The sequence below is a fragment of the Thermomonas sp. genome, from assembly GCF_041919455.1.
In the GTDB taxonomy this organism is placed as follows: domain Bacteria; phylum Pseudomonadota; class Gammaproteobacteria; order Xanthomonadales; family Xanthomonadaceae; genus Thermomonas.
Genome location: NZ_JAYRTQ010000020.1, coordinates 1 through 46471 on the forward strand (window position 1 = coordinate 1; position 46471 = coordinate 46471).

Consider the following 46471-nt stretch of genomic DNA (forward strand, 5'->3'; position numbering starts at 1 on the left):
AGCTTCTGGAATACGGCCTCGACGCCAGCGGCGTCCATCGGGCCGGGGATCAACTTCTCAAGCAGGTCCTGGGGCAGGATCGCTTCCGGCGCAGCCGCCGGCGGGGTCTTCTTGCGAGGCATGGGGGCTCCTGAATCTCGTCATCGTAGGCCCCTCACACGAAAATCCTGACACCCTGGGGCAATGGACTGTTCGACGTTGCCCATCCGCTCCGTCAGGCCATCCACCTTCTGGTGCAATCCATCCAGCGAAGTGCGGATGCCTCGCAAGTGTTCCAGCACGAGTTCGCTCATCTCCATCGATCCACTCTACTCCCGAATGCGAACACCAGCCTGCCGACCATGGGAGGCCGCCGCCGTCGGAATTTGCCGCATCCGCATGTCATCCTGTTGCGATGAATCAGGCTTCCGAATCGCCGCCCGCGCTGTTGCTGGTCAACCTGGGCACGCCGACCGCACCCACCGCGCCTGCGGTGCGCCGCTACCTCGCCGAATTCCTCCACGACCATCGCGTGGTCCAGCTCACCCGCTGGCTGTGGTGCCCGTTGCTGCACTTCGTAATCCTGCCGCTGCGCAGCCCGAAGGTCGCACTGAAATATGCGTCGGTCTGGTTGCCCGGTGGTTCACCGCTGGCGGTGCATACCGAAGCGCTGGCCGATGCGGTGCGCATGCGCTTGCCGGGTTGGCGCGTACGCCATGCGATGCGCTATGGCGAGCCATCGATCGGCGCCGCGCTGGATGCGCTGCGTGCGGAAGGCGTGTACTCGGTCCGCGTGTTGCCGCTGTATCCGCAATATTCGACGACGACGACCGCCAGCGTCGCCGACGCCATCGCACGACATGGAAAAGGCTTGCAGATTTCGATGCTGCAGGACTACCACCGCGACGCCGGCTGGGCCGCGGCGGTCGCCGATTCGATCCGCTCGCATTGGGCACTCCACGGCCGTGGCGAACGCCTGCTGCTGTCGTTCCACGGCATCCCGCAGCGCCTGGTCGATGGCGGCGATCCCTACGCGACACAGTGCGAGGCCAGCACGGTCGCCATCGCCGAAGCGTTGGGCATCCCGCGCGGAGACATCCTGCTGACCTTCCAGTCGCGCTTCGGCAAGGAACGCTGGCTGCAGCCGTACACGCAGCAGACGCTGGAAGCGCTGGCACGCGAGGGCGTGGGCTCGGTCGACGTGGCCTGCCCGGGCTTCGCGGTGGATTGCCTGGAGACGCTGGAGGAAATCGCGGTGGAGAACGCGCATGCGTTCCGCGCGGCCGGTGGCGAGTCCCTGCGCTACATCCCGTGCCTGAATGCAGGCGATGCGCATGCGCAGGCGTTGGCGACATTGGCGCAAGCCGACACGGGCTGGTCGTGATGCGCGAGTTCGACATCGATATCCCGCTCGGTCGGATTGGCGCGTTGCGCATCGGCGAATCCGATGCGCCGAAGGTGCTGGCACTGCACGGCTGGCTGGACAACGCGGCCAGCTTCGTTCCTCTGGCGGAATACCTGCACGGCATCGACCTGGTCGCGATCGACCAGCCCGGCCACGGACGCAGTGCGCATCTGCCTCCTGGTACGGATTACTCGTTCGTCGGTACGATGAACGCGGTGCTGGATGTCGCCGACGCGCTGGGTTGGGAACGCTTCGCCCTGCTCGGACATTCAATGGGCGCCGGCATCGCCAGCATGCTGGCCGCCGCTTGCCCGCAACGGATCGAGCGACTGGTCGCGATCGAGGCCTTGGGGGCGCTGGCCGAAACCCCGGAACGCACCGTGGCACGCATGCGCGATGCGGTGGTGGCGCATCGCAAGCTCAAGGACAAGCGCCTGCGCGTGTTCACCGACATCGACAGCGCGGTGCGCACCCGCCAGTTCGCCAGCCTGGTACCGGGCAGCGGACTGGACGAGGCCTCGGTGCGGCTGCTGGTGGAACGCGGCCTGCGCGACGTGCATGTCGACGGGCAGCTCGTGGGGCACGAGTGGAGCAGCGACCCGCGGCTGACCTTGCCGACCATGGTGCGGATGACCGAGGCGCAGGTGGAGCACCTGGTGGCCGGGATCGAATGCCCGACCCTGGCGATCTTTGCAGACCCCGCGCAGCCCTACCTGCCGGATGCGCTGCGCCGCCGCCGGGTGGGCCTGTTGCCGAACGGCGAATTGAAGATCATCGCCGGGGGCCACCACCTGCACATGCAGCAACCCGCCGACGTGGCGGCGGCGATCGGCGATTTCTTCCTGCGCTGATCGCGCGCAGGCCGGTGGCCTGCATCACTCCTTCGACAGCATGCAGTTGATGCAGCGCCGGGCCCGCAGCGCCAGGAGCAACGGGCGGCGCTCGAAGAAGCGGCGTTCGCAGCGCGGGCAGCGGAACGATTGCCAGTGCCAGGCCGCCAGCAACAACGCGCCCAGCCACGCCGCCAACGACCATCCCAGGCCGTGCAGGCCGTAGTGCTCGATCAACCAGAGCTCGGCCGTCACCAGTGCGACGAATGGACCCACCAGCAACAACAGCCAGAACAGGCGCGCGCGGATGCGGTAGTCGCCCCAGGTCGAGGCGGGCGGCTTGTGGATCATGCGGTGAAGCGGGCGGTGCGCGCAGCGGCATGCCGCCCGATGGCTCAACCGTTTTCGCCGGTGCGGATGGCCAGCTGGGTGCCGCCTTCGTCGGCCTTGAGCATCTGGTAGACGACCTGGCGCTTGTCCTTGCTGTACATCAGCGTATTGCCGCCCCCGGCCTGCATGGCCATCTCGCGCTTCCAGCCCTGGTCCTGCATCGACTTCTCGATGTCGGCGGAGACCGCGGCCAGCTCCTGCGGGGTGGTCATGTTGAGCATCTGCATGCCGCCCATGTCCATCGCGCTGGCCAGCGTGTTGTCGGCGGGCAGGAACACGTCCTTGGGGAAGTTGGCCGGCATCGCCACGCTGCCGCCATCCTCGGCCGTCGCGATCCTGAGGTCGCCCTGCTCGGTCTTGATGGTGACCTCGTTGCCGTCCTTGTCGACATCGACCTTGGCACCGGTGGCGCTTTCGATCGCGGTTTCCATGGCGGCGTCCTGGGCTTTCCTGCAGCCCGGCGCGACGAGCAGGGCTGCGAGCGCGATGGCGATCGACAGGCGGATGGCGGGGTGGGTCATGGCGGCTTTCCTTCGTTGTCTGCCCGAGGCAACGCAGCCGGGCAAGTCAACCGGCCAGCAGGCCACGCAGGCGCGCCTTCAATCGCCGACCTTCGGCGTGGAAATAATGCCGTTCGTCCCGCCAGGCCGGGAAGCGTGCTTCCACCTCGCGCCAGAAGCGCCGCGAGTGATCGGCGTGGAGCAGGTGGCAGAGTTCGTGGACCAGCACGTATTCGAAGGCCGACGGCCGCGCCAGCACCAGCGCGAGGTCCAGCGAGAGGGTGCCGTCCGGTGCCAGCGAGCCCCATTGCGACGAGGTGCGCTTGAACAGGATGCGCCGCGGTGCGCGCGGCAGGTCGCCGAGGTAGCGCGGCAACCAGCGGCCGACGTCCGCGCGGCCCTGCGCTTCGTAGAAATCGCGCAAGGTACGGCGCAGGCCGGCATCGCCGGCGGTGGCCGGCGCGGCGAACAGCAGGCTGGCGTCGGCATCGAGATCGATCCGCATCGCGCGGCCGCCGGTCCAGTGCAGCGGCAGGTCCAGCCCGCGCAATGGCAGTGCATCGGTGATGCCGCGTTGCAAGCCTTCGCCGGCGTGTTCGCCCTGTGCGGCCAGTTGCAGGCGCAGCCAGTCGCGATGTTCGTGCAGGAAACGCTCGCCCGACACCAAGCTGGCGCGCAGCGGCAGGCTCAGGCGCGCGCCGCGTTCGTCGACCGACAGCTTGATCCTGCGCGCACGCGGATCGCGCACGCGCAGGACGTCGACGTGGCGGCCGTCGTCCAGGACGAAACCGATGCTGTCGCGCTGCACGGCGGAGGTCTTGGACGGGGTGCGGGGCGCCCGCAACAGGCGCAACAGTGACTGCATGCGGGTCCTAGCGGGAGCGGCAGCCGCCGGTCGCGATGCGTTCGCGATCGCCGTCGTCGTAGAGCACGTCGATCTCGGTGCCGTCCTTCGCCATGCCGGTGATCTTGCCCGTGTACCACGCGTTGCCGCCGGACCAACGGCATTCCACGCGGGTGCCGAGTGCCCAGTCGTAGGGCTTGGTGCGCTTCAGGGCAACGGTTTCGCGGGTGCCGTCGTCGTAGAGGATGGTGACGTTGTCGCCATTGCGTTCCTGCACGACGCCCGGGAACCAGTAGGCGCCGCCCTGCCATTGCCCGAGCACCCAGTCGCCGCGCGACTGCGCCATCGCGCCCGCGCAGGCCAGCACGCCAAGTGCCACCACCAGCAGCTTCTTGCCCATGTCATTCCCCGATGCGATTGCCGGATGCAACCAGCCCAGTCTACGTCCGCCACGGCCAGCGACGGCCACGTCAGGCATCGGCCTTGCTGAGCCGGAAGGCCTTTTCGAGCACGTTGAACAGGCGCTTGAATTCGCCGGCCATCAACGCGAAGCGTGCATCCAGTTCCGCGGCCACGTCGTCGCGCTCGGTGGATTCGAGCTGGTCCACCGCGCCATCCAGCAGCTTGAACTTGCGCACCACCAGGTCTTCGCCGATGACGAAGCTGACGTGGTCGTCGAGCACCAGCGCCAGGCGCGTGGCCTGCTTGCCGGACTCGAGGTGCTTGGCGATTTCGTCGCCGGACAGTTCCATGCGCTGCACCTTGACCACCGCGCCGGTGTCGGTGGGATCGCGCAGTTCGCATTCGTCGCCCAGGCTCAGGCCTTCCGGCAGCGGGTCGCCGGCGATCCAGCCGGTGAGGATGGCGCGCGGCGCGACTTCGGCATTGATCGGCAGCGCCGGGAAGCTGCCCAATGCGCGGCGGATTTCGCTGACCACCGATTCCGCGTTCTTGCGCGACGAGGTATCCACCGCGATCACGCCCAGCGAGGTGTCCAGCAGCGCATCGCTGCGCACCGGTCGCACGAACGCGCGCGGCAGCAACTCGGTGACCAACTCGTCCTTCAGCCGCTTGCGGGTGCGCCCGCCGGGCTTGCGACCCTCCTGTTCCTCGATCGCCGCCAGCTTCTTCTGCAGCAGGTCGTTGACCACCGCGCCGGGCAGCAATTTGTCCTCGCCGCCCACGGTGACCCACAGCGCGTCGTGCATGGCGTGGCTGAGCGCCTCGCCGTGGTGGCCGAACGGCGACACGAAGCCGCGCGACGAGAGTTCCAGCGGGCCGACCGGCTTGAGCGCGCATTCGCCCAGCTGTTGTTCGAGGTCGGAGAGGTCGAGCGAAGTCGGGAAACGGAACAGCGTGAGGTTGCGGAAGAACATCAATATTCCTGTGGTCTGGAGGCCCAGCTGTCATCCCGGCGAAAGCCGGGATCCAGCCCTCTGATGGTTGCTTGCCTTGATCGGGCAAAAAATCCGGATCCCGGCTTTCGCCGGGATGACGGCGGTTTATTCGTAGTCGGGTAGCGTCTCGCCGCCGGCAAGCCACGCATGCGCATCCGGCAGTGCGGCATCGCCGCGCTTACCGAGCGAGAGGAAGTCGAACAGATTGGGGTCGGAGAGTTGCGAGGGGCGGATATCGCCCAGCGCGCGCGACATCGTTTCCACGCGGCCAGGCGTGTCCTTCTCCCATTGCGCCAGCATCTTCTTCACCTGCGCGCGCTGCAGGTTCTCCTGCGAGCCGCACAGGTTGCAGGGGATGATCGGGAACTGCTTCAGCTCGGCATAGGCCTCGATATCGCGTTCGCGTACGTAGGCAAGCGGGCGGATCACCACGTGCTTGCCATCGTCCGACAGCAGTTTCGGCGGCATGCCGCTGAGCTTGGCGTGGAAGAACAGGTTGAGGAAGAAGGTGTTGACCAGGTCGTCGCGATGGTGGCCCAGCGCGATCCTGGTGAAGCCGTTCTGCTCGGCATACGTGTACAGCGCGCCGCGGCGCAGCCGCGAGCACAGCGAGCACATCGTCTTGCCTTCGGGGATGACCCGGCTGACGACGGAATAGGTGTCCTGCTCGATGATGTGGAAATCCACGCCGATCGAGCGCAGGTACGTCGGCAGCACGTGCTCGGGGAAATCGGGCTGCTTCTGGTCCAGGTTCACCGCGGTGATCGAGAACCGCACCGGCGCCTTCTTCTGCAGCTGCAGCAGCACGTCCAGCATCGCGTAGCTGTCCTTGCCGCCGGACAGGCAGACCATCACCTTGTCGCCGTCCTCGATCATGCCGAAGTCTGCGATCGCCTTGCCGACCTGGTGGCGCAGGCGCTTGGCCAGCTTGTCGGCCTCGTGCTTGCGCCTGTGCGCGAGCGGTTGCGGTTCGGCCAGCGGGAGTGGGAGGGCGGCATTCATCAGGCCGGCATTTTACCCGCCACGGGCATGCCGCTGCCGCCTGCATCGCGCCGGGGTATGCTCGGCGCATGAACCAGCCGCGCGATCCTGCCGAACTCTCCCGCATGGCGCGGCGCGTGGTCGAGATGCGCCAGGAGCACCGCGACCTCGATGCCGCCATCGAACGCCTGGCTGCCGACATCCAGGCCGATGAACTGGCGCTCAAGCGCCTGAAGAAGCGCAAGTTGCAATTGAAGGACCAGATCGCGTGGATCGAGAATGCGTTGATCCCGGACGAACCGGCCTGACGGTCCCGTTCCGCACGTGGCTCCCGCAGGAGCCGACGCAAACGCGCCGACCCCATGACCACATTCGTTCCCGAATCCCGATAGAGGGTGTGGAGCCGGCGTGGTGCCGGCGGCGAGGACGGGGCAATGAAGACAAAGGCGATGCAACGGGCCGGGACCGGCCTGTTGTGGCTGCTGCTGGCGGCCACGGGGTGCTGGTCGGGTGGGGCCTGGGCGCAGGCGAGTGCCGGCGCGATTCCGGACGGCGACGGGCGGCTGGTGGCGTTGGCGGCGGGCAGTTACCACAGCTGCGCCCTGCGCAGCAGCGGTTCGATCGCCTGCTGGGGCAGTAACTGGGCCGGCGAAAGCACGCCGCCAAGCAAGGGCTATTTCACCGCGGTCGCCGCAGGCCTGTACCACAGCTGCGCGTTGCGTTCGGATGGCGAAGCGGTGTGCTGGGGCGACAACAATTACGGGCAGACCAGCGTCCCGAACGGGCAACGGTTCACTGCGATCGCCGCCGGCAGCACCCACACCTGCGGCCTGCGCGCCAGCGGCACGTTGGTGTGCTGGGGCCGCAACGATGCTGGCCAGACCACGCAACCTTCCAAGCAGAGTTTTGTCGCAGTGACCGCGGGCTACGAGCACACCTGCGGGCTGCGGGTCGATGGCGGTGCGGTGTGCTGGGGCGCGAGCAACAACGGCGCTACCTCGGTGCCGTTCGGGGAAACATTCACCGCGATCTCGGCAGGCGATTTCCACACCTGCGGCTTGCGCGCCAGCGGCGTTGGCGTTTGCTGGGGCAACGGGCTTGCCGCCAGTATCGCCGGCAGCCAGGTGTCGACCGCGCTGGCTGCAGGCGGCGTGCATACCTGCACGCTCAGCCAGTTCGGAACAGCCGTTTGCGGAGGCCTGAACAACCATGGCCAGGCCAGTCCGCCGCTGGTGAAGGGCAATCGCTACACCGCGATGGCGAGCGGCAGCTACCACACCTGCGCGCTCAACCAGAACGGCAATGTCGTTTGTTGGGGCGACAACACCTACGGCCAGACCACTGCGCCACGCGGGCCGTTCGGCATGGGCGCCGTGGCCGCCGGTCACTCGCACACCTGCGACCTCGATGGCGATGGCTCCATGGTCTGCGCGGGCAGCAACACCAGTGGCGAATCCTCGCCGCCAGCGGGGTTGTATGCCGATGTCGGCGCGGGTGCCGCCTTCAGCTGCGCGCGGGCCGCAAGCGGCAGCCTGTCGTGCTGGGGGTTCAACGATCTCGGCCGCGCCACGCCGCCTGCCGGGCCATACGCCTCGATGGACATCGGTTCCGCGGGTGGCTGCGCACTCGGGGCGAACGGCGTGCCGGCGTGCTGGGGCAACAACGGCAATGGCCAGGCCACGCCAGCCCCGGCGCCGTTCCTGCGCACGTATCGCCAGGTCAACCTGGGCGCATTCCACGGTTGCGGCATTTTCGACAACGGCAGTGCCGGTTGCTGGGGCTATTCCGGAACCAGCGCGACCAGCGTCCCCGCCGGCAGTTGGCTGGCGATCAGCGCCGGTGAGCAATTCAGCTGTGGCCTGAGGTCGAACGGACAACTGGCCTGCTGGGGCGGCGGCATGGCAGCGCCGCCCACCGGTGGATTCAAGGCGCTGGCATCGGGCAGTGCGCATGCCTGCGCGATCCGCGACACCGGCGAGCTGGCCTGCTGGGGCAGCAATGCCTGGGGCCAGACCAATGCGCCGGCAGGTCGCTACGTGCATGTCACCAGCGGCGACAAGCACAGCTGCGCGATCCGCGAGAACGGCGCGCGGGTGTGCTGGGGCACCATCTGAGTCGTGCAATGCACCGGCGAGGCTTCGGCCTCGCCGGTGTCATCCGGCAGGTGGTGGATCCGCAGGCGGCGTGGCGGTTTCCGCCAACGCCGGCATCTCGCCGGTGGTGCGCACGCTGTCCGGGCTGACCCGTTCGATGGTGTGGCGCAGCTCGCGACCGAGCACCACGCGCGCGTCCTTCGCCCAGGCCTTGAGGCGGTCGTCGAAGACGAGCTTGCTGTTCTCGTCGGCCCAGACCAGCTTCAGTTCGCGCAGCTTCTGGATGAAGCCGCGGAACAGGCCCTTGTCGAAGAACTCCGGCGCGGCCGGTGCGTACAGCAGGGACAGGCGTTGCGCGGCGAGCTGGCACAGGCTTTCCAGTTCGCCGGCGCCGAGCGTGCCGGGGCCGTTCTTCACCAGCACCGAAATGGCGATGTAGTAGCGCTCGAACGCCTGCTGCATGGCATGGCCGATCGCGCGCAGGCGGAACACTTCGTCGGTCTGCCCGGTGTTGCGGGCCAGGATGCCGCCATCGTCGTCGCTGACCGGCTGCAGCAGCCCCTCGCGCACGAAGATGTCGATGGTGCGGTCGATGCGTTCGGCGAAGCCGTCCTCGTCCCACGGCAGGAACAGCTCCGCCTGCAGGAACGGATACAGCGTGCGGCCGAGCCGCTGCAACTGCGCGCGCGACATCCGCCGGTTGTTGAGGAAGCAGACCGCGATCCATGCCGGCGCGGCGAACAGGTGCAGCACGTTGTTGCGGAAATAGCTCAGCAGCACCGCGTTCTCGTCGTCCACGCTGAGCACGTCGCCGAGCGGATGCGCGGTGCGCACCAGGGTGCCGATCTCCTCGCCGTGGGCCACGATCTGCGCCGGCGTGTGCGGGGTGACGGTGACGTGCGGTGCGTACGGCACTTCGCGCAGCAGGGTCTGCGACAGCGCGATCTGCGCGAGCAGGTCGGCTTCGCCCATCGCGTGCTTGGGCGTGGACAGCAGCGCCAGCGCCAGCAGGTTGATGGGGTTGACGTCGGCGGCGCGATTGACGTTGACCTGGATCCGCTGCGCCAGGGTGTCGACGGTATCGGCGAGCCAGCCCGGTTTCTCGTCCTCTTCCACCGCCTTGCCGTTCCAGTCCGGCGCCTGCTCGGCCAGGATGTCGTCCAGGCGGATGCGCTCGCCGAAGTTCACCACCACCTGGCCGTAGTTGGTCCGCAGCACCTTGGGGATGCCGCCCAGCAGCTGCCAGATCGATTCCTTTTCCTTCGGCTTGCCGGTCAGCTCGTCCAGGTAGCTGCGACCTTCCATCAGTTTTTCGTAGCCGATGTAGACCGGCTGGAACAGCACCGGGCGACTGGGCTGGCGCAGGTAGGCGCGCACCGTCATCGCCAGCGAACCGCCCTTCGGCGGCAACAGGCGGCCGGTGCGCGAGCGCCCGCCTTCGATGAAGTATTCGATCGAGTAACCGCCGGCGATCAGCTGGGCCATGTATTCGCGGAACACCGCCGCGTACAGCGCGTTGCCGCGGAAGCTGCGGCGGGCGAAGAACGCGCCGCCCTTGCGCAGCAGGGTGCCGACCACCGGCAGGTTGAGGTTGATGCCTGCAAAGATGTGCGGCGGCACCACCCCGTGCGTGTAGAGCAGGTAGCTCAGCAGCAGGTAGTCCATGTGGCTGCGGTGCGACGGCACGTAGACGATTTCATGCCCGGGCGCGGCGGCCTTGAGTTCGTCCAGGTGTTGCACCAGCACACCGCGGTAGATGCGGTTCCACACGCCGGTCAGCAGGAAGCTGGCCGAACGCACCACCGTGTGCGAATAGTCGGCGGCGATCTCGTAGGCGTAGGCATGCGCCTTCTGCCAGGCGGCGTCGGGCGTGGTCTTGTCGCGTTTCGCCTGGTCGGCGATCGCCTCGCGCACCGGTTCGGCGGCCAGCACCTTGTCCACCAGCATGCGCCGGGTCGACAGGTCGGGGCCGACCACGACCTCGCGCAGGCGGCGGAAATGGGTGCGCAGCACGCGCGACAGCTTGCGCACGGTGCGTTCCGGCGGCAGGTCTTCGGCCACGATGCCGCGCAGCGACACCGGCGGGGCGAACTGCACCAGGGTGTCGCGGCCGTTGAGCAGGATCGCCAGCAGGCGGCGGAAGCGGCCAACGATCGCCCAGTTTTCCGAGAACAGCACGCTGAACCAGCCACTGCTCCGGTTCGGCGCCTGGCCGACGAAGATCGACACCGGCACCAGCTGCACGTCCAGCGCCGGATTGCTCCGATGCGCTTCCAGCAGCCGCGCCAGCGAGCCGGAATGGGTCTTGTGCTCCGGTCCCGGCACCAGCCCCAGCGACAGCAGCGCATTGGCATGCCGCCGCGACAGCGCCACGTACGAGCGCTTGCGGCCCAGCGGGTCGCCCGGGATCGGCTGCAGCGGCGAGGGCAGGCCGGCCTCGCGGCAGGCGCGCTCCAGGATCAGCGCGTTGGACAGGCCGTAGTCCTCCAGCACGTAGCAGACCGGGCGGCCGTCATCGAACTGCTGGAACTGGGCGGGCTCGTTCGGCTCGATGTCCAGCTTCAGCCAGGGATCGACCAGGCGGCCGAGGATGCGCGCCCACAGTGGACGCTTGGCCTTGGCCGGGCGGACCGGCGGCGGCAGGGCGACATCGGGTGGGGCGTGGTCGGCGGCGTCGGCTGGTGGCGCGGGTTCGATGTCGAGACTGGCTGGGCCGGACTCGGTATCGACCTCGATGCCGGCAGTCGCGTCGACATCGACCGCTTCGGCGTGCGTCTCGGACTGGGCCAGGAAGCCCGGCAGCGGCAGCGATGGCAGCGAATCGACTTCGACGGCGGGTGCGGCTTCGACGCCATCGGTGATCGCCGCGGCACCCTCCGGCGGGGTCTCCGGGACGGGCGGGGCGTCGAACAGGCTGGCCTGGCTGGGCTGGGGTGGGCGGCTTTGCATCGCGCCCATTATGGCGGAGCCGGTTTTCCGCCGCCCGTGCCGCCCGGGCTGGCGGCCAGGCTGGCTTCCGCGCGCTGGACGAAATCGGCCAGGTACCAGTGGCCGTCGATGCGCACCGCTGGCACCTCCGCGTCGATCTCGCGCCCGGCCAGCGGGTATTGCAGGCGCAGTCGGGCGGCGTCGCCGGTCTGCTGCAGCAGGGTCACCTTCAGCGCGCGCAGGCTGGCGTCGATGTCCAGCCCGTACTGCTGGCGCAGCTGGGCCAGCAGGGTGGCCAGGAACGGCGACAGGCGCTTCAGGCTGGATTCCATGCCCAGCGCGGAAAACCCGGCGGGGCCGGCCTTCACGTCGATCCCGCTGCGCCGCGCCGCGGCGGTCAGCGCGGTGAAGAAGCGCTGCGCGCGCGCCTTGTCCGCGAACGGCGCCCGCAGGCCCCAGCCACTCAGGGCGGCGATCGCCTGGGCGATGTGGGCGCGTTCCTCCGGGGTGTAGTCGCCGTCGTTCTGCACGTATTCGCCGCCGAACACCGCCAGGGTGCGGATCGCCTGGTCGATGTCGCGGTCGGCGCCGGCGAACTGCTGGCGGAAGGTCTTCATCAGCGCCTTGTCCGCGCCCGGTGCCTGCAGCGTGGCCAGCATTCCCGGCAGTTTCGCGTCCAGCGGCAGTTCGTCCAGCGGCCAGCGGCTGCGACCGTCCTGCCAGCCGATGGCCAGCCGCGCGTGCAGGTTCGCGGGCACGGCCAGCCTGGCGAAGCCGGCGCCGTCGTGCGCCAGCAAGCGGTCGCGCAGGAGGTACGCGGCATCGACCGGACGGGTCGCGGCTTCGATCCGGGTGGACTTGGCGACGCCGATGGCCTGGCCGGCATCGCCGCCGCTGCGCTCACAGCCCGGGAGCAGGGCCAGGCACAGGGCCGCGGCAAAGGCCAGGAGCGGCCGACCGACAAAGCGTTGCGTCATGGGAGGGCCCCGGATGGCGTGGACGGAGTGTCGATGCCGCAAGCCGTCGGGTGCAAGCGCAGGGGCATCGCGGGGGACTGCGGCCGGCCGGCATCGGGCAGAAAAAAGGAGGCCCGGGGGGCCTCCTTCAAAGTCGGCATCCTGCCGAGGACAACGGTTGTGGCATGGCTCCGGCCGAAACCGGATGGCTGCAGGCTACCGCCGTCGCTCAGTTAATGCAATAGATGAACTAATATCTTTCAAATCATTGATCAGTAAGCACATTTCTTGTTTTCAATAGCTTCCAGGCGTTGCGGGTACATACTGGCGAGCAACTGCCGCCACGCCAGCCATCCTGCCTTGGCATCGGCCTGGTCCACGGTCTTGTCCACACGGGTGTAATACAGGCCCGCGTAGTCGATGCCGGCATCGCGCAGCGCGGCCCGCATGTTGTCGATGTTCTTGCGGCCGTCGTCGACCAGCACCACGCGGTCGTATTGCAGGTCGAGCCGGCGCAGCAGGTCGAGCAGGACCCGGCCCTTGTCCTGGCCGGTGGTCATGAACAAACCCTGGTCGTAGACCACGCGCGACATCCGGGCGCCTTCCGCCTTGCGGAAGTCCCAGCTGAGGCCATTGCCTGCCTTCGGCAGCGTGGGCGGCAATGCGTAACCGGCATCGGCCAGGGTGCGCAACGTGCCGCCACGCGACAGCGGATTGCGCGAGGTCAGCAGCAGCCGGTCGCCGTTCAAGGCGTTCACCAATGCCGGGCCGTCGTTCTGGGTGGGGCGCTGGCTGCCGGTTTCGTAATTGAGCGAGATGATGTCAAACAGGCAGGGCAGCTTGTCCGGATCCCCTTTCGCCAGCGTCTTGTCCTGCCAGTCGTACCAGGCATCGCTGCCGAAGAACCGGGTCGAGGTCAGCAGGGTGTCGTCGATGTCGAGCACCAGCAGGGTGCGGCGGGTGCCGTTCTCCGCCAGCACCGGCGCAATGTCGGCCAGGTCGCGGCTCTCACGCACGCTGGATTCCACGTTCGCTGACGGGCGCACGCCCTGGCCCGCGCAGGCGGCGAGCAACACGACAAGGGCGAAGGGCATGAGGCGGCGCATGGCGGACTCCGGGTTGGCGGCGTGGGGCGAGTTTACCCGCCGTAGATGAGCGCCCGTGATGCACTCGACAGCCCACGCACGCCGCGCAACCATGCGTGCACGGCATCGACGAGGGGACGCGGGCGATGGACATCGACAAGGCGCTGGCCACGCAACTGGCCAATATCGAGACGCGTACGGGCAAGACCGTGGCCGAGCTGGTCGCGCTGGTGCGCGGCAGTGGGTTGGCCAAGCATGGCGAACAGGTGGCGATGCTCAAGTAGGCGCTGGGCATGGGCCATGGCGATGCCAACACCATCGCCCACGTGGCCAAGGCCGCGGATGCGCCGGCGCCGGTCGCCGACGCGGATCCGCTCGACGCCATCTACACCGGGCCCAAGGCCGGCCTGCGCCCGATCCATGAGGCGCTGGTCGCGCGCATCGATGCCTTCGGCAGCTACGAGACCGCGCCGAAGAAGGGCTACGTCAGCCTGCGTCGCAAGAAGCAGTTCGCGATGATCGGCCCGGCCACGAAGTCCGAGGTGGAGATCGGCGTGAATGCGAAGGACGAGCGCGTGGCTGCGGTCTTCACCCGCGTGCCGCCGGGTGGCATGTGCCAGTTCAAGACCCGGATCGCGTCGGTCGAGGCCGTGGACGACGCGCTGCTGGCGGCGATCCGCATCGCCTACGACGAAGCCGGCTAACCCCGGCGATCGTCACTCGCCCAGCAGGGCGCGGATGTTGGCGAAACCGGTGCTGCGCCGTTCCGCCTTGTGCGCGGCATCGGCCACCGGGTCGGCACCGTCGCGCTGCAGTTCCGCGGCCGGCAGCTCGTCGATGAAGCGGCTGGGCTTGAGTCGCAGCTTGTCGCCCCAGCGCTGCGCTTCCTTCGCATGCGACAGCCACAGCTGCTCCTTCGCGCGGGTGATGCCGACGTAGAACAGCCGGCGTTCCTCGTCGATGCGACCTTCCTCGATGCTCGCCTCATGCGGCAGGTTGCCGTCCTCCACGCCGACGATGAAGACGAAGCGGAATTCCAGTCCCTTCGCCGCGTGCATGGACATCAATCGCACCTGGTTGCCCGCATCGCCCTTGTCCGCGTGCGACAGCAGGGCCAGCGCGGCGGCGAGTTCGCCAGGACCCGAAGTCTTGGGGCCATCGAACCAGTCGGCCAGCTCGTCGAGGTTGCGACGGCGCGCCTGGAACTGCGCCTCGTCCTTGCACAGCACGCGCAGCGCATTGAGCAGGCCGGAACGCTCGTTGAGCTTGCGCACCAGTTCCGCCGGCGGCAGCGTGCGCGCGTCGATGCGCAGGCCGCGGACGATGTCGGAAAAGCCCTGCAACGCATTCGCCGCACGCGCCGGCAACTGCTTGGCCAGGGTGATCGAGTCCGCCGCGCGCGACAGCGGCAGCTGTGCGTGGTTGGCCAGTTCGCCCAGCCGCTGCAGCGAAGTCGCGCCGACGCCGCGATTCGGCGACTGCACCGCGCGCAGGAAGGCCGCGTCGTCGTCGGGGTTGGCCAGCAGGCGCAGCCAGGCCAGCGCGTCCTTCACTTCGCCACGGTCGAGGAAGGCGGTGCCGCCGCTGAGGTGGTACGGAATGCGCAGCAGCTGCAGCGATTTTTCCAGTGCGCGACTCTGGTGGTTGCCGCGGAACAGGATGCAGAACTCGCTCCACGGTGGAATGCCGTTCGGCGGCGTGTGCTTTTGTGCGACGAACTGGATCTCGCCGGCGACCTTGTCGGCCTCGTGCGCGGCGTCGCGGCATTCCCAGACACGGATGCGTTCGCCATCGGCGGCATCGCTCCACAATGTCTTCGGATGTTCGTGCGGATTGTTGGCGATCACCGCGTTCGCCGCGCGCAGCACGCGGTTGCTGCAGCGGTAGTTCTGTTCCAGCTTGACGATCCTGAGCGCCGGATAGTCGGTGCCGAGCGCCAGCAGGTTGTCGGGGTTCGCGCCGCGCCAGGCGTAGATGCTCTGGTCATCGTCGCCCACGCAGGTGAACTGCCCGGCGTCGCCCGCGATCGCCTTGAGCAACCGGTATTGCGCGTCGTTGGTGTCCTGGCATTCGTCGACGAGGAGATAGCCGATGCGCTCGCGCCAGCCTGCCACCGCATCTGCATCGGTCTCGAGCAACTGCACCGGCAGGCGGATCAGGTCGTCGAAGTCGACCGCGTTGAACGCGGCCAGGCGCTGCTGGTAGCGCGCGTACAGCGCGGCCGCTTCACGTTCGCGGCCGGTCAGTGCCGCCGCGGCCGCCTGCTCCGGAGACAGCCCCGCGTTCTTCGCGCGGCTGATCAACTGCTTCATCGCGTCGATCGCATCGGGCTTGGTGCCCGGCCCGAGCAGGTCCTTCACCTGCGATGCGGAATCGTCGGCATCGAAGATCGAAAACCCGCGGCGCAGGCCCAGCTTGGCGTGATCGATCTGCAGGATCCGCAGGCCCAGCGCATGGAAAGTGCTGACCGTCAGCTCCTGCGCGGCATCGGACTTGATGCGCTTGGCCACGCGCTCGCGCATCTCGCGCGCCGACTTGTTGGTGAAGGTGATCGCGGCGATGCGCTTGGCCGGATAGCGCCCGCTGTGGATCAGGTGCGCGATCTTCTCGATGATCACCCGGGTCTTGCCGCTGCCCGCGCCGGCGAGCACCAACAGCGGGCCCTCCACGTGCAGGACGGCCTGTTTTTGCGGGGGGTTCAGGCCGTTCAACGCGGGATGCTGCATGCGGCCATTCTCGGGTGCGCCCGGCGCGCTCGCCAGCCTTGTGCGCGGGTAAAATCCGTGTCATGGCCAAGCTGTACTTCTATTTCTCGGCGATGAACGCCGGCAAGACCACCACGCTGCTGCAGTCCGCGTACAACTACCGCGAGCGTGGGATGCGGGTGGCGATCCTCACGCCGAAGCTGGATTTCCGCGCGGGCAGCGGCACGGTGGCGTCGCGGATCGGATTGCAGGCGGAAGGCATCGCGTTCGAGCGCGATGACGACCTGCGCCGCATCATCGATGCCGACATCGCCGCGCACGGCCCGCTTCACTGCGTGCTGGTCGACGAAGCGCAGTTCCTCACCAAGGCGCAGGCCTGGCAGTTGAGCGAAGTGGTGGATGCCTTGCGCATCCCGGTGCTCTGCTACGGCCTGCGCACCGATTTCCGCGGTGAGCTGTTCGAGGGCAGCCAGTACCTGCTGGCATGGGCCGATGAACTGCAGGAGATCAAGACGATCTGCCACAGCGGCAAGAAGGCGACGATGAACGTGCGCATCGATGCGCAGGGACGCGCGGTGCAGGACGGCCCGCAGGTGGAGATCGGCGGCAACGAGCGCTACGTCTCGGTGAGTCGCGCCGAGTTCAAGAAAGTGATGCGTGGCGAGGGCACCATCGAACCGTTGCAGGCGCCGTTGCCGCTCTAGGCCTCAGCGCTTTCCGCACTTGCTGCGAATCGCGGCGATCTCGCGCGGGATCGCGCCGCCTTCGGGCAGGACCAGCTGCATCTCGGTGAGCACGGTGTCCAGGCTGGCGCGTGCCGTGGCGGATCCGGATTTGCATTCCACTTCGGCGGCATAGGCGCGGGCCAGCCAGGCCGCCTTGCGCTGTTCGATGTCGTCGCTGCTGGACTGGCCGTAGGCGGTGAGTTTCAGGAGCGCGTCGGGCGCGCCTTCGTTGGCGCGCAGGCGCGCCAGCGAGACCTCGGCGCGACGTGTGTGCGAATGCTCCGGCCCGTAGCCGGCCATGGTCAGCCGCACTGCCTGTTGCAGCGTCGCACGCGCGGCCTGGGTGTCGCCCAGCGCCGCCTGGATCTCGCCGAGCAGGTGGTCGCTGTCGCCGACCAGTTCATGGGTCTCGCCGAACTGCTTCGCCCGCAGGGCGCGCGACTCCTGCACCGGCGGCAGGGCCTCCCGGTCGCGCCCGGCGCTGTGCAGGATCATCGCCAGGTTGAACAGGCCGTTGGCGGTGAGGCCGTCGTTGTGCCCGGTTTTCCAGCCCGCGACCGCCTGCTGCTGGAACTCCAGCGCGCGGTCGATGTCGCCACGTTCCCAGGCCACGATCGCCAGGCTGTTGTAGGCGCGCGCCAGGTCGGGATGGTGGCGGTCCAGGCGCGCGCGCATCCAGCCGAAGGTCTGCAGGAAGATCGATTCCGCCTGGCCGAAGCGGCCCAGGTCCACGTACAGGGCGGCCAGCTGGCGGTTGGCATCGATGCTGGCGCGGTGGTCGCGGCCGTGCAGGTCCTCGGCCAGCGATTGCGACTCGCGGCAGTGGCGCACTGCGTCGTCCAACTGGTCGGTCGCGCGGTCGAGCGCGCACAGGCTGCGCAACATGTCGATCACCAGCGGATGGCGGTCGCCGACCTTGCGCCGCAGTTCCGCCAGCGCATCGCCCAGGATCGGCACCGCGACTTCCGGCGCGCCGTCGGCCGCATGCATCTTGGCGATGTCGAGCAGGTTCTCGGCCACGCCGACGTCGTCGCCGACCTTGCGCCGCAGTTGCAGCGAGCGCATGTACAGCCGGTTGGCCAGCGTGCTCTGGTCGAGCTCCTGGTGGCAGCGGCCCTGCTGCGAATAGAACGCCGCGACCTGGGTGGGCAGGCGTTCTTCCTCGCGCCTCGCCTCGCCTTCCATCCGCTGCATCGCCTGCAGGCAATCGGGCAGGTTGCCGAGCTGGCGATAGGCATTGCCGCGCAGCGTGACCGCCTCCAGGCGCAGGCTCACCGGTGCGTCCGGCAGGTTGGCCAGCAGCATGTCCTGCTTGTCGAGCAGGGTGTTGGCCTCGCGGTAATCGCCCAGTCCCAGCCGCAGTCGCGCAACCACGCCGTAGAGTTCCGCGCGCGCCTGCGGTTGCCGGGCCAGGCTGCGCTCGCCGCGGACGATGCCCATGTCCAGCAGCTTGCGCAGGTCGATCGGTTCGCTGGCGGACGACGTTCCGGCGCTCTCGAACAGGTCGGCCACGAAGCCCTGCATCGCCTGCGCGCGGCCGGCTTCGCGCATCGCCCGCTGCGCCTGCCAGCCGACCACGCCCAGCGCGGTGAACAGCACCGCCAGCACGGTGGTTGCCGCCGCGATCGTCCAGCGATGCCGGTGCAGGTATTTGCGGCTGCGATACGCCATGCCTTCGCCGCGCGCCATCACCGGCCGTCCGCGCAGGTAGCTCAGCAGGTCCTGCGACAACGCTTCGGCGGAGACGTAGCGCTGTTCCGGGCGCTTGCGCAGCGCTTTCAGCACGATGTTGTCGAGGTCGCCGGACAGTGCGCGCGACAGCCGTTGCGGCGTGTACGGGCGGATGCAGGCCTCGCCCGCGCGCGCGGCCACCTGCGACGGCTTCAGCGGCTCGCCGTCCAGGATCGCCTCTTCCCACTCGGCATCGGTCTGCCGCTTGAGCCGGTACGGCTTGCTGCCGGTCAGCAGGTCGTACAGCACCACGCCCAGCGAATACACGTCGGTCATGGTGGTGACCGGTTCGCCGCGGATCTGCTCGGGCGCGGCGTAGTGGAGGGTGAAGGTGCGCACGCCGGTGCGGGTCGCCTCGACCGGCAGCGGCTCAACGTCGAGCAACTTGGCGATGCCGAAGTCGAGCAGGCGCACATGCCCGGCCGGGGTGACCAGGATGTTCGACGGCTTCAAGTCGCGGTGCACGATCAGGTTGGCGTGCGCGTGGCTGACCGCCTCGCAGACCTGGCGGAACAGGTCGAGCCGCGCGGCGATGTCGAGCTGGCGGGTACGGCAATAGTCGGTGAGCGGTTCGCCCTCCACGTATTCCAGCGCCAGGTACGGTTGCCCGTCCTTGTCGATGCCGGCATCCAGCAGCCGCGCGATGTGCGGATGGGCGAAGCGGGCGAGGATCTCGCGCTCGCGGTCGAAGCGCTGGCGCAGGCGCGGGTCGGCCAATCCGGGCCGCAACAGCTTGAGCGCGACCTTGCGTTCGTACAGGCCGTCGGCGCGTGCGGCCAGCCAGACCTGGCCCATGCCGCCTTCGCCGATCAGCCGGTCCAGCCGGTACGGGCCGATGCGTGCGCCGGGCCGTGCGCCCGACGGCAGCTCGACCACCGGCTCGCTGAGGAAGTCCTCGTCGTCGGCCTCCATCGCCAGCAGGCCGGCGAGTTCATCGGCCAGCGCGGGGTCTTCGCGGCGCAAGGCGGCCAGGTGTTCGCTGCGCTGCTCAGGGGCCAGCTCGAGCAGGGCATCGAGCAGCGGCGACAGGCGTTGCCAGCGTTCGGCGTCCATCGTGCAGCGCCGATGCCCGGTCCCGCCCTCAGGCGGCGGGCGTGTCCCGCAGCGAGGCGAGCAGGAACATGCGCGCCTTCTGCCAGTCGCGCCGCACGCTGCGCTCGGAGCGCTTGAGCAGCGCGGCGATCTCCAGTTCGGACAGGCCGGCGAAGTAGCGCAGTTCGACCACGTGGGTCAGCCGCGGATCGACCGCGGTCAGCCGGGTCAGCGCGGTGTCCAGGCCCAGCATGTCCTCGTCCAGGCGGATGCCGCCTTCGATGTCTTCCGGCAGGTCGGTGACCCGGTGCAGGTCGCCGCCGCGCTTCTGCGCCAGCCGCTGGCGTGCGTAGTCGACCACCACCGAGCGCATCGCCGAGGCCGCATACGCGAAGAAGTGCGCGCGGTCGTCGAACTGCGCCGCACCGGCGGCGCGGCCGATCAGCTTGAGGTAGGCCTCGTGCACCAGCGAGGTGGCATCCAGGGTGTGGCCCTGCTGGCCGGCCAGTTGCCGGCGCGCCATCGTGTGCAGTTCCTGGTACAGCGTGGCCAGCACGCGATCCAGCGCACCGCGGTCGCCATCGCGCGCGGCATCGAGCAGGACGGTGATCTCACCGGCTTCGGTCATTGCGGCAACAGGGGCACTCGGGGGAGCCGGCACTATAACCAAAGGACCTGCCGCACGCGCAGCGTCAGCGCTGGCAGTGCCCGCACCAGGCGGACGCGCGCTGGCCGATCAGTGCCTGCTTGAGCGGACGCCCGCAGCGCCGGCAGGGTTCGCCGCCGCGTCCGTAGGCGGACAGTTCCTGCTCGAAGTAGCCGGGTGCGCCGTCCGGGCTGATGAAGTCGCGCAGGGTGGTGCCGCCGCGGGCGATGGCATGCGCCAGGATCGCCTTCACCGCATCCGCCAGCGCCGCGTAGCGCTCCCGCGACACCTTGCCGGCCGCGCGCAGCGGCGAGATGCCGGCCATGAACAGGGCTTCCGCCGCGTAGATGTTGCCCACCCCGACCACCACCGCCTGGTCCATCAGGAAGGTCTTCACAGGCGCGCTGCGCCCGCGGCTCAGCGCGAAAAGGAAATCCCCGTCGAAGTCGTCCGACAGCGGTTCTGGCCCGAGATCCGCCAGCAGCGGATGGGTCTCGCCCGGCGCCTGCCAGAGCAGGCAGCCGAACCGCCGCGGGTCGTTGAAGCGCAGCACGCGGTCGGAGTCCAGGGCGATGTCGACGTGGTCGTGCGCACGCACCGGCGTGTCCGATGGCAATACCCGCAGGCTGCCGGACATGCCCATGTGCAGCAGCGCGCTGCCGGCCCCGGTATCGAGCAACAGGTACTTGGCGCGACGGCGGATCGCATCGATGCGCTGCCCCGGCAGCAGGTCCTCGACCTCGCGCGGGATCGGCCAGCGCAGGTCGGGCCGGCGCAGCAGCACGTGGTCCACGTGGCGGCCGGCCACGTGCGGCAGCAGGCCGCGGCGGGTGGTCTCGACTTCGGGCAGTTCGGGCATGGCGCATTGTCGCGCAGGCCCGCCGAACCGCGCAGGGCTGAATCCGGCGGCCACCATGCGCCGGCGCAGGGATGGTGTTCGCCCGGGCGTGGCACCATGATGCACACGTGTCCTCCCGGCACCTTTCCCCGAGCCAGCGATGCCCGCGTCCCTCCTTGAATTCCTATCCGGCGGCCTGCTGCAGTTCGGCTGGTGGGCCATGCTGGCCTACCTGCTGGTGGTCACCCAGGTCACCATTTTCACCGTCACCCTGTACCTGCATCGCAGCCAGGCGCACCGCGGCGTCGACTTCCATCCGGTGCTGGCGCACTTCTTCCGCTTCTGGAGCTGGCTGACCACCTCGATGATCACCCGCGAATGGGCGGCGATCCATCGCAAGCACCACGCCAAGTGCGAGACCGAAGAGGATCCGCACAGCCCGATGCACAAGGGCATCGGCAACGTGCTGTGGAAGGGCGCCGACATGTACCGCGAGTCGCGCCTGGACCGCGCCAGCATCGAGCAGTACGGCAAGGGCTGCCCGGACGACTGGATCGAACGCAAGCTCTACACGCGCCACGCGACGCTCGGCGTAGTGCTGTTGCTGATCGCCAGCTTCGTGCTGTTCGGCGCCAAGGGCGTGGCGGTGTGGGCGATCCAGATGGCATGGATCCCGTTCTGGGCGGCCGGCGTGATCAACGGCCTGGGCCACTGGTGGGGCTATCGCAACTTCGAGACCACCGACACCGCGACCAACCTCACCCCATGGGGCGTGTGGATCGGCGGCGAGGAACTGCACAACAACCACCATGCCTTCCCATCGTCGGCCAAGTTCGCCCTGCGCAAGTGGGAGTTCGATATCGGCTGGGCGGCGATCAAGTTGCTGGAAAAACTCCGCATGGCCAAGGTGCTGCGCGTCGCGCCGAGCCTGGACGTGCGCCCGAACATCGCGATGCCGGACACCGAAACCGTCAAGGCGCTGCTGGCCTGCCGCTTCCAGGCGATGACCGACTACCAGCGCAAGGTGCTGATGCCGGCCCTGCGCGAGGAAGCCGCGAGCGCCGGCGCCAAGCTGCGCGCGATGCTGCCGCGCAAGCTGCGCAAGGGCATGGTCGACGACGGCCGCTGGTTGAAGCCTGAAGCACGCGAACAACTGGACCGCTGGATCGCCGAACGCCCGCGCATCCAGGCGCTGATCGAACACCGCAAGCGCCTGGCCGACGTGCTGGAAAGCCGCGGCCACGACACCGGCGAACGCCTCAGGCGCCTGCAAGCCTGGTGCGCCGACGCCGAAGCCAGCGGCGTGCGCGTGCTGCAGGAGTACTCCGCGCGGCTGAAGGGCTACGCACTCGCCGCATGATGGCGCGCGGAAAAAACAAAAAGGGGACGGAGGGAATTAAGCAAACACGCTTAATTCCCTCCGTCCCCTTTTTGTTGCTGTTCCTGGCATTTGCGCTGCCGATGCTGGCGAACGCACAGGTGCAACGCACCGGCGACTATTTGTCGAAGATGGATCGCGACGGCGACGGCAAGGTCTCGCTGGCCGAATACCAGGACTGGCTGACCTACGCCTTCGATGGCATGGACCGCGACCGTGATGGCATGCTGTCGGCTGCCGAACAACCCGGCGGCAAGGGCCAGCCGCTGACCCGCGAACAACATCGCGCGCGCCTGGCGGAACGCTTCCGCAAGCAGGACGCGAATCGCGATGGGTTCCTCAGTGCGCGGGAGTTGGCGGCACCGCCGCAGTAGGATGAGGGCAACTCAGTCTCGAGGTTGCCAACGCACGCAGCGAAGTTCCGACGCCACGCGGGCATCATCTGCATCCGTCGTAAGCCAGAGCACGCCGCTTTCGTCCATCGCGATCCCTTCCACCTTGGGATCGCCTTCCAGCCGTTCACTCCGGGCCACTGCGCCATCGTGGCCGCAGACCGCCAGTATGGATCCAAGGCAGCGGCCGTCGTCGTAGGCGTTCGTCGTGTCTTCGGCCACCGCGCTGAGGAGCCATCCACCTTCTGCGAAGAAAGGTGTCAGGGACAATTAAGTCCAACGGAAAGAGCCTGCCTCAGCGAGGAAGAAAGGTGTCAGGGACAATTAAGTCCAACGGAAAGAGCCTGCCTTAGCGAGTGAGGCGCACTTGCTCAAATTTGCCCTTGCCGACTTTGCGCCACGGCACGCGAAACACTGCAGGCGGAAGCATTGATTCCGCGTGCTCCACAATGCGAGGCCACCACTGAATTAAGCGAGCGGCTTTCTCAAACTCAGGCTGCGACGCCCATCCCTTGTCCAGCACGAATACGATCAAGCCTGCTGATGCGATGGCATCACGTTCAATCTGACGCCGGTAATGATGATCTTGTGTGATGTGCACCTGCACTTTTGCCTTGGCAACAGCCGCGAACAGGTCAACATCTGGAGTGCCCTTCGGGACCAGCTCCAAGACATGTATTACTTGGTGATCGTCGGCTTCGGCGAGACAATTCAATGCCCTAGCGAGGGCCTTTGATAGATTCTCGTCGATCTGCACCTTCAAGCAGACGGCGTCCTAGACTCAAATTCCAGTGCTTTGCGCACGGTAGCTAACGGCACCTCGTACAACTTTGCGACCCGCTTCTCGTTGCCACCTTCGGCTCTTACTGCGTCAAAGATGGCAATGGTCGGAATGTCGAATTCCGCAAGAATCGGCTGCCCAAACTTACGCGCAGGGTCGAACACAATGGACTTGGATCCTCGCAGAGGAAACCAGCGAGAGGCCTCACCGTGCATGTCGAGTTCTACACCCTCACGTAGCGATGGACCGATAACTTTTTGGATGACGTTTTGTTGTTTCTCAACGTCTACCAAGGATTCATCGCCCGACTCTTCAACTACTTCCATGAAGATTCGCTTGCCGTCTGTTCGGAATCTTTTGCAAGTGAACGGATACGGCGTAGAAAAGCGCTCGCGCGCCACTTCCAGAGTGCGGCGTATAACCTGCAACGACACGCCCTCATTGCGGAAAGCATGAACGAATCGAAGTTCGATCAAGTCTTTAAAGCCGAGGCCTTCAAAGTCCGTATCGGCAAGCTGAGTCCGCCACAACGGCGATGAGAAGGACTCCTCTCCGCTACGTGTTTTATGAGGATAGCCAAGAGTCCAACGACGCAACTCACGAGGCTTCGCACCGATGAAGCGCGCAGCATCGGCAAAGGAGTAGACCCCTAGGCCAAAAGTGCCTTGCGATTGCATTGGGATGCCCATGGAAGTCAGTCTATCGGATGGATCGAGCAGGAAGCTAGGCGCCGGGCCTAGCAGAGTGCCAAGGCGATCTCGCATGGATTGAGATTGACCTTGGCCAGGCTTGTGGGAAGTTGGCGAATCCGCCAGCGATCTGTTGGAGATGACAATTCTGGCAGCGTCTTCATGTCAACGACTCGAATCGTGCGTCTTCGCGTGCTTGCCGTTGAGCAATCTCCCCATCAGCGTATGCCGCACCACCAACCGATAACTCACGAACGACAGCGCAAACGTCGCCAGCACCGCGATCGCGAACTTCGCCATCCAATGCAACGGCACATCCAGCAAGCGGTACTGGATCGCGAACAGCAGCGGCAGGTGGACGAGGTAGGTCCAGTACGAGGCATCGGCGAGCCAGCGCATCGTGGGGCTGCGCCTGTCGAACCAGCGCTTGCCGGCGAGCAGGCACCACAGCGTCATCCACAGGCCGGCATACGCTTCCAGCGCGGCATGCATGGCGTGTTGCAACGTCGTCGGGCGGGTCAGTGCGAACCCATCGGTCAACCGGAACAGCAAGGCGTAAGCCAGCGCTGCGCCGACCAGCAACGGCATGGACAGGGGACGCAAGCGATCGAGAATCTCGTGCCGCTGGAACAGCTGGTAGCCCAGCGCGAAATACAGGCCGAAGAACGCCATCGCCCACAGTGACGGCAACACGAATTCCGGTGCGGGCCAGGGCGCGGTGGTGCCGGACAGCGCGAGGGTCAGCGGCAGCGGGAACAGCAGGATGAGGGCCAGCGGCGGCAATGCCGCAATGCGTTCGCCGATGCGCTGCAGACCGAGCGTGGACGCGACCCAGGCCAGCACGGTGAACAGCAGCAGGTAGAACAGGAACCACAGGTGCGCCCAGCCCGGCAGGGATGGCAGCGCGCCATGCTGTTCGATCCACCCGCGCATCCACACCAGTGCGGGCGATGGATGCGTGGCGTTGGCGACGGCTTGCATCGTCAACCAGTGCATGCTCACCAATACCAGCGGCAGGAACAGCAGCAGCGGCAGCAGCACGCGCGCGGCGCGGTTGCGGAACAGGCCGGCCATGCCGCGACGCGCGACCAGCAGCGCGGCGAAGAAGCCGGCGACGACGAAGAACAGCGGCATCCGGAACAGATGCAGGAACCACGCGACGGCATCGACCGCGATCGACCGGCCCGCATCGGCGAGAGGCCAGATCGGATGCATCAACGGGCTATAGGCCAGCGCGGCATGGAAGACCACGCCGGCGAGCATCGCCAGCGCGCGCAGGTTGTCCATGTGGTGGACACGTTCGCCGGCCTGCATCGCGTTGCGCTCAGAGGAACGAGGCCTTGCGCGCATGCACCCAGGCGGCAATGAGGATACCGATGCCGATCACCGCAAGTTCGCCGCCGATCAGGGCGAGCACCTGCGGGCTCCAGACGATGGCATCGCCCTGCAGGTGCTCGCGGATGCCCGGCATCCAGGTGACCCAATAGAGGAATGGGCCGATCAGGGTCATCAGCGCCAGCATCGCGAACACGTTCCAGCCTTCGGAATCCACCGCGATCACCATGCACAGCGAGAGGCAGAACTGGGCCAGCATGAACAACGCGACCACGATCACCCAAGGTACCGCGCCGTCCGGGCGCGGCGTGGTCAGCACCAGCGCCAGCAGGCCGCCGCTGACCAGCAGGAACGGCGCCAGGAAGATGACCAGGTTGGCCAGCAGCTTGCCCCAGAACACATCCATCGGCGTCACCGGCAGGCTCATCACGAAGGGCTGGGTCTGTTCCTTGCGTTCGGCCATGATCGAGGATGCGATCGCGAACATTCCCACCACGATCAGCAGCACCAGCAGCAACAGGCCGCCGGCCGCGGATACCAGCGGCGTGCCCGTGCCGACCAGCCCCAGCGCAAGCAGCAGGCCGGCGACGTACCCGGCCAGCTGCTTCTGGTAGACCTGCCAGTCCTTGACGATCAGCTTGCCGACCATCGCGGCATCCGATGCAAACCAGTTCCTACCGAACCCGTTCATGCGTTGTGGCTCCTGCGCACGGTGGTGACGAAGATGTCTTCCAGCGGCATCGGTTCCACCGATTCCACGGTCAGTCCCAGCGCCTGCAATGCAGGCAGCGTCGATGCATCGAACGCGCCGGTCTTGAGTTCGACCAGCGGCGCGCTGTCGCGCACCGAGGCGATGCCGGGCAGGGCGCGTACCGCATCCGTCATCGCGCCGCGGCAGACGATGCGCCGCCAGCCGTCCAGGAACGATTCCTTGTCGCGCGAGGCGATGACCTTGCCGCCGTGCAGGAAGGTGATCGAATCGGCGATCTGCTCGATGTCGGCGGTGTTGTGCGAGGAAAACAGGACCGAGCGTTCCTCGTCGCGCAGCACGTCGGCGATGGCATCGAGCACTTCGCCGCGGGCGACCGGATCCAGCCCGGTGGTCGGTTCGTCGAGCAGCAACAAGCGCGGATGGCGGGCGAAGATCAGCAGCAGCAGGGCCTTGACCCGCTGCCCGTGCGAGAACCCGCGCAGCGCCTGCTGCGGCCGCAGGTCGAAGCGCCTGAGCAGGGTCTGCGCGTACGCCTCGTCCCAGTGCGGATACACGCTGCGGATGAAGTCCATATGCCAGCGCAGGGTCTGCCCGCGATACAGGCGCATGTCGTCGGACGCATAGCCGATCTCGCGCTTCACCGCGACCTGCGCCTGCGGCAGGCGCTGGCCGAGCACATGGACCTCGCCGCCATCGGCGCGGATCAGCCCCATCAGCAGGCGCAGCAGCGTGGACTTGCCCGCACCGTTGACGCCGACCAGGCCCATCACCTGGCCGCGCGGCAGGGTGAGGTCGATGTCGTGCAGGGCGAAGTCGTCGTAGCGCTTGCGCACGCCGGTCAGCGCGATGGCGGGAGTCATGCCGGTGTTCCCTTGTCTGTCGATGTCGATGCGTCGAATGCGTCGCCGACACGCTCGAGCAGGGCGTCGCGGTTCAGTCCGAGTTTCGCGGCCGCGTCCAGCAGCCCCTGCAGTAGCGAATCGAATTCCGCGGTGGCCAGGCCGCGCGTCGCATCCAGTGCATCGGCGACGAACGAGCCCTTGCCGTGGCGGGTGACGATCACTCCCGAGCGTTCCAGTTCCAGGTAGGCGCGCTTCACCGTGATTACGCTGACCTGGCAGTCGCTCGCCAGCTCGCGGATCGACGGCAGCGGAGCGCCGGCCTGCCATGCCCCGGACATCACCTTGGCGACCACCTGCTCCACGATCTGCGCGTACATCGGCGCGCTGCTGTGCGGGGAGAGGAGTAATTGGTTGCGCATGCACGGCCCGAGCAACTGTATATAGCGAATATATACAGATAATCTCAGTTGTCAAATCCGCACTTCCGAGTTGCCCGTCCGCGGTGACGCTCAGCGATACGCTTCCGCCGACCAAGGCATCACGTACAGGTCGCCCTGTCCGTTGCCGGCGTTGCGCAGGTAGGCGTCGAGTTCCGAGGTCGACAGCGGGCGCTCCGGCAATGGCTCCATCACGCTGCGACGCTCCGCGAAGTACAGCCAGCGCCCCGTCGCATCGACGAAGGGCGTGAACACGCCACTGGCACCGGGTCGGTTGAACGGTGCACCCAGGTTGCGTGGCGTGCTCCAACTGTCGCCGTCGCGGACGCTGATGTACAGGTCGTTCTCGCCGATGCCGCCGGGCCGGTTCGACAGGAACAGCAGGTAGCCTTGGTCCGGCGCGATCCAGTGGTTGGATTCGTCGGCGTCGGTGTTGATCGGCGCGGGCAGGGGCTCGGCGCGGGTATAGCCGTCCGGCGTGGCGCGCGCGCGCATCAGGTCGCGCTGGCCGAGGACGCCGTCTCGTCCGGAGACCGCGAAATAGAGCGTGCCGTCCGCCGCAATGGAACTGTTGGTCTCCGAGCCGGGGCTGTTGACCGCATCGCCGAGGTGGCGTGGCTCGCTCCAGCCGCCACTCGGCAAGCGATCCACCCGCCACAAATCGAAATCCGCGCGCCGCGCGCCACCGGCCTGCACAGGCCGGTTGGACGCGAACACCAGATAACGGCCATCGGGACTCATGGCGGGATCGATGTCGCGGTACTGGCCGGAGAACGCCGCCACGCGCGGTGCCTGCCAGCGGCCATCCGCTCCCTTGGTGGACTCCATGATGACCTGCACGCGATAGCCGCGGTCGGCCTTGTTGAACCACAGCGCATCGCCCTGCGGGCTCATCGTGAAACCCCATTCGTCGTCGCCGGTGGACAGCACGCCGGGGGCGAGCACGCGCGGGGTGGGCGCATCGGCGGCATGCGCGGCGATGCAAAGCAGGGTCAGCGTGGCGGCGGCAAGCAGGCGCATGGAGGTTCTCCAGTGGATGGTGGCAGGGGAGATACGCGGGCCGGCGGGATTCCCTGACGCGGAAGGAAGGCGGGAGCAGGACGCATGTTCGTCGCCGCCGCATGTCAGGAACGTCCACGTTGGCGCGTATCCCCGGTGTCCAGTCCCGGAGGCCACATGGCCGACGCCGCCCGCATCCCGAAGACGAGCCGCGCATTGCGTGCACGCATTCGTGCCACCACGCGCGACATGCTGCGCGGCCTGGTGCCGGGCGGCAGTGCGATCCAGCTCGCACAGACCGATGCGCCGCTCGACGACGCGCACTTCGAGGCCGCGCTCTGCCGCAACTGCGGCATCGAACGCCACACCCCGCATTGCGGTGCCTGTGGCCAGAAGGCGGTGGCGCGGTTCTCGCGGCGCGACGTGTGGGACGAGGCCTGGCAGAGCTGGCGGGTGTTCGAACTGGCGATCGTGCATGCGGCATTGCGGCTGGTGCGTGCGCCCGGGCTGGTGGCCCGCGAATACGTGCTGGGTGCGCGCAAGCGGCATGTGCATCCATTGAAGCTGCTGCTGTTTGCGGTGGCGCTGCTGGTCGTGGTGCTGGACAGGACCGGCTATCTCACCGCAGGCCAGACCACGCTGTCCGCGCAGATGCAACTTGTCTCGGACTGGGCGCGCTGGTCGTTCAGCCTGGGCCTGTTCGCCATCGTCATCGCGACGCGGGTGGTGCTGCCAAAGCGCCTGGACTACAACCTCGTCGAGCACCTGGTGCTGGCGTTGTACGTGCAGTTCGTGGTGATCGTGGCGAACCTGCTGAACCTACTGCCGCTGTTGTTCCTCGATGCGGATGCTTGGGCGCCGCCGTGGCGGCGGGCGTCCGCGTACTACATGACGCCGCTCGAGCTCGCGTTGGTGGGCATCGCCTGCGTGCAGTTCTTCCGCCTCGACTGGCGGCGCGACGCATGGCGCATCGCCGCCGCGCTCGCGGTGTTCTTCCTCGCCAAGAAAGTGCTGCTGTTCGCCTACGGGCATTTCATCCAGCAGGTCGTGCTTGCGCACTCCGGCTGATCCGTCTTTTTCTTTTTTCATTGCATCGGACATCTCCATGAACCTTTCTCGCATGCGTGTTTCCTCCCTGGCCTTCGCCGTGCTGGCCGCCGCGGGCTGCGGCAAGGCCCCAGCGGTCGAAGCGGCAGGCAGTCCGCCGCAAGCCGCGCGCACGACGGCCGATGCCAACCTGGTCGCGGCGCAGATCGCCGATACGTTGCAGGCCTGTTCCTACGATGGTCGTCCGGTGCAGTTCGGCATGGGCGGCGCGGCGCCACGCGACTGCCGCGACATGATCGAACAGGTGATGGCGTTCACCGGCCTGCCGCAGAACTTCGACGTGACCGAAGCTGATGTGCCGAACGCCGCGGCGGCAATCCTGCTCGACCAGCAGAAGCTGCCGCACCGGGTGATCGCATTCAATCCGCGGTTCATCGAACTGGTGCGCCGGGAAACCGGCGGCAATCCCTGGTCGGCGGTCAGCATCATGGCCCACGAAGCCGGCCACCACCTTGCCGGCCACACCATCCAGCCCGGCGGCAGCCAGCCCCCGATCGAACTGGAGGCCGACAAGTTCAGCGGCTTCGTGCTGTACAAGATGGGCGCGAGCCGTAGCGACACGCTGAAGGCCATCAACACGCTGGTGCCGGAAGCGGTGCCCGGCGACAGCACCCACCCGGGACGCAGCCAGCGCGCAGCGGCGGTCGGCGATGGCTGGGATTCGGCATGCCGGCAGACCGGTCGAGGCGATTGCGCCAGCGGCGCGCCCGGCAGCGCGCCGGCCGCCGGCATCGGGGGCACCGTCGCGCAATCGCCGGTGGCGCAAGAACCGGCCGTCGACATCGACATCGGCGCCGTGCCCGCGATCCCGACCGCCACGCCGTCGCAAGCGCCCGTGCCGCCATCGGCATCGTCCACCGCGGTGGTGCTGCCCACGCCCGATGCGAACGCGTTGCCGAGCAAGGGCACGCAATTCGTCTACGACGAGTACGGGATCCTCGATCCGAAGATCGTGGCCGACGCGGAACGGCAGATGTACGACCACGCCAAACAGCACGGCGTGGAGATCGTGACCATGCTGGTGAAAGACCTGCATGGGATGACCGCCGAGCAATACGGCTGGGCGATGATGCGGCAGTTGCGCGTGGGCAAGCTGGACGTGGGCAACGGCGCGGTGCTGGTGCTCGCGCCCGACCAGGGTCAGGCCGCGGCGGTGATGGGGCCGGGGGTGGCGTTGGAGATGGCGCACCAGGACAAGGCTGCGCAACTGCAGCGCTGGATCGAGTCGGCGTGGCCGCAGTGCAAGCGCAAGAACGCCTGCGGCAACTGGACCGAGAACATGCTGCTGGCCGCCGACCACATCCGTCGCGACACCGACGACTGGGAGTGGACGGTGCGTTACCAGAGCCTGGGCGACATGCTGAAGCAGTCGCAGGCCGAGAACGGGCAGTCGCTGCGTCCGCAGGACAGCAAGGTCTGGCACAAGATCGTGCGCTTCGGCGGTACCGTGGTGGATCTCGCGCCGAAGCCCGGGATCAAGGCGGTCTGGGTGGATGGCGACCGCGTCACCGCCGGTCGTCCGGCCAAGGCGGTGCACGTGCGCAGCGATGAAGGCCTGACCGTGGTGCTCTACCTCGATCCGCGCACCGAGGGCCTGATGCCGGGGGGTGCCCTGCAGGCCGGCAAGCGCTACGTGTTCACCGGGCGCGAATCGTTCCTGTCGTGGAACCCGAAGGACACCCAGGCCATCGACCTGCTCAGTTACGTGCAGGCCCGATGAGCGCGCCGCGCGTCGCCGCCGGCATCACCTTCGCCTGCATGCTGGTGTTGGCACCTGCATGGATGGTGCTGGCCCTGCTGGCCGGCAATGGCTTCAACACCGCGCAAGGCAAGGTGCTGGTGGGTGGCGTGGGCGGGTGCCTGCTGCTGGCGTTGTTCGCGGCGCCATGGTCGGCGCTGCGGATGAGCCGTGCATTGCAGCGGAAGATGCCGGATCCGCTCGCCGCCGTCGCCGGCATCGGCGCAGCGCTGCTCGCGGTATTGGCCGGATTGACGCTGGCGACGGGCGTGTTGCTTGGCGTGCTGGCGGGATGAAGGCCTTCGCGATCCCGCTCCTGCTGCTCGCCGGCACGGCCCATGCTGGAGATCATTGGTGCGGGCTGCCAAGCGCGCATCCGCTCGATGCTGCCCACGCGCTGGCGATGGAGGCGAGCGGCGGCGTCACCGTCGACATGCACGATGCGCAAACCGCGGCCTTCGAGGGGTGGGATGGCGAACTCAACCGGCTGTATCGCGACGCGATGCAACAGTTCGGCAAGGACATGCGCGCCGATGCGTTGCGCACGGCGCAGCGCGCCTGGCTGGCCTGGGACCGGGCGGAAACACGCAGCGACCTGGCCCAGCAGGCGGACGGCGGCAGCAGCGGACCGCTGATCGTGACCGCCCTCGCGACACAGCGTCGCCGCGCGCGGGCCTGCACCTTGCACGACATGCAGGACGCGCCATGACGAATTGACCCTGTGCCGGTGGCAATGGATCATCCGGCATCCCCCGCCAGCCGCCTTCCATGTCATCGACGGACGACATCACGCAACTGATGCAGCGCTGGAGTGCAGGCGACGGCGGCGCGCTGGACGCGCTGCTGCCCAAGGTCTACGCGGAGCTGCGTCGGCTCGCGCGCATCCAGCTGGGCCGGCAGCAGGGGCACGACACCCTGCAGGCCACCGCGCTGGTCAACGACGTGTTGCTGAAGCTGATCGACCGCGACGTCCCGCAGCGACTGGAGAGCCGCGCGCACCTCTACAACACCGCCGCGCGGATGATGCGCCAGCTGCTGGTGGACCGCGCCCGCAGCGCGAATGCCGACAAGCATGGCGGCGGCTGGCTGCGCGATGACTTCACCCGCGCGCTGGACCTGCCGATCCCCGAGCAGACCCGCCTGCCGGAGCTGGACGCGGCGCTGACCGAACTCGCGGCGCTGGAGCCGCGCATGGCGCAGGTGGTGGAGCTGCGCTACTTCATCGGCCTGAGCGTGGCCGAAGTAGCGGCGATGCTGGAACTGGAGGAACGCACCGTGTATCGGGACTGGGCCGCCGCGCGCGCATGGCTGAAGGACCGGCTGGGCGATTGACGCATGGGCGATGTCATGCAGCGGCATCGCATTGCGTATCCCGTCCAGCATCGACAGACCCTGGCATGACCACGACCGACGCCACCTTCGAACAACGCGCCTTGCGCCTGGTCCGCGACCTGCTGGACATGGAGGCATCGGCACGCGCCACGGCGCTGGCTGGCATCGAGCCGGAACTGCGGGCGCGGGTGGAAACGCTGCTGTCGCGGGTGGCGGACGACGACCTGCGCGACGCGCCGCTCGACCAGCGCGTCGGTCCCTACCAGTTGCTCGAACGCATTGGCCAGGGCGGGATGGGCGAAGTATTCCGCGCGCGCCGCGTCGATGGCGCGTTCGAGAAGGACGTGGCGATCAAGCGCATCTGGGCCGGTCACGCATCGCTGGCCGCGCGCTTCGTGCGCGAGCGGCAGGTGCTGGCGCGACTGCAGCACCCGCACATCGCGCAGTTGCTGGACGGCGGCATCGACGATGCCGGCAAGCCCTGGCTGGCGATGGAGCTGGTGGGTGGCGATGACATCGCCACCTGGTGCGACGCGCAGGGCGCATCGCTGGCGCGTCGCGTGGAATTGTTGGCACAGGCCTGCGATGCAGTGGACCATGCGCACCGGCAACTGATCGTGCATCGCGACATCAAGCCGTCGAACATCCTGGTGGACGGGGAAGGTCACGCCAAGCTGCTCGATTTCGGCATCGCCCGCCTGCTGGACGAGGACGACGGCGAGCGCACGCAGACCCATGCGATGACCCCGGCCTGGGCGGCGCCGGAACAGCAGCAGGGCGATCCGGTCACCACCGCCAGCGACGTCTACCAGCTCGGCCTGGTGGCGCGAGCGCTACTCTCCGGCTTGCCGCGCGCCGGCAGCGCCGCGCGCATGTCGGCCGAGGTCGCGCGCCTGCGCCGGGAGTCGCCGGCGACGGTCGATGCACTCGCGCGCGGGCGCGGCACCACGCCCGAAGGCCTGCAGCGGCAGTTGCGTGGCGACTTGGACAGCATCATCGCGCTGGCCACCGCGCGCGATCCGGACGAGCGCTACCCGAGTGCACGCGCCCTGGCGGATGACCTGCGCGGCTGGCTCCGCGGGAATCCCGTGCAGGCACGTCGCGACGAGCGCGGCTACCGCCTGCGCCGCGCCGCGCGCCGCTGGTGGCCGGCACTCGCCGCAGGCGTCGCCGGCCTGGCGTTGCTCGGCTTCCACTTCCACAGCCTGAGCAACGCACTGGGGCATACCGAACGCGAACGCGCGCGCGCCGTCGCCGCCGAGCGACAGGCCGCCGTCGATCGCGCGCAGGCGGAACGCGAGCGCGATGCCGCGCAGGCGGTCAGCGGCTACCTGGTCACCCTGTTCCGCGCCGCAAGCCCGGCCGCCACCCGCGGTGGCGAGATCAGCGCACGGGAGCTCCTGCGCAAGGGCGAGACGCAACTGGAGGAGGCCGTCGCCGGCGCGCAATCGCCGCCTGCGGTCGGCGCGATCTGGCAGGCGCTGGCGCAGGTGCACAACGAGCTCGGCGAATACCCGCGCGCGCTGGAACTGCAGCAGCGCGCCGTCGCCCAGCTGCGTCGCGACGGCAATCCGCAGGCGCTGGCCGAAGCGCTGCGGGTGCAGGCATGGGCGCACTATTTCCAGGACGACCCGCGCCATTTCCTCGAGCACGCGCAGGCATCGCACCGTCTCCTGGTCAGCGCCGGGCTGGCCGATGGCCCGACGTTCGCGAAGACGTCATCGGCCCTGGGGTTGGCGTATTTCGTCAACGGCCAGCCCGATCGCGCCTGGCCGCAGTTCGATGCGTCGGTCGCGCTGGGCCGCAAGCTGGGCCCGAACGCGACCGACGCGCACCTCAAGAACCTGCTGAACGCCATTGCCGCCGCCAACGAAGCCGGCGAGCACGCGCGTGCCTATGCCTGGCTGGCCGAAGCCGAAGCCACCGCGATGCAACTGCGACAGCGCAACACCGACAGCGAATTGATGGTCGGCGCGCAACTGGGCGTCACCCTGCGCCGGCTCGACCGCCTGCCGGAAGCACGCGCGCGACTCGAACCGATGGTCGTGCGTGCGCGCCAGCATTACGGGCTGGGCCATCCGCGCCTGGCCTTCGTCCAACTGGAACTGGCCGCGCTCGACCTCGCCCAGGATCGCCCGGAGGATGCGTTGGTGCGCATCGACGAACTGGAAAGACTGGCCGCCAACGCCTTCAGCGCGGGCCACAGCACCCACGCCGACCTGGCGGGCCTGCGCGGCGTCGCGCTGCTGATGCTGGGCAGGACCGACCAGGCGCGCGCGTCACTCGCTCGCGCTCGCGCGGTGCGGGGTGCTGCTTACACCGCGGAGGTCCGCGGTGACCTGGAGCAGGTTGCAATGGCGCGCAGCACCTGCGATGCAGGATTGCAGGACAAGGTGGCGCAGTTCACCGACTCCAGGCGGGCCGAGCCCTGGCAGCAGCGGCTCGGACAGCGGTGGCTCGGCGAATGCGCACGCGCGCATTCGCGCGGCTGATCGAATCAGCCCAGGCGTTTGTTGCGCAGGTAAATCGATCGTGTCGATGTCAGGCTTTGCCGCATCGCCGCGTATCCCCGGGACCGCGCCAGTCAGGCGCTTTCCCGGAGATCCCCCCGATGCGCCTTCGCCACCGTCCTGTCCCGCTCGCCGCCGCCCTGCTGCTGGCCCTCTCGCTGCCACCGCTGGCTTTCGCCCATGACGCGCAGAACCAGCAGATCAAGAACCTCGCCGCCGGCACCGACCCCACCGATGCGGTGAACCTGCACCAGCTCGAGCAGGCCAGCGTGCAACTGAATGCCGGCGTGCAGAAGAAGTTCGAGGCCGCGCAGGACTTGGCCGATGCCGGCGATGCGGCCACGTTGGCGGCATCGAAGACCTACACCGATACCACCGCCACGCAGACGCTGGCCTCGGCGAAGGCCTACACCGACGCCAGGTTCGCGGCATGGACCGACAGCTTCACCCAGTACAGGCAGCAGGTGGACACGCGCTTCGCCCAGACCGATCGCCGCATCGACCAGATCGGTGCGATGGGCAGCGCGATGACCCACATGGCGGTGAACGCGGCGAACGGCGATTCCGCGAAGGGCCGCATCGCGCTTGGCGTCGGCGCGCAGGGCGGGCAGGGCGCAGTGTCGATCGGCTATGGCAAGCGCATCGGCGACCGCGGTTCGTTCTCGTTCGGCGCGAGCTTCGCCAGCGGCGAATCCTCCGTGGGCGGCGGCTTCGGGTTCGATCTCTGAGCGACAGCACGAGCACGTGCGAGGCAGCATCGGCGCTGCCGCAGCGGAAAACGAAACGCCCGGCATTGCCGGGCGCCTTCGCATGCGGCGGTCGTGCTGCGATTACCAGATCTTCACCCGCTCCTCGGGCGTCAGGTACAGCGTCGCGGTGTCCGGGACCTTGAACGTCTCGTACCAGGCATCGATGTTGCGCACGGTCAGTGCACGCCAACGCGCCGGGGGGTGACCACCTCCGATCACCTGCGCGCGCAGCGATTCGCAGCGGAATTTCGCCCGCCATGCCTGGGCGAAGGCGAGGAAGAAACGTTCGTCGCCGGTCAGTCCGTCGATCACCGGCGCCGGCTTGCCGTCCAGCGACGCGTGGTACGCGGTGTACGCCGCCTGCAGGCCGGCCACGTCGGCGATGCTCTCGCCGAGCGTCTGTTCGTCGTTGAGTGTCAGGCCCGGCAATGCCTCGTAGCCGTTGTATTGCGCCATCAGTTTGTCGGTGGCGGCCTTGAAGTGCGCGGCGTCCTGTGGCGTCCACCAGTTGCGCAGGCGACCTTCGGCATCGAACTCGCTGCCGAGGTCGTCGCAGCCGTGACTGACCTCGTGGCCGATCACCGCGCCGATCGCACCGTAGTTCGCGGCATCGTCCGCCTTGGGATCGAAGAACGGCGCTTCCAGGATCGCGGCCGGGAAATTCATCGCGTTCTGCAGCGGCAGTTGCACCGCGTTGACCGTCTGCGGGGTCATCCGCCATTCCTTGCGGTCGGGTGCCTTGCCGAGCTTGGCGGTCTGGTGGCGGTACTCCGCCTGCTCCGCGCGCAGGCGGTTGTCGAGCGGATCATCACGCTTCACCTCGAGCGACGACTAGTCTCGCCAGCTGTCCGGGTAGCCCACGCCCACCAGCATGGTGTCCGCCTTGGCCTTGGCGATCTTCTTCGTTTCCGGCGACATCCACGCCAGCTTGTCCACGCCGTCGCGGAATGCGGCCAGGATGTTGCTCACCATGCCTTCGACCTTGGCCTTGGACGATGCCGGGAAATACTGCTTCACGTACAACTGGCCGATGGCATCGCCGAGCGCGCCGTCGGTGGCCCCGATCGCGCGCTTCCAGCGGTCGCGCTGCTGGCTGGCACCTTGCGTGGCGCTGGTGCTGCGGTCGCAGGCGGGGAGTGTTGCGAGGACGGCCATCGCCAGTGCGGCACGTCGAAGGGAAGTGGAACGCATGGGCAAGACCTTGCGTGGATGGCCCGTGCATCCTGCGCCGATCCGTCGTGCGGGCATGTGCAGGAAGTCAGTCCGGGCGCATGCGGCCAAGGTCGAATGGCCGCCTGCGCGCCGCGACTGCCACAATCGGGGGATCATGCCCCGCGGAGGGATCGTGGAAGCCGCGCCCGGACTCGACCTTGGCCAGCCGCCGTTCGACGTGCTCGACGATGCCGGTCGCGTACGCCTGTCTGCGCACGTGGACATGGCGTATCACGCACGCGGCGAGGACATCATCACCGCAGGCGCGCCGTCCGGGCACGTCGTGGTGATCCTCAAGGGCCAGGTGCACGCCTTCGACCTGGATGCCACCGGCCGCGAACAGCGCTTCGCCGATTACGGCACCGGCGACATCTTCGGTGCGTGGGCAGTGATGGCTGGGCGTGCGCGCCACAGCTATCGCGCGGACACCGACGTGGTCAGCTTCCTGATTCCGGCGGAGGTCTTCCGCACCTTGCTGACGGACTATCCCGCCTTCGCCGCCTGGTTCCAGGAAGGCCTCGCAGTGAAGGGCCGGCTCGCGGATCGCGCGCGCGGATCGGAACTCGCCGAGCTGATGGTCACCCAGGTGGGCGCGGCGCAATTGGCGCCGGTGGTGCGCGTCCCGGCCGGCATCGGCATCGCCCACGCCAGTGCACGCCTGCGCGAGGAACGCGTGGAATGCCTGTTGGTGGACGACCCGGCGCATCCGGAGCCGGGCGTGGTCACCCGCACCGACCTGCTGGATGCACTCACGTTGCGCGGGCTGCCGGTGGACGCACCGGTGGGGCCGCTGGCCACGCGGCCGTTGATCGTACAGCAGACCACCGACCTGCTGTTCCAGGCGCTGGTGACGATGGCCGAGCGGCATATCGAACGCGTGGCGGTGCGCGAGGATGGCGCCATCGTCGGTACCCTGGGCATGGCCGAAGTGCTGTCGCACTACGCCAGCCACTCGCACCTGATCACCTTGCGGCTGGCGCGTGCGCGCACGCTGGAGGACGTAGCCGATGCCGCGCGCGGGATGACCCGGCTGGTGCGCACCCTGCACGCACAGGGCGTGCGCATGCCGGCATTGATGGAACTGGTCAGCGCGCTCAACAGCCGGGTGATGGCGCGGCTGTTCGCGTTGCTGGTGCCGCAGGACATGCAGGGCCGCATCTGCCTGCTGGTGCTGGGCAGCGAAGGCCGCCGCGAACAACTGTTGAAGACCGACCAGGACAACGCGCTGGTGGTGGACGATGCGCTCGACGCGCCGGAACTGGATGCGGTCATGGCGCGTTTCAGCCAGGCGATGGGCGATGTGGGTTATCCGCCCTGTCCGGGCAGCGTGATGGTGTCCAATCCGCATTGGCGGATGACCACGACGCAGTGGCGACACCGCCTCAACGGTTGGCGTTCGCAGCATGACGCGCAGGCCGCGATGGATCTTTCGATCACCCTGGATGCGCGGCCGGTGGCCGGCAATGCCGCGTTGTTCGCGCCGCTGGATGCGCAGATGCAGGCGCTTGGCGGCGACGAACGCCTGTTGCACGCGATGGCGGCGGCAGTCCTGCAGTTCGAGGCACCGTTGTCGTTCTTTGGCCAACTGCGCCAGGGCGAACGCGGGCTGGAGCTCAAGCGCGGCGGCATCTTCCCGATCGTGCATGGCCTGCGTTGTCTGGCGTTGAAACACGGGATTGCCCAACGCAACAGCTTTGCCCGTTGCGAGGCGTTGATGCAGGCTGGCGCATTGGATGCCACGCTGGGCCGCGACCTGGCGCAGACGCTGGCGGTGTTGCAACGCTTGCGGCTGGATGCGCAACTGGCCACGCTCGATGCCGGCGGCGTACCCGATAACCTGGTGCAACCCACGTCGCTGCGCCGGCTGGACCGCGAGCTGCTGCGCGACGCGCTGCGCGTGGTCAAGGCGTTCCAGCAGCACGTGCGCGGCGTGTTCCACCTGGGCGATTGACATGCACCCGCTGTCGCGCTGGTGGATGCGGCGCCGCCACGGCGCGGGCGAATGGGGCGGCCTGTTCGCAGCGGCCGCCGATGGCGAATGGGTCAGCCTGGACCTGGAAACCACCGGCATGAATCCGGCGAAGGATCACATCCTCAGCCTGGCCGCGGTGCCGGTGCGCGATGGTCGCCTGCGATTGTCCGAGCGCTTCGAGCGACGCGTGCACACCGCGCGTGCGTTCGGCATCGAATCCATCCGCCACCACCGCATCACCCCCGATGAAGCCAGCAGCGGCGAACAGGTCACCGATGTCGTGCGCGATTTCCTGCAGTGGTTGGGCAGCCGGCGCCTGCTCGGTTACTACCTGGGCTTCGACCTGGACATGCTGGCGCCGCACGTGCGTGCGCTGGCCGGATTCGCATTGCCCAACCCGGTCGTCGACCTGGGCGGTGAAGTGGCGATCTTGCAGCGCCGGCAACGACCGGATGCACCGGTCAACCTGGACTTCGCCCACATCGCCGAGACGTTGGGCGTGCCGATGATCGCGCGTCATACCGCGCTGGGCGATGCCACCACCGTGGGTCTGTGCTGGCTGGCGTTGCAGCGGCGCGGTTGGCCCGCGAATTAGGATCTCGCGGGTTCGACAAAAAAAGACGCCGGCATTGCTGCCGGCGTCGGGCATCCCCGGGGGAGGGTGGGATCAGTGACCCGATGCGCCGCTGGCGCCCAGGCCGGTCTCGGCACGCACCTGCTGCGCCCTGTACGCCGCGCGTTCCTTCGTCGCCTGTGCACTGCGGTCGGTGATGGAGAAGAACCAGATGCCGATGAAGGCGATCGCCATCGAGAACAGCGCTGGTGAGGTGTACGGGAACCATGCGGATCCCGCCGGATTGCCCAGCGTGGCTTCCCACACGGACGGCGAGACCAAGGTCAGCACGACCGAGGAGATCAACCCCAGGAAACCGCCGATCACCGCACCGCGGGTGGTGCAGTCCTTCCACAGCAGCGACAGGATCAGCACCGGGAAATTGGCCGAAGCGGCGATGGCGAAGGCCAGCGACACCATGAAGGCCACGTTCTGCTTCTCGAACGCGATGCCCAGCAGGACTGCGACCACGCCCAGCGCCAAGGTGGTGATGCGCGAGACCTTCAGCTCCGCGGCGCTGTCCGCCTTGCCCTTCTTCAACACAGTGGCATACAGATCGTGCGAGACCGCCGACGCGCCGGACAGGGTCAGGCCGGCCACCACCGCCAGGATGGTGGCGAACGCGACCGCCGAGATGAAGCCGAAGAACACGTTGCCGCCGACGATCTTGGCCACCAGCACCGCTGCCATGTTGGCCGCGCCTGCGCCGCCCTTGATCGTGCCGGCATCGGCCATCTCGGGATTGGTCAGCACCAGGGTGATCGCGCCGAAGCCGATGATGAAGATCAGGATGTAGAAATAGCCGATCCAGGTGGTCGCCCAGAACACCGACTTGCGCGCTTCCTTCGCGTTGGGAACGGTGAAGAAGCGCATCAGGATGTGTGGCAGTCCGGCGGTGCCGAACATCAGCGCCATGCCGAACGAAATGGCCGAGATCGGGTCCTTGATGAAGCCGCCGGGCCCCATGATCGACAATCCCTTTTGCGTCGCGCCGGCCACTTCCTCCGGTGATGTCGCGGCCGCTGCGGCCAGCTGGGTTTTCACTTCCACGCCCTTGGCGAACAGCGCTTCCGGGCTGAAGCCGTACTGCGACAGCACCATGAAGGCCATGAAGGTCACGCCGGTCAGCAGCAGCACGGCCTTGATGATCTGCACCCAGGTGGTCGCGGTCATGCCGCCGAACAACACGTAGACCATCATCAGCACGCCCACGATCACCACCGCGATCCAGTATTCCAGACCAAACAGCAGCTTGATCAGCGCACCGGCGCCGACCATCTGCGCGATCAGGTAGAACGCCACCACCACCAGCGTGCCGGAGGCGGCGAAGGCGCGGATCGGCGTCTGCTTGAAGCGATAACCGGCGACGTCGGCGAAGGTGAACTTGCCGAGGTTGCGCAGGCGTTCCGCCATCAGGAAGGTGATGATCGGCCAGCCGACCAAAAAGCCCACCGAATAGATGATGCCGTCGAAGCCGCTGGACATCACCATCGCGGAAATGCCCAGGAACGAGGCTGCGGACATGTAGTCGCCGGCGATCGCCAGGCCATTCTGGAAACCGGTGATGCCGCCGCCCGCGGTGTAGAAGTCGGAGGCGGAACGCGTTTTGCCTGCGGCCCATTTGGTGATCCACAACGTGGCCACCACGAACATCGCGAACATGCTGATCGCCACCCAGTTGGTGGGTTGCTTGTCGACCGCACCCAGCTCGCCGCCGGCGGCGAAGGCGGTGCCGCACACCAGCATGGTCGCCAGCGTGGCGGACATGCGCATCAAGGAAGTCTTCATGGGGCGGCGTCCTTCAGGATGTCGGCGGTCAGGCGGTCGTATTCGCCGTTGGCGCGGCGCACGTAGAGTCCGGTGATGGCAATGGTGAACACGATCACGCCGAACGCGATCGGGATGCCCAGCGAGGTGACACCGGCACCGATCGGCTTGGCCAGGAACTCCTTGTCGAACGCGATCAGGCCGATGAAGCCGTAGTAGACGAACAGCATCATCACGGTCAGCAACCAGCCCAAGCCGTTGCGCTTGCGCTTGAGTTCCTGGTATTTCGGGTGGGCCTCGGTCTTGGCCACCATGGGGTCGATTGCGTCGGACATGCGGGTTCTCCGGTGGATGGCTCAGAAGCTGTACTTGATGGAGGTGTGCAGGCGTCGCAGGTCGCCATCGGCGCCGCTCTCCACCTCGCGATTGCCCCAGATCAGTTCCGCACCGATGTCGAGCTTCGGGAACGGACTGTAGATCAGGTTGGCGTGGATCGATTGCGCGGATTCGGTGACGCCGAAGCCGGTCCAGTCGGTGTCGTTGTCGAACTGCGCGCGCGAGAACATCAAATTTCCCCGCAGCTTGGGATCGAACACGTGCCGCCAGGCCACGAAGCCGGCCAGCACGCCGGTACCCTCGATGTCGGAGCCGGTCGCGTCCAGCGCACCGTCCGCGCCCAGCGCGAAGCCCACGTAACGGCCGATGCCTTGGCCGCCGGTGAGCATGTAGCGGATGTCGTCGTTCTTGCCGATGTTGAACTTGCCGGATGCGCTCACGCCGAAGCCGTTGCCGCTCGCGCTGGTGGTGGCGGTGTCGTGGCGCAACTGCCGGGCCAGGCCGGCGACGCTGACATGGCCCCAGTCGCCTTTCTTCGTCCAGCGCACGCTGATGTCGGGCAGCGCGCCGTCGTCGCTGTTGGTGCGCGTGGTGCTGCGATAGCCGGTGAGCACCGTCTGCGGATTTTCCAGCGCCACCGAGAACGCGCCGCTGGTGTAGCGCAACTGCGCCTGGCGGACGAAGGTGGTGCCTTCGGTCGGGCCGACGAAATCCACCGCATCCGGCAATGCCGCCACGTCCTGGAAGTTGGACCAGGTCTGGCCGGCCAGCCACTTGTCCCAGGTCACGTAGGCCTGGCGCAGGGTGAGCGCATGGGTGTTGGTCGCGGCCTCGTTGCCCAGCTGGTTGCTGCCACCACCGAACAGGTCGAACTCCAGGTAGGCGCGGGTCTTGTGGCCCTGCGTCTCGCCATCGGCAGCGAACCAGAAGCGCGAGAACTGCGCATGGGTGTCGATGTCCACATGCGATTCGTCGGCGCCGCCGACCGGGATCGCGCTGGGCAGGTAGAACATGCGGCCGGCACTGCCGTCGGCGATCTCGCCGGCATTGGTGTCGGTCGCCATCGCATCGACCTTGATGAAGCCGCCGTAGCTGAAACGGCCATTCGGACTGCCGGCGGTGAGGATCGGCGTGCCCTGGATCGCCTTCGCCGGATCGGGGGCCGGTGCGGCCTGCGCCACTTTGACCTGGTCCAGCTGCGCCTTGGCATCGACCAGGCTGGCCTGCTGCTGTTGCTGCGCACCTACCAACGCCTGCACCTGCGCTTCCAGCTGCGCGATGCGTGCTTCCAGTTCGCGTTCTTTCGCGGTCTGCGCCACCGCCATGCCGGGCGCCAGCAAGGCCAGCGACATTGCCAGGGCCAGCGGTCGACGCGGAATCCTGATGGTCATCGTGGTCCCCTCCCAGGGCACTGTGTGTTCACGGCCACTGGAGGTTGCGCGCGTGGTCCGCGGCAGGGCCATTCGCCTTTCGTCGCAATTCAGGCTGTTTTCGACCATCGTCTAAGCCCCATGCAGCAACGCAGGCGAATGGATGCGGCACACTTGGTTCGTGGCCGTATCTCCGCACCACGCCTGCAACGGAGCGATGACATGAGTGACCTGTATCCGGTTGATCCCGCCTTCGACGCCAGCATCAATGGCGAAGCGTATGCGCGCATGTGCGCCGCGGCCGCTGCCGATCCCGACGGTTTCTGGCGCGATGCCGCGCAGCGCCTGCAGTGGTATCGCGCGCCGACGCAGATCAAGGACGTCAGTTACGACCTCAAGGATTTCCGTATCCGCTGGTTCGCCGACGGCGAGCTCAACGCCAGCGTCAACTGCCTGGATCGTCACCTCGACACGCGCGGCGACCAGGTCGCGCTGATCTTCGAGCCCGACAGCCCCGATGCGCCGTCGCAGCGCATCACATATCGCGAACTGCATGCCCGCACCTGCAAGCTCGCGAATGCGCTGCGCAATCTCGGCGTGCAGAAAGGCGACCGCGTCACCATCTACCTGCCGATGATCCCGGACGCAGCCGTGGCCATGCTCGCCTGCGCGCGCATCGGCGCCGTGCATTCGGTGGTGTTCGGCGGCTTCGCCCCGCAGTCGATCGCCGACCGCGTGCAGGACTGCGGCACCAAGCTGATCATCACCGCCGACGAAGGCCTGCGCGGCGGCAAGAAGATCCCGCTCAAGGGCAATGTCGACGAGGCATTGAAAATGCCCGGCACCAATACCGTCGAAACAGTGCTGGTCGTGCGCCACACCGGCGGCGCGGTCGACATGCAGATGCCGCGCGACCGCTGGTTCGATGCGGTGGTCGACGATCAGCCTGACACCTGCGAACCCGAGCGCATGAACGCGGAAGACCCGTTGTTCATCCTGTACACCTCCGGCAGCACCGGCAAGCCGAAGGGCGTGCTGCACACCACCGGCGGTTACCTGCTGTGGGCGGCGTACACGCATGAGCTGGTGTTCGACCTGCGGCCCGGCGATGTGTACTGGTGCACGGCGGACGTGGGCTGGGTCACCGGCCACAGCTACATCGTCTACGGCCCGCTGGCGAACGGCGCGACCGAGGTGATGTTCGAAGGCGTGCCGAACTACCCGAACGTCTCGCGCTTCTGGGAGGTCATCGACAAACACCAGGTCACGATCTTCTACACCGCGCCGACCGCGATCCGCGCGCTGATGCGCGAAGGCGCGGAGCCGGTGAAGCGCACCTCACGCGCATCGTTGCGCCTCCTCGGCAGCGTCGGTGAGCCGATCAATCCGGAAGCATGGCGCTGGTACTACGAAACCGTTGGCGACAGCCGCTGTCCGGTGGTCGATACGTGGTGGCAGACCGAGACCGGCGGCATCCTGATCTCGCCGCTGCCCGGCGCCATCGACCTCAAGCCCGGCTCCGCCACCAAGCCGCTGCCCGGCGTGTATCCCGCATTGGTCGATGCGAACGGCGGCCTGCTCGAAGGCGCGACCGAAGGCAACCTCGTCCTGCTGGATTCCTGGCCCGGCCAGATGCGCAGCGTGTACGGCGACCACCAGCGTTTCATCGATACCTATTTCAAGACCTATCCCGGCATGTACTTCACCGGCGACGGCTGCCGCCGCGACGAGGACGGCTATTACTGGATCACCGGCCGCGTGGACGACGTGATCAACGTCAGCGGCCACCGCATCGGCACCGCGGAAGTGGAGAGCGCGCTGGTTTCCCACGCCAAGGTTGCGGAAGCGGCGGTGGTCGGCTTCCCGCACGACATCAAGGGCCAGGGCATCTACGCCTACGTCACGTTGCTGGCCGGCGAAACCGAGAGCGAAGAACTGCGCAAGGAACTCGTCGCTTGGGTGCGCAAGGAGATCGGACCGATCGCCTCGCCGGACCACTTGCAATGGGCGCCGGGCCTGCCGAAGACGCGCAGCGGCAAGATCATGCGCCGCATCCTGCGCAAGATCGCCGAGGACGCACCCGACCAGTTGGGCGACACCAGCACGCTGGCGGATCCTTCGGTGGTCGATTCGCTCGTTCGGAATCGCAAAGGAAGTTGACGAGAGGAAAAAGGGGTCAGAGTGAATTTTTCGCCGAGCACGTTTGGCGAGGAAAAGGGGTCGGAGTGAATTTTTCGCCGAGCCCGTTCGACGAAGTCCGGAAGCCATGTCGAAAAACTTCACTCTGACCCCTTTTCCGTAGACGCCATGACCACCCTGTTGATCGCCGACGATCACCCGCTGTTCCGCGAAGCCCTTCGCGGCGTGGCACTGCGCCTGCTGCCCGGCGCGCGCATCCGCGAGGCCGAGAACGCCGACGCGCTGTACGCGATGGTCGATGCCGAACCCGATGCGGACCTGCTGTTGCTGGACCTCAACATGCCCGGCACCCAGGGCTTCTCCGCGCTGGTGCACCTGCGCGCCGCGCATCCGCAGCTGCCGGTGGCGATGGTGTCCGCGCGCGAAGAACCCGAAGTGATGCGCCGCGCGCTGGACCATGGCGCGATGGGCTTCATCCCCAAATCCTCCGATGCCGCCACGCTGGCCACCGCATTGCAACAGGTGCTCGACGGCGAACGCTGGGTGCCCGATGCCGCACTGGCTGCCGCGCCCATCGCCGACGACGAACGCGCCATCGCCGCGCGCGTGCGCGAACTCACCCCGCAACAGTTCCGCGTGCTGCAGATGCTCGGCACCGGCCTGCTCAACAAGCAGATCGGCTACGAACTCGGCGTGTCGGAAGCCACCATCAAGGCGCACATGAGCGCCATCCTGCGCAAGCTCGGCGCCAACAACCGCACCCAGGCCGTGTTGATCGCCGGCAAGCTGGCGGTGGATCCGGAGACGGTGGTGGCGCACAGCTAGTGATGGCTGCTATCAGCCGAGGCTGTGTGAAAACTCCCCCGTCCCTGGCAAGATTCAAGCACCAGTTGATGGGTGCTCTGCATGAAGCGATTCGTCGATGGAGTTGATCGTTCCCAAGGCCTTCTGCTCCCTGATCGGCTGGAAGACTACGTCGACGAAGACAACCCAGTG

47 protein-coding genes are annotated in these 46471 nt (G+C 67.5%); 20 read left to right on the plus strand and 27 right to left on the minus strand.

Annotation, left to right across the window (positions count from 1 at the left end; genetic code table 11):
* Window positions 1-140: 140 nt before the first annotated feature.
* The gene (locus ACE3T8_RS12375; RefSeq protein WP_374609508.1) at window positions 141-293 is read right to left on the minus strand and encodes a hypothetical protein; all 153 of its coding nucleotides are present in this window, start codon (window positions 291-293) and stop codon (window positions 141-143) included.
* Between the two features lie 101 nt (window positions 294-394).
* On the opposite strand from ACE3T8_RS12375, the gene hemH reads away from it, so the two are divergent.
* Together hemH and ACE3T8_RS12385 are read left to right on the plus strand one after the other, a co-directional pair.
* Complete coding sequence (hemH, locus tag ACE3T8_RS12380; RefSeq protein WP_374609509.1) at window positions 395-1363, plus strand: ferrochelatase; 969 nt, start codon at window positions 395-397, stop codon at window positions 1361-1363.
* Window positions 1363-2235, plus strand: a complete 873-nt coding sequence (locus ACE3T8_RS12385; RefSeq protein WP_374609510.1) for an alpha/beta fold hydrolase — start codon at window positions 1363-1365, stop codon at window positions 2233-2235. Before hemH ends, ACE3T8_RS12385 begins: the two co-directional genes overlap by 1 nt.
* A gap of 24 nt (window positions 2236-2259) precedes the next feature.
* Here the strand turns inward: ACE3T8_RS12385 and ACE3T8_RS12390 are convergent, their stop codons facing one another.
* From ACE3T8_RS12390 to ttcA, 6 genes are all read right to left on the minus strand, one after another.
* Window positions 2260-2565, minus strand: a complete 306-nt coding sequence (locus ACE3T8_RS12390; protein ID WP_374609511.1) for a hypothetical protein — start codon at window positions 2563-2565, stop codon at window positions 2260-2262.
* Window positions 2566-2609: 44 nt separating this feature from the next.
* A complete protein-coding gene (locus tag ACE3T8_RS12395; protein ID WP_374609512.1) occupies window positions 2610-3125 on the minus strand; it encodes a hypothetical protein in 516 nt (171 codons plus the stop codon).
* 46 nt (window positions 3126-3171) lie between these two features.
* Window positions 3172-3969 carry a M48 family metallopeptidase gene (locus tag ACE3T8_RS12400; protein WP_374609513.1) on the minus strand — a complete coding sequence of 266 codons (798 nt, stop codon included), beginning with the start codon at window positions 3967-3969 and terminating at the stop codon, window positions 3172-3174.
* 7 nt (window positions 3970-3976) lie between these two features.
* Entirely contained in the window at window positions 3977-4348 is a 372-nt protein-coding gene (locus tag ACE3T8_RS12405) for a hypothetical protein (RefSeq protein ID WP_374609514.1), read from the minus strand.
* 70 nt (window positions 4349-4418) lie between these two features.
* Complete coding sequence (locus ACE3T8_RS12410) at window positions 4419-5324, minus strand: recombination-associated protein RdgC (protein ID WP_374609515.1); 906 nt, start codon at window positions 5322-5324, stop codon at window positions 4419-4421.
* A 126-nt stretch (window positions 5325-5450) separates the two neighbouring features.
* On the minus strand, window positions 5451-6347 hold the full coding sequence (gene ttcA, locus ACE3T8_RS12415) for a tRNA 2-thiocytidine(32) synthetase TtcA (RefSeq protein WP_374609516.1): 897 nt from the start codon (window positions 6345-6347) through the stop codon (window positions 5451-5453).
* A 68-nt stretch (window positions 6348-6415) separates the two neighbouring features.
* On the opposite strand from ttcA, the gene ACE3T8_RS12420 reads away from it, so the two are divergent.
* Both ACE3T8_RS12420 and ACE3T8_RS12425 read left to right on the plus strand, forming a co-directional pair.
* Complete coding sequence (locus ACE3T8_RS12420) at window positions 6416-6634, plus strand: YdcH family protein (protein WP_374609517.1); 219 nt, start codon at window positions 6416-6418, stop codon at window positions 6632-6634.
* A 141-nt stretch (window positions 6635-6775) separates the two neighbouring features.
* Window positions 6776-8440 carry an RCC1 domain-containing protein gene (locus tag ACE3T8_RS12425; protein WP_374609518.1) on the plus strand — a complete coding sequence of 555 codons (1665 nt, stop codon included), beginning with the start codon at window positions 6776-6778 and terminating at the stop codon, window positions 8438-8440.
* A 39-nt stretch (window positions 8441-8479) separates the two neighbouring features.
* On the opposite strand, the gene plsB is transcribed toward ACE3T8_RS12425, so the two are convergent.
* From plsB to ACE3T8_RS12440, 3 genes are all read right to left on the minus strand, one after another.
* Window positions 8480-11155, minus strand: a complete 2676-nt coding sequence (gene plsB, locus ACE3T8_RS12430; RefSeq protein WP_374609550.1) for a glycerol-3-phosphate 1-O-acyltransferase PlsB — start codon at window positions 11153-11155, stop codon at window positions 8480-8482.
* Between the two features lie 221 nt (window positions 11156-11376).
* Window positions 11377-12324, minus strand: coding sequence for a hypothetical protein (locus ACE3T8_RS12435; protein ID WP_374609519.1), 948 nt, complete (start codon window positions 12322-12324; stop codon window positions 11377-11379).
* A gap of 251 nt (window positions 12325-12575) precedes the next feature.
* Window positions 12576-13409: a DUF2608 domain-containing protein gene (locus ACE3T8_RS12440; protein ID WP_374609520.1), complete on the minus strand. Its 834-nt coding sequence runs from the start codon at window positions 13407-13409 to the stop codon at window positions 12576-12578.
* Between the two features lie 95 nt (window positions 13410-13504).
* Here ACE3T8_RS12440 and ACE3T8_RS12445 point away from each other — a divergent pair, with 95 nt between their 5' ends.
* A complete protein-coding gene (locus ACE3T8_RS12445) occupies window positions 13505-13672 on the plus strand; it encodes a DUF4287 domain-containing protein (RefSeq protein WP_374609521.1) in 168 nt (55 codons plus the stop codon).
* Window positions 13673-13681: 9 nt separating this feature from the next.
* Window positions 13682-14092 carry a DUF5655 domain-containing protein gene (locus ACE3T8_RS12450; protein ID WP_374609522.1) on the plus strand — a complete coding sequence of 137 codons (411 nt, stop codon included), beginning with the start codon at window positions 13682-13684 and terminating at the stop codon, window positions 14090-14092.
* A gap of 12 nt (window positions 14093-14104) precedes the next feature.
* Here ACE3T8_RS12450 and ACE3T8_RS12455 read toward each other — a convergent pair whose 3' ends face one another.
* The gene (locus ACE3T8_RS12455) at window positions 14105-16099 is read right to left on the minus strand and encodes a UvrD-helicase domain-containing protein (protein ID WP_374609551.1); all 1995 of its coding nucleotides are present in this window, start codon (window positions 16097-16099) and stop codon (window positions 14105-14107) included.
* A 77-nt stretch (window positions 16100-16176) separates the two neighbouring features.
* On the opposite strand from ACE3T8_RS12455, the gene ACE3T8_RS12460 reads away from it, so the two are divergent.
* Window positions 16177-16797: a thymidine kinase gene (locus tag ACE3T8_RS12460; RefSeq protein WP_374609523.1), complete on the plus strand. Its 621-nt coding sequence runs from the start codon at window positions 16177-16179 to the stop codon at window positions 16795-16797.
* 3 nt (window positions 16798-16800) lie between these two features.
* Here the strand turns inward: ACE3T8_RS12460 and ACE3T8_RS12465 are convergent, their stop codons facing one another.
* From ACE3T8_RS12465 to mutM, 3 genes are all read right to left on the minus strand, one after another.
* The gene (locus tag ACE3T8_RS12465; protein WP_374609524.1) at window positions 16801-19602 is read right to left on the minus strand and encodes a tetratricopeptide repeat protein; all 2802 of its coding nucleotides are present in this window, start codon (window positions 19600-19602) and stop codon (window positions 16801-16803) included.
* A gap of 28 nt (window positions 19603-19630) precedes the next feature.
* Window positions 19631-20209 carry an ECF-type sigma factor gene (locus tag ACE3T8_RS12470; RefSeq protein WP_374609525.1) on the minus strand — a complete coding sequence of 193 codons (579 nt, stop codon included), beginning with the start codon at window positions 20207-20209 and terminating at the stop codon, window positions 19631-19633.
* A 64-nt stretch (window positions 20210-20273) separates the two neighbouring features.
* Window positions 20274-21086 carry a bifunctional DNA-formamidopyrimidine glycosylase/DNA-(apurinic or apyrimidinic site) lyase gene (gene mutM / locus ACE3T8_RS12475; protein ID WP_374609526.1) on the minus strand — a complete coding sequence of 271 codons (813 nt, stop codon included), beginning with the start codon at window positions 21084-21086 and terminating at the stop codon, window positions 20274-20276.
* Window positions 21087-21225: 139 nt separating this feature from the next.
* Between mutM and ACE3T8_RS12480 the strand changes: the two genes are divergently transcribed.
* Both ACE3T8_RS12480 and ACE3T8_RS12485 read left to right on the plus strand, forming a co-directional pair.
* Window positions 21226-22425, plus strand: a complete 1200-nt coding sequence (locus tag ACE3T8_RS12480; RefSeq protein WP_374609527.1) for an acyl-CoA desaturase — start codon at window positions 21226-21228, stop codon at window positions 22423-22425.
* Window positions 22425-22817 carry a hypothetical protein gene (locus tag ACE3T8_RS12485; RefSeq protein WP_374609552.1) on the plus strand — a complete coding sequence of 131 codons (393 nt, stop codon included), beginning with the start codon at window positions 22425-22427 and terminating at the stop codon, window positions 22815-22817. The genes ACE3T8_RS12480 and ACE3T8_RS12485 overlap by 1 nt, the downstream gene beginning before the upstream one ends.
* Before the next feature lie 12 nt (window positions 22818-22829).
* Here the strand turns inward: ACE3T8_RS12485 and ACE3T8_RS12490 are convergent, their stop codons facing one another.
* The 8 genes from ACE3T8_RS12490 to ACE3T8_RS12525 all read right to left on the minus strand — a co-directional run bounded on the left by ACE3T8_RS12490 (window position 22830) and on the right by ACE3T8_RS12525 (window position 28651).
* The gene (locus tag ACE3T8_RS12490; RefSeq protein ID WP_374609528.1) at window positions 22830-23105 is read right to left on the minus strand and encodes a hypothetical protein; all 276 of its coding nucleotides are present in this window, start codon (window positions 23103-23105) and stop codon (window positions 22830-22832) included.
* A gap of 79 nt (window positions 23106-23184) precedes the next feature.
* A complete protein-coding gene (locus tag ACE3T8_RS12495; protein ID WP_374609553.1) occupies window positions 23185-23592 on the minus strand; it encodes a hypothetical protein in 408 nt (135 codons plus the stop codon).
* A 2-nt stretch (window positions 23593-23594) separates the two neighbouring features.
* Window positions 23595-24305 (minus strand): DUF433 domain-containing protein, encoded by a 711-nt coding sequence (locus tag ACE3T8_RS12500; RefSeq protein WP_374609529.1) that lies wholly within the window; start codon window positions 24303-24305, stop codon window positions 23595-23597.
* Window positions 24306-24470: 165 nt separating this feature from the next.
* Complete coding sequence (locus ACE3T8_RS12505) at window positions 24471-25619, minus strand: acyltransferase family protein (protein WP_374609530.1); 1149 nt, start codon at window positions 25617-25619, stop codon at window positions 24471-24473.
* 10 nt (window positions 25620-25629) lie between these two features.
* Complete coding sequence (locus tag ACE3T8_RS12510) at window positions 25630-26331, minus strand: ABC-2 transporter permease (RefSeq protein WP_374609531.1); 702 nt, start codon at window positions 26329-26331, stop codon at window positions 25630-25632.
* Complete coding sequence (locus ACE3T8_RS12515; RefSeq protein WP_374609532.1) at window positions 26328-27212, minus strand: ABC transporter ATP-binding protein; 885 nt, start codon at window positions 27210-27212, stop codon at window positions 26328-26330. The genes ACE3T8_RS12510 and ACE3T8_RS12515 overlap by 4 nt, the downstream gene beginning before the upstream one ends.
* Window positions 27209-27571: a GntR family transcriptional regulator gene (locus ACE3T8_RS12520; protein WP_374609533.1), complete on the minus strand. Its 363-nt coding sequence runs from the start codon at window positions 27569-27571 to the stop codon at window positions 27209-27211. The genes ACE3T8_RS12515 and ACE3T8_RS12520 overlap by 4 nt, the downstream gene beginning before the upstream one ends.
* Before the next feature lie 132 nt (window positions 27572-27703).
* Window positions 27704-28651 (minus strand): TolB family protein, encoded by a 948-nt coding sequence (locus ACE3T8_RS12525; protein WP_374609534.1) that lies wholly within the window; start codon window positions 28649-28651, stop codon window positions 27704-27706.
* A 156-nt stretch (window positions 28652-28807) separates the two neighbouring features.
* Here ACE3T8_RS12525 and ACE3T8_RS12530 point away from each other — a divergent pair, with 156 nt between their 5' ends.
* The 7 genes from ACE3T8_RS12530 to ACE3T8_RS12560 all read left to right on the plus strand — a co-directional run bounded on the left by ACE3T8_RS12530 (window position 28808) and on the right by ACE3T8_RS12560 (window position 36045).
* The gene (locus tag ACE3T8_RS12530; protein WP_374609535.1) at window positions 28808-29698 is read left to right on the plus strand and encodes a DUF3667 domain-containing protein; all 891 of its coding nucleotides are present in this window, start codon (window positions 28808-28810) and stop codon (window positions 29696-29698) included.
* A gap of 52 nt (window positions 29699-29750) precedes the next feature.
* A complete protein-coding gene (locus ACE3T8_RS12535; protein WP_374609536.1) occupies window positions 29751-31457 on the plus strand; it encodes a TPM domain-containing protein in 1707 nt (568 codons plus the stop codon).
* Window positions 31454-31771, plus strand: coding sequence for a hypothetical protein (locus ACE3T8_RS12540; RefSeq protein WP_374609537.1), 318 nt, complete (start codon window positions 31454-31456; stop codon window positions 31769-31771). Before ACE3T8_RS12535 ends, ACE3T8_RS12540 begins: the two co-directional genes overlap by 4 nt.
* Entirely contained in the window at window positions 31768-32184 is a 417-nt protein-coding gene (locus tag ACE3T8_RS12545; RefSeq protein ID WP_374609538.1) for a lysozyme inhibitor LprI family protein, read from the plus strand. The genes ACE3T8_RS12540 and ACE3T8_RS12545 overlap by 4 nt, the downstream gene beginning before the upstream one ends.
* Window positions 32185-32243: 59 nt before the next feature.
* Entirely contained in the window at window positions 32244-32807 is a 564-nt protein-coding gene (locus tag ACE3T8_RS12550) for an ECF-type sigma factor (protein WP_374609539.1), read from the plus strand.
* 65 nt (window positions 32808-32872) lie between these two features.
* A complete protein-coding gene (locus ACE3T8_RS12555) occupies window positions 32873-35299 on the plus strand; it encodes a protein kinase (protein WP_374609540.1) in 2427 nt (808 codons plus the stop codon).
* A gap of 119 nt (window positions 35300-35418) precedes the next feature.
* Entirely contained in the window at window positions 35419-36045 is a 627-nt protein-coding gene (locus tag ACE3T8_RS12560) for a hypothetical protein (protein ID WP_374609541.1), read from the plus strand.
* 102 nt (window positions 36046-36147) lie between these two features.
* Here ACE3T8_RS12560 and ACE3T8_RS12565 read toward each other — a convergent pair whose 3' ends face one another.
* The gene (locus ACE3T8_RS12565; protein ID WP_374609542.1) at window positions 36148-36885 is read right to left on the minus strand and encodes a M13-type metalloendopeptidase; all 738 of its coding nucleotides are present in this window, start codon (window positions 36883-36885) and stop codon (window positions 36148-36150) included.
* Between the two features lie 12 nt (window positions 36886-36897).
* Window positions 36898-37257, minus strand: coding sequence for a hypothetical protein (locus ACE3T8_RS12570; protein ID WP_374609543.1), 360 nt, complete (start codon window positions 37255-37257; stop codon window positions 36898-36900).
* Window positions 37258-37393: 136 nt separating this feature from the next.
* Here ACE3T8_RS12570 and ACE3T8_RS12575 point away from each other — a divergent pair, with 136 nt between their 5' ends.
* Together ACE3T8_RS12575 and ACE3T8_RS12580 are read left to right on the plus strand one after the other, a co-directional pair.
* The gene (locus tag ACE3T8_RS12575) at window positions 37394-39229 is read left to right on the plus strand and encodes a putative nucleotidyltransferase substrate binding domain-containing protein (protein WP_374609544.1); all 1836 of its coding nucleotides are present in this window, start codon (window positions 37394-37396) and stop codon (window positions 39227-39229) included.
* 1 nt (window position 39230) lies between these two features.
* Window positions 39231-39845 carry an exonuclease domain-containing protein gene (locus tag ACE3T8_RS12580; protein WP_374609545.1) on the plus strand — a complete coding sequence of 205 codons (615 nt, stop codon included), beginning with the start codon at window positions 39231-39233 and terminating at the stop codon, window positions 39843-39845.
* Window positions 39846-39917: 72 nt separating this feature from the next.
* On the opposite strand, the gene ACE3T8_RS12585 is transcribed toward ACE3T8_RS12580, so the two are convergent.
* Genes ACE3T8_RS12585 through ACE3T8_RS12595 form a run of 3 tightly spaced genes read right to left on the minus strand, consistent with a single transcriptional unit; the run spans window position 39918 to window position 43357 of the window.
* Window positions 39918-41636 carry a cation acetate symporter gene (locus ACE3T8_RS12585; protein ID WP_374609554.1) on the minus strand — a complete coding sequence of 573 codons (1719 nt, stop codon included), beginning with the start codon at window positions 41634-41636 and terminating at the stop codon, window positions 39918-39920.
* Window positions 41637-41647: 11 nt separating this feature from the next.
* Window positions 41648-41965, minus strand: a complete 318-nt coding sequence (locus ACE3T8_RS12590; protein ID WP_374609546.1) for a DUF485 domain-containing protein — start codon at window positions 41963-41965, stop codon at window positions 41648-41650.
* A 21-nt stretch (window positions 41966-41986) separates the two neighbouring features.
* Complete coding sequence (locus ACE3T8_RS12595; protein ID WP_374609547.1) at window positions 41987-43357, minus strand: DcaP family trimeric outer membrane transporter; 1371 nt, start codon at window positions 43355-43357, stop codon at window positions 41987-41989.
* 201 nt (window positions 43358-43558) lie between these two features.
* Here ACE3T8_RS12595 and acs point away from each other — a divergent pair, with 201 nt between their 5' ends.
* Entirely contained in the window at window positions 43559-45496 is a 1938-nt protein-coding gene (gene acs / locus ACE3T8_RS12600; protein WP_374609548.1) for an acetate--CoA ligase, read from the plus strand.
* Window positions 45497-45643: 147 nt separating this feature from the next.
* Window positions 45644-46300 (plus strand): response regulator, encoded by a 657-nt coding sequence (locus tag ACE3T8_RS12605; protein WP_374609549.1) that lies wholly within the window; start codon window positions 45644-45646, stop codon window positions 46298-46300.
* Window positions 46301-46471 lie beyond the last annotated feature (171 nt).

Bases quoted from the DNA above. Each gene is read 5' to 3' on its own strand.
- ACE3T8_RS12375 (WP_374609508.1), bottom strand. From the start codon at position 293: ATGAGCGAACTCGTGCTGGAACACTTGCGAGGCATCCGCACTTCGCTG.
- hemH (WP_374609509.1), top strand. From the start codon at position 395: ATGAATCAGGCTTCCGAATCGCCGCCCGCGCTGTTGCTGGTCAACCTG.
- ACE3T8_RS12385 (WP_374609510.1), top strand. From the start codon at position 1,363: ATGCGCGAGTTCGACATCGATATCCCGCTCGGTCGGATTGGCGCGTTG.
- ACE3T8_RS12390 (WP_374609511.1), bottom strand. From the start codon at position 2,565: ATGATCCACAAGCCGCCCGCCTCGACCTGGGGCGACTACCGCATCCGC.
- ACE3T8_RS12395 (WP_374609512.1), bottom strand. From the start codon at position 3,125: ATGACCCACCCCGCCATCCGCCTGTCGATCGCCATCGCGCTCGCAGCC.
- ACE3T8_RS12400 (WP_374609513.1), bottom strand. From the start codon at position 3,969: ATGCAGTCACTGTTGCGCCTGTTGCGGGCGCCCCGCACCCCGTCCAAG.
- ACE3T8_RS12405 (WP_374609514.1), bottom strand. From the start codon at position 4,348: ATGGGCAAGAAGCTGCTGGTGGTGGCACTTGGCGTGCTGGCCTGCGCG.
- ACE3T8_RS12410 (WP_374609515.1), bottom strand. From the start codon at position 5,324: ATGTTCTTCCGCAACCTCACGCTGTTCCGTTTCCCGACTTCGCTCGAC.
- ttcA (WP_374609516.1), bottom strand. From the start codon at position 6,347: ATGAATGCCGCCCTCCCACTCCCGCTGGCCGAACCGCAACCGCTCGCG.
- ACE3T8_RS12420 (WP_374609517.1), top strand. From the start codon at position 6,416: ATGAACCAGCCGCGCGATCCTGCCGAACTCTCCCGCATGGCGCGGCGC.
- ACE3T8_RS12425 (WP_374609518.1), top strand. From the start codon at position 6,776: ATGCAACGGGCCGGGACCGGCCTGTTGTGGCTGCTGCTGGCGGCCACG.
- ACE3T8_RS12435 (WP_374609519.1), bottom strand. From the start codon at position 12,324: ATGACGCAACGCTTTGTCGGTCGGCCGCTCCTGGCCTTTGCCGCGGCC.
- ACE3T8_RS12440 (WP_374609520.1), bottom strand. From the start codon at position 13,409: ATGCGCCGCCTCATGCCCTTCGCCCTTGTCGTGTTGCTCGCCGCCTGC.
- ACE3T8_RS12450 (WP_374609522.1), top strand. From the start codon at position 13,682: ATGGGCCATGGCGATGCCAACACCATCGCCCACGTGGCCAAGGCCGCG.
- ACE3T8_RS12460 (WP_374609523.1), top strand. From the start codon at position 16,177: ATGGCCAAGCTGTACTTCTATTTCTCGGCGATGAACGCCGGCAAGACC.
- ACE3T8_RS12465 (WP_374609524.1), bottom strand. From the start codon at position 19,602: ATGGACGCCGAACGCTGGCAACGCCTGTCGCCGCTGCTCGATGCCCTG.
- ACE3T8_RS12470 (WP_374609525.1), bottom strand. From the start codon at position 20,209: ATGACCGAAGCCGGTGAGATCACCGTCCTGCTCGATGCCGCGCGCGAT.
- mutM (WP_374609526.1), bottom strand. From the start codon at position 21,086: ATGCCCGAACTGCCCGAAGTCGAGACCACCCGCCGCGGCCTGCTGCCG.
- ACE3T8_RS12480 (WP_374609527.1), top strand. From the start codon at position 21,226: ATGCCCGCGTCCCTCCTTGAATTCCTATCCGGCGGCCTGCTGCAGTTC.
- ACE3T8_RS12485 (WP_374609552.1), top strand. From the start codon at position 22,425: ATGGCGCGCGGAAAAAACAAAAAGGGGACGGAGGGAATTAAGCAAACA.
- ACE3T8_RS12500 (WP_374609529.1), bottom strand. From the start codon at position 24,305: ATGGGCATCCCAATGCAATCGCAAGGCACTTTTGGCCTAGGGGTCTAC.
- ACE3T8_RS12505 (WP_374609530.1), bottom strand. From the start codon at position 25,619: ATGCAGGCCGGCGAACGTGTCCACCACATGGACAACCTGCGCGCGCTG.
- ACE3T8_RS12510 (WP_374609531.1), bottom strand. From the start codon at position 26,331: ATGAACGGGTTCGGTAGGAACTGGTTTGCATCGGATGCCGCGATGGTC.
- ACE3T8_RS12515 (WP_374609532.1), bottom strand. From the start codon at position 27,212: ATGACTCCCGCCATCGCGCTGACCGGCGTGCGCAAGCGCTACGACGAC.
- ACE3T8_RS12520 (WP_374609533.1), bottom strand. From the start codon at position 27,571: ATGTACGCGCAGATCGTGGAGCAGGTGGTCGCCAAGGTGATGTCCGGG.
- ACE3T8_RS12525 (WP_374609534.1), bottom strand. From the start codon at position 28,651: ATGCGCCTGCTTGCCGCCGCCACGCTGACCCTGCTTTGCATCGCCGCG.
- ACE3T8_RS12530 (WP_374609535.1), top strand. From the start codon at position 28,808: ATGGCCGACGCCGCCCGCATCCCGAAGACGAGCCGCGCATTGCGTGCA.
- ACE3T8_RS12535 (WP_374609536.1), top strand. From the start codon at position 29,751: ATGCGTGTTTCCTCCCTGGCCTTCGCCGTGCTGGCCGCCGCGGGCTGC.
- ACE3T8_RS12540 (WP_374609537.1), top strand. From the start codon at position 31,454: ATGAGCGCGCCGCGCGTCGCCGCCGGCATCACCTTCGCCTGCATGCTG.
- ACE3T8_RS12545 (WP_374609538.1), top strand. From the start codon at position 31,768: ATGAAGGCCTTCGCGATCCCGCTCCTGCTGCTCGCCGGCACGGCCCAT.
- ACE3T8_RS12550 (WP_374609539.1), top strand. From the start codon at position 32,244: ATGTCATCGACGGACGACATCACGCAACTGATGCAGCGCTGGAGTGCA.
- ACE3T8_RS12555 (WP_374609540.1), top strand. From the start codon at position 32,873: ATGACCACGACCGACGCCACCTTCGAACAACGCGCCTTGCGCCTGGTC.
- ACE3T8_RS12560 (WP_374609541.1), top strand. From the start codon at position 35,419: ATGCGCCTTCGCCACCGTCCTGTCCCGCTCGCCGCCGCCCTGCTGCTG.
- ACE3T8_RS12570 (WP_374609543.1), bottom strand. From the start codon at position 37,257: ATGCGTTCCACTTCCCTTCGACGTGCCGCACTGGCGATGGCCGTCCTC.
- ACE3T8_RS12575 (WP_374609544.1), top strand. From the start codon at position 37,394: ATGCCCCGCGGAGGGATCGTGGAAGCCGCGCCCGGACTCGACCTTGGC.
- ACE3T8_RS12580 (WP_374609545.1), top strand. From the start codon at position 39,231: ATGCACCCGCTGTCGCGCTGGTGGATGCGGCGCCGCCACGGCGCGGGC.
- ACE3T8_RS12585 (WP_374609554.1), bottom strand. From the start codon at position 41,636: ATGCGCATGTCCGCCACGCTGGCGACCATGCTGGTGTGCGGCACCGCC.
- ACE3T8_RS12590 (WP_374609546.1), bottom strand. From the start codon at position 41,965: ATGTCCGACGCAATCGACCCCATGGTGGCCAAGACCGAGGCCCACCCG.
- ACE3T8_RS12595 (WP_374609547.1), bottom strand. From the start codon at position 43,357: ATGACCATCAGGATTCCGCGTCGACCGCTGGCCCTGGCAATGTCGCTG.
- acs (WP_374609548.1), top strand. From the start codon at position 43,559: ATGAGTGACCTGTATCCGGTTGATCCCGCCTTCGACGCCAGCATCAAT.
- ACE3T8_RS12605 (WP_374609549.1), top strand. From the start codon at position 45,644: ATGACCACCCTGTTGATCGCCGACGATCACCCGCTGTTCCGCGAAGCC.